The sequence below is a fragment of the Nonomuraea sp. B10E15 genome (assembly GCF_039871615.1).
Classification (GTDB): Bacteria; Actinomycetota; Actinomycetes; order Streptosporangiales; family Streptosporangiaceae; genus Nonomuraea.
This window is the reverse complement of record NZ_JBDPMB010000001.1, coordinates 681978-738448: the sequence shown is the minus strand read 5'-3', so window position 1 is coordinate 738448 and position 56471 is coordinate 681978. Positions and strand designations below refer to the sequence as shown.

Annotated in this window: 51 protein-coding genes (2 of these 51 cut by a window edge); 31 read left to right on the top strand and 20 right to left on the bottom strand. The window is 72.5% G+C overall.

Going from position 1 to position 56471, the window contains the following annotated elements; genetic code table 11:
• Together ABGB14_RS03440 and ABGB14_RS03435 are read left to right on the top strand one after the other, a co-directional pair.
• Window positions 1-424: the 3' portion of an NAD(P)H-dependent oxidoreductase gene (locus tag ABGB14_RS03440; protein WP_347642030.1), read on the top strand. 185 nt of this gene lie to the left of the window's left edge; 424 of the gene's 609 nt are visible here — the last part of the coding sequence; the start codon falls outside the window, past its left edge; it ends in the stop codon at window positions 422-424.
• A 196-nt stretch (window positions 425-620) separates the two neighbouring features.
• Window positions 621-758: a hypothetical protein gene (locus ABGB14_RS03435; protein WP_347642029.1), complete on the top strand. Its 138-nt coding sequence runs from the start codon at window positions 621-623 to the stop codon at window positions 756-758.
• A 29-nt stretch (window positions 759-787) separates the two neighbouring features.
• Here the strand turns inward: ABGB14_RS03435 and ABGB14_RS03430 are convergent, their stop codons facing one another.
• Both ABGB14_RS03430 and ABGB14_RS03425 read right to left on the bottom strand, forming a co-directional pair.
• The gene (locus ABGB14_RS03430) at window positions 788-2467 is read right to left on the bottom strand and encodes an acyltransferase (protein ID WP_347642028.1); all 1680 of its coding nucleotides are present in this window, start codon (window positions 2465-2467) and stop codon (window positions 788-790) included.
• Window positions 2464-5478, bottom strand: coding sequence for a glycoside hydrolase family 2 TIM barrel-domain containing protein (locus tag ABGB14_RS03425; protein ID WP_347642027.1), 3015 nt, complete (start codon window positions 5476-5478; stop codon window positions 2464-2466). The genes ABGB14_RS03430 and ABGB14_RS03425 overlap by 4 nt, the downstream gene beginning before the upstream one ends.
• A 222-nt stretch (window positions 5479-5700) precedes the next feature.
• Between ABGB14_RS03425 and ABGB14_RS03420 the strand changes: the two genes are divergently transcribed.
• The 5 genes from ABGB14_RS03420 to ABGB14_RS03400 all read left to right on the top strand — a co-directional run bounded on the left by ABGB14_RS03420 (window position 5701) and on the right by ABGB14_RS03400 (window position 14324).
• Window positions 5701-7776, top strand: a complete 2076-nt coding sequence (locus ABGB14_RS03420; RefSeq protein WP_347642026.1) for a beta-galactosidase — start codon at window positions 5701-5703, stop codon at window positions 7774-7776.
• The gene (locus tag ABGB14_RS03415) at window positions 7773-9284 is read left to right on the top strand and encodes an alpha-L-fucosidase (RefSeq protein ID WP_347642025.1); all 1512 of its coding nucleotides are present in this window, start codon (window positions 7773-7775) and stop codon (window positions 9282-9284) included. Before ABGB14_RS03420 ends, ABGB14_RS03415 begins: the two co-directional genes overlap by 4 nt.
• A gap of 15 nt (window positions 9285-9299) precedes the next feature.
• Window positions 9300-11852: a family 78 glycoside hydrolase catalytic domain gene (locus tag ABGB14_RS03410; RefSeq protein WP_347642024.1), complete on the top strand. Its 2553-nt coding sequence runs from the start codon at window positions 9300-9302 to the stop codon at window positions 11850-11852.
• Window positions 11853-11920: 68 nt separating this feature from the next.
• Window positions 11921-12889: a hypothetical protein gene (locus ABGB14_RS03405; protein ID WP_347642023.1), complete on the top strand. Its 969-nt coding sequence runs from the start codon at window positions 11921-11923 to the stop codon at window positions 12887-12889.
• A 34-nt stretch (window positions 12890-12923) separates the two neighbouring features.
• Window positions 12924-14324, top strand: a complete 1401-nt coding sequence (locus tag ABGB14_RS03400; RefSeq protein WP_347642022.1) for a glycoside hydrolase family 28 protein — start codon at window positions 12924-12926, stop codon at window positions 14322-14324.
• Window positions 14325-14358: 34 nt separating this feature from the next.
• Here ABGB14_RS03400 and ABGB14_RS03395 read toward each other — a convergent pair whose 3' ends face one another.
• From ABGB14_RS03395 to ABGB14_RS03385, 3 genes are all read right to left on the bottom strand, one after another.
• Complete coding sequence (locus tag ABGB14_RS03395; protein WP_347642021.1) at window positions 14359-15042, bottom strand: hypothetical protein; 684 nt, start codon at window positions 15040-15042, stop codon at window positions 14359-14361.
• A gap of 83 nt (window positions 15043-15125) precedes the next feature.
• The gene (locus ABGB14_RS03390) at window positions 15126-16412 is read right to left on the bottom strand and encodes an ArsB/NhaD family transporter (protein ID WP_347642020.1); all 1287 of its coding nucleotides are present in this window, start codon (window positions 16410-16412) and stop codon (window positions 15126-15128) included.
• 228 nt (window positions 16413-16640) lie between these two features.
• Window positions 16641-17099: a CBS domain-containing protein gene (locus tag ABGB14_RS03385; protein ID WP_347642019.1), complete on the bottom strand. Its 459-nt coding sequence runs from the start codon at window positions 17097-17099 to the stop codon at window positions 16641-16643.
• 290 nt (window positions 17100-17389) lie between these two features.
• Between ABGB14_RS03385 and ABGB14_RS03380 the strand changes: the two genes are divergently transcribed.
• On the top strand, window positions 17390-18403 hold the full coding sequence (locus ABGB14_RS03380) for a sensor histidine kinase (protein ID WP_347642018.1): 1014 nt from the start codon (window positions 17390-17392) through the stop codon (window positions 18401-18403).
• Window positions 18400-19050 carry a response regulator transcription factor gene (locus ABGB14_RS03375; RefSeq protein WP_347642017.1) on the top strand — a complete coding sequence of 217 codons (651 nt, stop codon included), beginning with the start codon at window positions 18400-18402 and terminating at the stop codon, window positions 19048-19050. Before ABGB14_RS03380 ends, ABGB14_RS03375 begins: the two co-directional genes overlap by 4 nt.
• A gap of 41 nt (window positions 19051-19091) precedes the next feature.
• Here ABGB14_RS03375 and ABGB14_RS03370 read toward each other — a convergent pair whose 3' ends face one another.
• Window positions 19092-20198, bottom strand: a complete 1107-nt coding sequence (locus tag ABGB14_RS03370; protein ID WP_347642016.1) for an FAD-dependent oxidoreductase — start codon at window positions 20196-20198, stop codon at window positions 19092-19094.
• Between the two features lie 101 nt (window positions 20199-20299).
• Between ABGB14_RS03370 and ABGB14_RS03365 the strand changes: the two genes are divergently transcribed.
• On the top strand, window positions 20300-20650 hold the full coding sequence (locus tag ABGB14_RS03365; protein WP_347642015.1) for a helix-turn-helix domain-containing protein: 351 nt from the start codon (window positions 20300-20302) through the stop codon (window positions 20648-20650).
• Window positions 20651-20703: 53 nt separating this feature from the next.
• Window positions 20704-21255 (top strand): hypothetical protein, encoded by a 552-nt coding sequence (locus ABGB14_RS03360; RefSeq protein WP_347643118.1) that lies wholly within the window; start codon window positions 20704-20706, stop codon window positions 21253-21255.
• Between the two features lie 19 nt (window positions 21256-21274).
• Here the strand turns inward: ABGB14_RS03360 and ABGB14_RS03355 are convergent, their stop codons facing one another.
• The gene (locus ABGB14_RS03355; protein WP_347642014.1) at window positions 21275-22159 is read right to left on the bottom strand and encodes a MurR/RpiR family transcriptional regulator; all 885 of its coding nucleotides are present in this window, start codon (window positions 22157-22159) and stop codon (window positions 21275-21277) included.
• A 181-nt stretch (window positions 22160-22340) separates the two neighbouring features.
• Between ABGB14_RS03355 and ABGB14_RS03350 the strand changes: the two genes are divergently transcribed.
• The 4 genes from ABGB14_RS03350 to ABGB14_RS03335 are packed head-to-tail and all read left to right on the top strand — an operon-like array spanning window position 22341 to window position 26183.
• On the top strand, window positions 22341-23714 hold the full coding sequence (locus ABGB14_RS03350) for an MFS transporter (protein ID WP_347642013.1): 1374 nt from the start codon (window positions 22341-22343) through the stop codon (window positions 23712-23714).
• Window positions 23711-24151: a GAF domain-containing protein gene (locus ABGB14_RS03345; protein ID WP_347642012.1), complete on the top strand. Its 441-nt coding sequence runs from the start codon at window positions 23711-23713 to the stop codon at window positions 24149-24151. The genes ABGB14_RS03350 and ABGB14_RS03345 overlap by 4 nt, the downstream gene beginning before the upstream one ends.
• Entirely contained in the window at window positions 24148-25353 is a 1206-nt protein-coding gene (locus ABGB14_RS03340; protein ID WP_347642011.1) for an amidohydrolase family protein, read from the top strand. The genes ABGB14_RS03345 and ABGB14_RS03340 overlap by 4 nt, the downstream gene beginning before the upstream one ends.
• A 38-nt stretch (window positions 25354-25391) precedes the next feature.
• The gene (locus ABGB14_RS03335; RefSeq protein ID WP_347643117.1) at window positions 25392-26183 is read left to right on the top strand and encodes an alpha/beta hydrolase; all 792 of its coding nucleotides are present in this window, start codon (window positions 25392-25394) and stop codon (window positions 26181-26183) included.
• Between the two features lie 27 nt (window positions 26184-26210).
• Here ABGB14_RS03335 and ABGB14_RS03330 read toward each other — a convergent pair whose 3' ends face one another.
• A complete protein-coding gene (locus ABGB14_RS03330) occupies window positions 26211-28226 on the bottom strand; it encodes an endo-1,3-alpha-glucanase family glycosylhydrolase (RefSeq protein ID WP_347642010.1) in 2016 nt (671 codons plus the stop codon).
• 245 nt (window positions 28227-28471) lie between these two features.
• Here ABGB14_RS03330 and ABGB14_RS03325 point away from each other — a divergent pair, with 245 nt between their 5' ends.
• From ABGB14_RS03325 to ABGB14_RS03310, 4 genes are all read left to right on the top strand, one after another.
• Entirely contained in the window at window positions 28472-30280 is a 1809-nt protein-coding gene (locus ABGB14_RS03325) for an ABC transporter ATP-binding protein (protein ID WP_347642009.1), read from the top strand.
• Window positions 30281-30345: 65 nt separating this feature from the next.
• Window positions 30346-31350 carry an ABC transporter transmembrane domain-containing protein gene (locus ABGB14_RS03320; protein WP_347642008.1) on the top strand — a complete coding sequence of 335 codons (1005 nt, stop codon included), beginning with the start codon at window positions 30346-30348 and terminating at the stop codon, window positions 31348-31350.
• Window positions 31340-32041 (top strand): ATP-binding cassette domain-containing protein, encoded by a 702-nt coding sequence (locus tag ABGB14_RS03315; protein WP_347643116.1) that lies wholly within the window; start codon window positions 31340-31342, stop codon window positions 32039-32041. Before ABGB14_RS03320 ends, ABGB14_RS03315 begins: the two co-directional genes overlap by 11 nt.
• Before the next feature lie 72 nt (window positions 32042-32113).
• Window positions 32114-32797, top strand: a complete 684-nt coding sequence (locus ABGB14_RS03310; RefSeq protein ID WP_347642007.1) for a TetR/AcrR family transcriptional regulator C-terminal domain-containing protein — start codon at window positions 32114-32116, stop codon at window positions 32795-32797.
• A 50-nt stretch (window positions 32798-32847) separates the two neighbouring features.
• Here the strand turns inward: ABGB14_RS03310 and ABGB14_RS03305 are convergent, their stop codons facing one another.
• A complete protein-coding gene (locus ABGB14_RS03305) occupies window positions 32848-33417 on the bottom strand; it encodes a TetR/AcrR family transcriptional regulator (RefSeq protein ID WP_347642006.1) in 570 nt (189 codons plus the stop codon).
• A gap of 69 nt (window positions 33418-33486) precedes the next feature.
• Here ABGB14_RS03305 and ABGB14_RS03300 point away from each other — a divergent pair, with 69 nt between their 5' ends.
• Both ABGB14_RS03300 and ABGB14_RS03295 read left to right on the top strand, forming a co-directional pair.
• Window positions 33487-33948 (top strand): DoxX family membrane protein, encoded by a 462-nt coding sequence (locus tag ABGB14_RS03300; protein WP_347642005.1) that lies wholly within the window; start codon window positions 33487-33489, stop codon window positions 33946-33948.
• A 61-nt stretch (window positions 33949-34009) separates the two neighbouring features.
• Window positions 34010-34897, top strand: a complete 888-nt coding sequence (locus tag ABGB14_RS03295) for a VOC family protein (RefSeq protein WP_347642004.1) — start codon at window positions 34010-34012, stop codon at window positions 34895-34897.
• Between the two features lie 168 nt (window positions 34898-35065).
• Here the strand turns inward: ABGB14_RS03295 and ABGB14_RS03290 are convergent, their stop codons facing one another.
• Both ABGB14_RS03290 and ABGB14_RS03285 read right to left on the bottom strand, forming a co-directional pair.
• Window positions 35066-35734: a GntR family transcriptional regulator gene (locus tag ABGB14_RS03290; protein ID WP_347642003.1), complete on the bottom strand. Its 669-nt coding sequence runs from the start codon at window positions 35732-35734 to the stop codon at window positions 35066-35068.
• Entirely contained in the window at window positions 35731-36978 is a 1248-nt protein-coding gene (locus ABGB14_RS03285; RefSeq protein ID WP_347642002.1) for a CoA transferase, read from the bottom strand. Before ABGB14_RS03285 ends, ABGB14_RS03290 begins: the two co-directional genes overlap by 4 nt.
• A gap of 143 nt (window positions 36979-37121) precedes the next feature.
• On the opposite strand from ABGB14_RS03285, the gene ABGB14_RS03280 reads away from it, so the two are divergent.
• Complete coding sequence (locus ABGB14_RS03280; RefSeq protein WP_347642001.1) at window positions 37122-38285, top strand: acyl-CoA dehydrogenase family protein; 1164 nt, start codon at window positions 37122-37124, stop codon at window positions 38283-38285.
• An 11-nt stretch (window positions 38286-38296) separates the two neighbouring features.
• Here the strand turns inward: ABGB14_RS03280 and ABGB14_RS03275 are convergent, their stop codons facing one another.
• From ABGB14_RS03275 to ABGB14_RS03255, 5 genes are all read right to left on the bottom strand, one after another.
• Window positions 38297-39364, bottom strand: a complete 1068-nt coding sequence (locus ABGB14_RS03275) for a C45 family peptidase (protein WP_347642000.1) — start codon at window positions 39362-39364, stop codon at window positions 38297-38299.
• A gap of 301 nt (window positions 39365-39665) precedes the next feature.
• On the bottom strand, window positions 39666-40343 hold the full coding sequence (locus ABGB14_RS03270; RefSeq protein ID WP_347641999.1) for a lytic polysaccharide monooxygenase: 678 nt from the start codon (window positions 40341-40343) through the stop codon (window positions 39666-39668).
• A 295-nt stretch (window positions 40344-40638) separates the two neighbouring features.
• Window positions 40639-41322 carry a response regulator gene (locus ABGB14_RS03265; RefSeq protein ID WP_347641998.1) on the bottom strand — a complete coding sequence of 228 codons (684 nt, stop codon included), beginning with the start codon at window positions 41320-41322 and terminating at the stop codon, window positions 40639-40641.
• Window positions 41319-42437, bottom strand: a complete 1119-nt coding sequence (locus tag ABGB14_RS03260; protein ID WP_347641997.1) for a hypothetical protein — start codon at window positions 42435-42437, stop codon at window positions 41319-41321. Before ABGB14_RS03260 ends, ABGB14_RS03265 begins: the two co-directional genes overlap by 4 nt.
• Window positions 42434-43588, bottom strand: a complete 1155-nt coding sequence (locus ABGB14_RS03255; protein ID WP_347641996.1) for an ATP-binding protein — start codon at window positions 43586-43588, stop codon at window positions 42434-42436. The genes ABGB14_RS03260 and ABGB14_RS03255 overlap by 4 nt, the downstream gene beginning before the upstream one ends.
• Window positions 43589-43894: 306 nt before the next feature.
• Between ABGB14_RS03255 and ABGB14_RS03250 the strand changes: the two genes are divergently transcribed.
• Window positions 43895-44707 carry a SpoIIE family protein phosphatase gene (locus ABGB14_RS03250; RefSeq protein WP_347641995.1) on the top strand — a complete coding sequence of 271 codons (813 nt, stop codon included), beginning with the start codon at window positions 43895-43897 and terminating at the stop codon, window positions 44705-44707.
• 10 nt (window positions 44708-44717) lie between these two features.
• Here ABGB14_RS03250 and ABGB14_RS03245 read toward each other — a convergent pair whose 3' ends face one another.
• A complete protein-coding gene (locus ABGB14_RS03245) occupies window positions 44718-44960 on the bottom strand; it encodes a hypothetical protein (RefSeq protein ID WP_347641994.1) in 243 nt (80 codons plus the stop codon).
• Between the two features lie 515 nt (window positions 44961-45475).
• On the opposite strand from ABGB14_RS03245, the gene ABGB14_RS03240 reads away from it, so the two are divergent.
• Window positions 45476-46468, top strand: a complete 993-nt coding sequence (locus ABGB14_RS03240; protein WP_347641993.1) for an endonuclease/exonuclease/phosphatase family protein — start codon at window positions 45476-45478, stop codon at window positions 46466-46468.
• A gap of 107 nt (window positions 46469-46575) precedes the next feature.
• Here the strand turns inward: ABGB14_RS03240 and ABGB14_RS03235 are convergent, their stop codons facing one another.
• The gene (locus ABGB14_RS03235) at window positions 46576-46764 is read right to left on the bottom strand and encodes a hypothetical protein (RefSeq protein ID WP_347641992.1); all 189 of its coding nucleotides are present in this window, start codon (window positions 46762-46764) and stop codon (window positions 46576-46578) included.
• 321 nt (window positions 46765-47085) lie between these two features.
• On the opposite strand from ABGB14_RS03235, the gene ABGB14_RS03230 reads away from it, so the two are divergent.
• From ABGB14_RS03230 to ABGB14_RS03215, 4 genes are all read left to right on the top strand, one after another.
• Window positions 47086-48018: a helix-turn-helix domain-containing protein gene (locus ABGB14_RS03230; RefSeq protein WP_347641991.1), complete on the top strand. Its 933-nt coding sequence runs from the start codon at window positions 47086-47088 to the stop codon at window positions 48016-48018.
• Window positions 48019-48319: 301 nt separating this feature from the next.
• Window positions 48320-49321 carry a winged helix-turn-helix domain-containing protein gene (locus ABGB14_RS03225; protein ID WP_347641990.1) on the top strand — a complete coding sequence of 334 codons (1002 nt, stop codon included), beginning with the start codon at window positions 48320-48322 and terminating at the stop codon, window positions 49319-49321.
• 20 nt (window positions 49322-49341) lie between these two features.
• The gene (locus ABGB14_RS03220) at window positions 49342-49620 is read left to right on the top strand and encodes a hypothetical protein (RefSeq protein ID WP_347641989.1); all 279 of its coding nucleotides are present in this window, start codon (window positions 49342-49344) and stop codon (window positions 49618-49620) included.
• Complete coding sequence (locus ABGB14_RS03215; protein ID WP_347641988.1) at window positions 49617-50711, top strand: transglycosylase SLT domain-containing protein; 1095 nt, start codon at window positions 49617-49619, stop codon at window positions 50709-50711. Before ABGB14_RS03220 ends, ABGB14_RS03215 begins: the two co-directional genes overlap by 4 nt.
• Here ABGB14_RS03215 and eccB read toward each other — a convergent pair.
• Complete coding sequence (gene eccB / locus ABGB14_RS03210) at window positions 50705-52105, bottom strand: type VII secretion protein EccB (protein ID WP_347641987.1); 1401 nt, start codon at window positions 52103-52105, stop codon at window positions 50705-50707. The genes ABGB14_RS03215 and eccB overlap by 7 nt on opposite strands.
• A gap of 149 nt (window positions 52106-52254) precedes the next feature.
• Between eccB and ABGB14_RS03205 the strand changes: the two genes are divergently transcribed.
• Together ABGB14_RS03205 and ABGB14_RS03200 are read left to right on the top strand one after the other, a co-directional pair.
• Window positions 52255-52572 carry a hypothetical protein gene (locus tag ABGB14_RS03205; protein ID WP_347641986.1) on the top strand — a complete coding sequence of 106 codons (318 nt, stop codon included), beginning with the start codon at window positions 52255-52257 and terminating at the stop codon, window positions 52570-52572.
• The gene (locus ABGB14_RS03200) at window positions 52569-53411 is read left to right on the top strand and encodes a hypothetical protein (RefSeq protein ID WP_347641985.1); all 843 of its coding nucleotides are present in this window, start codon (window positions 52569-52571) and stop codon (window positions 53409-53411) included. The genes ABGB14_RS03205 and ABGB14_RS03200 overlap by 4 nt, the downstream gene beginning before the upstream one ends.
• Here the strand turns inward: ABGB14_RS03200 and eccD are convergent.
• Window positions 53408-54793 (bottom strand): type VII secretion integral membrane protein EccD, encoded by a 1386-nt coding sequence (eccD, locus tag ABGB14_RS03195; RefSeq protein ID WP_347641984.1) that lies wholly within the window; start codon window positions 54791-54793, stop codon window positions 53408-53410. The two genes, ABGB14_RS03200 and eccD, sit on opposite strands and share 4 nt — an antisense overlap.
• Before the next feature lie 104 nt (window positions 54794-54897).
• Here eccD and eccCa point away from each other — a divergent pair, with 104 nt between their 5' ends.
• Window positions 54898-56471: the start of a type VII secretion protein EccCa gene (gene eccCa / locus ABGB14_RS03190; RefSeq protein WP_347641983.1), read on the top strand. Its footprint extends 2422 nt past the window's final position; 1574 of the gene's 3996 nt are visible here — the first part of the coding sequence; it begins with the start codon at window positions 54898-54900; its stop codon lies beyond the right edge, outside the window.

Below are 56471 nucleotides of genomic sequence, written 5' to 3'. Positions count from 1 at the left end.
CGCCCACGACCACACCAAGCGCTGGTCCGAGACTGTCGCCTCCTTCGACGGGTATCTGATCGTCACCCCTGAGTACAACCACGGGGTTCCCGGTCCGTTGAAGAACGCACTGGACTACCTGTACTACGAGTGGAACCACAAGGCGATCGGGTTCGTCAGCTACGGGACCGTCGGCGGCGTGCGCGCCGTGGAGCAGCTGCGCCAGATCGCCGCCGACTTCAAGCTCGCCGACGTCGCCGCCCAGGTCACGCTCAACACCTTCACCGACTTCGACTACACCGGCATCGACATCACCGAACCCACCGTCACCGGCGTCTTCGCCCCGGCAGAGCGCCACGCCGGTGACCTGGCGAAGCTGGTGGAGGAGGTCACCGTGTGGAGCCGGGCCCTGGCTCAGGTGCGCGACGCGACGACCGAGGCCTGACCACACGTCCCAGCGGCGCGGCCGACTCTCATGCACACCACACCCGAAGACGCCGGCGACGAGGAGGGTGGGCGGGAGGCCGACTCGTCGGTGTTCCCGCCGGCCACGCGCTACACGGGCACGTCGTACAGCTTCCAGTTCTCCGGCATCATCGGGCGGCATCGCCCTCTTCGTCACGACCGCGCTGCTCAACGGGATGGACTCGTGGCTGCCCGTCGCGTTGTACGGAGGGCTCGCGGCGGTCATCAGCATCGTGTGCGTGATCGCCGTCCGCACCCACGACCAGCTGACCTCCGATGCCAGGACGACCGCCACGCTGCCGGGCCGGCAGTGATGCGCGGGACGAGCCGCCGGAATGACGTGTCAGCGGTTCGGGAGGTGGATCGCCGGTTCGGGGCGGTGGATGCCCCGGGGGCGGTAGCCGAGGGCGCCGGAGAGGCCCAGGTGGTCGGCGAGGAGCCAGATGATGGCGAGCCACATCTCCGTGCCCTGCAGGCCGGGCACGCGGGCCGCGCCGGTGCCGCCGGTGAGGGCGAAGCTGAGGCCCGCGCCGTCCTGCCAGCCGCCCAGCGCGCGGCGCAGATGCCGCCGGGCCCACGCCTCGCCCTCCTCGCGGCGGTGCGCCGTCTGCCTGCCCGCCAGCCACAGCGGATGGATGACGTCGAGCACGTTGCAGGCGTTGCCGGTGTCCCCGTGGAAGTAGCGGGGGTCTCGGGCGTGGGCGAGCACGGTGTCGACGGCCCGCTCGGGGTACGGCAGCGGCATCCCGAACTGCGCGTACGTGCCCCTCGTGAGCCGGTAGAAGCCGTTGACCACCATCAGCCAGCCGGCGTCGGAGTCCGGTTCGCCCCACATGCCGTGGCTCTGCCGGCAGCGGGTGAGCAGCCAGCCGTACAGGGTCTCGAGGTCGCCGCGCAGGCCGAAACCGGCGAGGTTGCGGTAGAGGCCGGTGCCGACGGCGTCCACCACCGAGCCCGACGTCCAGGCCTCGCGGTCCCAGTCGAGGGCGTCGAGCGCGGCGGTCAGGTCCTTGCCGGCGAGGTCGTGGACGGCGTGCACGGGGTGCCGGAAGCCGGTGCCGAGCAGGTCGAGCGCGTAGCCGGCGCAGAGCACGTGGTAGGCCGTGACACCCTCCAGCTCCGGGCCGGCGCCTCCCGGGTCCGTCGAGCCGGGAGCGCCGGAGTCCTCCGCCCCCACCCGTTCCGGCGAGCCGGGCGCGCCGATCTCCGGGATCAGGCCGGTGGCGGGGTCCTGGCGGTCGCGCAGGAAGGCGACGATCTCCTCGCGCGCGGGCACCGGCGGCGGGCCGCCGAGGAGCAGGTCGGCGATCTCCACGGCGTCGCACCAGGCGCGTACGGTGGGCGGGGCGTCCGGGCGGTCGACGTACCGCTCGCCCGTCCAGCAGCGGGCCAGCACCGCCTCGGCCTGGTCCCTGGCGCGGTCGGCGAAGGCGGCGAGCAGCCCTTCCAGGTCGTCCCCCGGACGTGACCCCGTGCGGCGGTCGCGGATGGGGCGGGCCGGGTTGCCGGCGACCATGGCCCAGGCGGGCACGTCCTTGGTGACGACCGCGCCCGCGCCGACGACGGCGTGGTCGCCGATGGTGACCCCGTCGAGGACGACGACGTTGGAGCCGATCCACACGTCGTCGCCGATGGTGATGCCCTTCGAGCTGATCGGCTGGCGGAACACCGGCCGGTCGGGCTCGACGCCGTGGTTGAAGCCGAGCAGGGACGTGTGGGCGCCCACGCGTACGGCGTCGCCGAGCACGACGCGGCCCCGCGCCACGGCGTACGGGTTGAGCGTGCAGTCGTCGCCCATGACGAGGGTGTCGGTGACGTAGGCGTGGGCGGCGATGTAGCTGTGGTCGCCCATGCGCAGGCGGTCGGCGTGCACGGCCGCCAGCGGGGAGACGAAGACCTTCTCCGCGGCCTCGACGGTGATCCTGGCGCGCAGCCCGGCCAGGTGGTCCTCCTGGGCGCGGCGGTCCTCGTCGGTCGCGTGGTCCCAGTACAGCCACGGGCAGAAGTCGAACTTCGACGTCATCGGTAACTCCTTCGCGAGGGCTCTGGGGAGCTCAGCGTCATCGACCAGGTGAAGCGGCGGACCGGCAGCCGGTACCGCTCGGGCAGGGCGGGGCCGCAGGAGGCGCTGCCGAGGCCCTGCTGTCCGTGGTCCAGGTTCAGCCAGACCCGGCCGGAGTCGGCCAGGTCGTGCGGGTGGAGCGCGGCGGCCAGCGCCTCGCTGGTCCACCGGCGGGCGGTGAAGTCGAGGAGCGGCTCGCCGTCCACGCGCACCGCCGGCAGGCCGTCGCCCGACAGTTCCAGCCAGCGGGTCTCGACGTGGTTGCCGTTCTCCTGCGGGAAGACGTACGGGGTCTGCAGGTCGTCGATCGGCCGGGCGAAGCGGCCGACGCGGGCGGCGGCCAGGCTGTCGGCGTACGACTCGCCGGGGCCGCGGCCGAACCACGCGACGTCGGTGTAGCCGCCGGGGAGGGCGAACCTGGCGCCCATGCGCGGCGGGGTGACGGTGAGGTGGCCGTAGGCGGTGTCGTGCCAGTCGCCGACGGGTTCGGCCTCGATCGTCAGGTGGAGCGCGCCGTGGCCCCATCGCCAGGTGTACGTGGTGCGGAAGCCCAGGGTACGGGTGGCCGGGCCGCTGCGGCCGCGCACCACGAGCGTGCGGTCGTCCGGGCGTTCGACGCTCGCGGTGCGGTGCAGGAACCGGTCGAGGCCGACGGCCTCCCAGTCGGCGGCGAGCGCGTTCCTGGGGCCCTGGCCGCGGTCGTTCTCGGTGGGTGCCCGCCACACGTCCAGCACCGGCCCGTCGAGCTCGGCGTCGCCCAGCCCGATCAGCCGCCCGGTCCTCGCGTCGAACGCGGCCCCGCCCAGGGTCACCACCCCGGCCGCGGAGGGGGGAACGCTCGCGGACCGGGCGTGAGGGCGGCGGTGGGAGGCGTTGCCGAGCCGGGCCTGGGTCCAGGCGATGACGTGGCCGGCGGGCGCCCAGCGGGCCGGGGCGGCGAGCGACGCCTCGACGGTGAGCCAGGTCTCGCCCTCCGCGCCCGCCTCCGCGCCCGCCTCCGCGCCCATCTCCACGGCGGGAAGGGGAACGCGCACCGTCTCGCGGGCCGGGCAGTGCGGCACCGAGAGCGTCCCGCCGTCCCGGGGCTCGCCGTCCACCTCCGCGGACCAGCGGAACGACAGGTGGGCCAGGTCGATCAGGTCGTGCTTGTTGGTGACCGCCACCTCGCCCGCGACCGTGTCCACCGCGATCCCCACGGGCGCGATGGCCGCGCGCAGCTCGGCCAGGCCCGGCGAGGGCGTGCGGTCGGGGAACAGCAGCCCGTCCAGGCAGTAGCGGCCGCCGTTCGGCTGGTAGTCGATGTCGCCGCCGTGCCGGTGGCAGGGGCGGCCGTGCTCGTCGGTCCCGGCCAGCCCGTGGTCGATCCACTCCCACACGAACGCGCCGCAGAACCGCTCGTACGACTCCAGGATCGTCTGGTAGTCCGCCAGTGAGCCGGGCCCGTTGCCCATGGCGTGGGCGTACTCGCACAGCAGGAACGGCAGCCCGCGCCGCCGCACGTCGTCGGGCGACTCCGCGCTCACCCCGTCCGGCGTCTCCTCCTTGCGCTGCCCGATCCGCTCCAGGTCGTCGAGTGACGGGTACATCAGGCTGTAGAAGTCGGAGTGGCGGTAGCTCGGGTCGCGCTCGTAGTGCAACGGCCGGGTGGGGTCGCGCTCGCGGATCCAGCGTTCGATGTCGCCGAACGCCGCCCCGCTCCCGCTCTCGTTGCCGAGCGACCAGATGACCACGCTGGGATGGTTCTTGTCGCGCTCGACCATCCGCCGGGCGCGGTCGAGCAGGGCGTCGCGCCACATCGGCTCGGCGGGCGGGTTGCCCTCCCAGCCGGAGTAGATGAAGCCGTGCGTCTCGATGTCGCACTCGTCGACGACCCACAGGCCGTATTCGTCGCACAGCCGCAGGAACTCGGGGTGCGGCGGGTAGTGGGCGGTGCGGACGGCGTTGACGTTGTGCCGCTTCATCAGCTCGATGTCGCGGATCATGGTGGCGCGGTCGAGCGAGCGGCCGCGTACCGGGTCGTGCTCGTGCCGGTTGACGCCGCGGAAGAGCACCGGCCTGCCGTTGACGAGCAGCCGGCCGCCGGCGGTCTCGACGGTCCTGAAGCCGACGGGCAGGTCGATCGTCTCGCCGGCGGCGCGCAGGGTGCCGCGGTAGAGGCGGGGGTGTTCGGCGCTCCACGGCTCGACGTGCGCGACCGTGACCTCTTCGCCCGTGGGCACGGCGATGCCGAGCTCGGGGATCTCGACCAGGCCCGGGGCGTCGGCGGTGACCAGGAGCGCTCCGGAGCCGGTGGCGGCGTCGTAGGAGGCCCGGACGGTGAGGTCGTCGACGCCGCCCTCGGGTCTGGCCAGCAGCTCCACGTCGCGGAAGATGCCGGGCAGCCACCACATGTCCTGGTCTTCCAGGTAGCTGCCGGACGACCAGCGCTGCACGCGTACGGCGAGCAGGTTGCCGCCGGCCCGCACGAGCCCCGTGACGTCGAACTCGAACGGCAGCCTGCTGCCCTTGGAGTGCCCGAGCAGTTCGCCGTTGAGCCACACCGTGCCGCAGGAGTCGACGCCCTGGAACCGCAGCACGGTCCGGCCTGCGGGCCAATCCGGGGGCCAGTACGGGGGCCAGTACGGGGGCCAGTACGGGGGCCAGTACGGGGGCAGGTCGAAGCGGAGCCGGTAGTCGCCGGTCGGGTTGTCGTCGGGCAGGTGGGGCGGGTCGATGGGGAACGGGTAGGCGGTGTTGGTGTAGAGGGGCCGGTCGTGCCCTTCCAGCACCCAGTGCGACGGCACCCTGATCGTGTCCCAGCCGCTGTCGTCGAGCGCCGGGTCGGGCAGCGCGGGCCCCGTTCCGGCGGCGGTGCCCGAGAGGCGGAAGCGCCACAGGCCGTTGAGCGACAGGCGCGGCGCGTCGGAGACGAAGTCCGCGCGCGCCGCCCGCCGCCCGGAACCGGGCCCGGGGTCCTCGTGGAAGTCGACCATCCGAACGTCCCTCCGTGAGACAAAACGTTTTAAGCCTATATGCGGCGTTCCGCCGGCACCATCCCTCTCTTGCCTTCGATGATCTGCCGTCCGGACACGGGCCACAGGAAACGGGACAGCAACGAAGCACCCTCAGGGCATTGACATGAGGGCGTGAATAAATATATCATCTGGTAAATCGTTTTAAGATCGCCATTGGTCCGTCACGACCTCGGGGAGCTCATGACTCCACCGCCCCCCACCCGCAGCCCCGGCATCCGATTCGGCACGGCCTACTATCCCGAATACCTCCGCGCCCCCGATCCCGAGCGCGACCTCGACCTGATGGCCCAGGCGAAGATCGACACCATCCGCGTCGGCGAATCCGTCTGGTCCACCTGGGAGCCCCGCGACGGCGAGTTCGACCTCGACTGGCTGACGCCGGTCCTGGACGCGGCGCACGAGCGCGGCATCGGCGTGCTGCTGGGCACCCCCACGTACGCCATCCCGCCCTGGCTGCAGCGCAAGCACCCCGAGCTGGCCGTCGTGCGCGCCGGCGGGGCCCGCATCCCGTGGGGCGCGCGTCAGGAGGTCGACTTCACCTCGCCGGCCTTCCTGCGCCACGCCGAGCGCGTCATCCGCGCCGTCGTCGGCCGGCACGGCGGCCACCCCGCCGTGATCGGGATCCAGCTCGACAACGAGCCGGGACTGCACCTCATCCACAACGAGCCGGTGTTCGAGCGGTTCACGGCCTGGCTCGCCGAACGGTACGGCGACGCCGGACGGCTGAACGAGGAATGGGGGCTGGCGTACTGGTCGCACCGCCTGGGTGACTGGGCCGAGCTCTGGCGCCCCGACGGCAACACCACCCCTTCGTACGACCTCGCGTGGCGGCGCTTCCAGGCCGAGCTCACCACCCGGTTCATCGCCTGGCAGGCCGAGCTCGTGCGGGAGCTGGTGCCCGGCGACCGCGCGCTCACCACGTGCCTGGCCTACCAGCGGCCGGCCCTGGACGACGTACGGCTGTCCGAGCACCTGAGCGTCACCAGCGGGAACGCCTACTACCTGGCGCAGGACGCGCTGACGCGCGACGCCGAGGACCGGCCCGCCGAGATCGGCTGGTTCGCCGCCGGGCCCGACGCGCTGTTCCAGGCGGCCGACCGCATGTACGGCTCCAAGCAGCGCCGCTACTGGGTCACCGAGACGAACGCCTCGTCGATCGCCGGATCCCAGCTCAACGTCACGCCCTACGACGGCCAGCTCCGCCAGGCGGCCTGGGCGCTGGTCGCGCGCGGCGCGGAGATGATCTCGTACTGGCACTGGAACACGCTGCACGACGGCGCCGAGACGTACTGGGGCGGCATCCTCGGGCACGCCATGACGCCGGGCCGGATCTACGACGAGATCGCGGCGCTGGGCGCGGAGCTCGACCGGGCGGGCGACGACCTCGCCGGGCTCACCCCCGACGCCGACGCCGGGTTCCTCCACTCTCCCGACAGCAAGTGGGCGCTGGCGTTCCAGCCGCCGCTCACGCTCGACGGGCGCATCCCCGACCGCGACTCCTACGAGCGGATCGTCGCGGCGTTCTACCAGGGGGCGAGCGACGCGGGGCTGCAGGCGGGCTTCGTGACGCCCGAACAGTTCGGGGCCCGGCGCTTCCCCGTCGTGGTGGCGCCCGCCCTCTACTGCCTGTCCGACGCGACGGCGGAAGCGCTGGCCGCATACGTGCGCGACGGCGGGCACCTGGTGCTGACCTTCCGCACCGGGTACGCCGACGAGGAGGCGCGGGCGCGGGCCGAGGTGGCGCCGGGGCCGCTGCGCGAGCTGGCCGGGGTGCGCTACCTGGAGTACTCGACGCTGCTCGACCCCGTTCCCGTGCGCGGGCTCGGGGAGCAGGGGGTGGCCCGCCATTGGGCGGACGCGCTGGAGCTGGAGGGCGCCGAGGAGCTGGCCCGTTACGAGCACCACCACTTCGGCCGCTGGCCCGCCGTCACCGAGCACCGCGCCGGGCGCGGCACGGTGACCTATGTCGGCACCCTGCCCGGGAGGGAGCCGGCGGCGGCCCTGTTCCGGCGCATCGCCGCGCGGGTCACCGCCGGGGCGTCCCCCGCCCTCATCTCTGCCGGGGCGCAGCCGCAGGTCACCGTGCGCACCGCGGTCAACGCGCGCGGCCGGCGGCTGTGGTTCGCGCACAACTGGTCGGAGCGCGAGCGCGCGGTGACGGTGACCCGGCCGGCCGTCGAGGTCACCGGCCGGCGCCAACCGATAGAACCGGGCCCGCTCCGGCTGGCCCCCTTCGACGTACGGGTGATCACATGAACGGTTTCCTGCCGGACTGGCAGTCGTTGCGCGGCCACGGCGTGCCCGCGTGGTTCGGTGAGGCGAAGTTCGGCATCTGGTCGCACTGGGGCCCGCAGTCCGTGGCCCGCTCCGGCGACTGGTACGCCCGCCACCTCTACGGCATGCAACCCTGGTCGGAGCCGTGGGAACGCGGGCGCGCCGGGCGCCAGCACGCCCACCACCGCGCCCACTTCGGCCCCACCCGTCCCGGCAGGGGCGGCGCCAAGGATCTGTTCCACCGGTGGCGCGCCGAGCGCTTCGACCCGGACGAGCTGATCGACCTGTACGTCTCCAGCGGCGCCCGCTACTTCGTCGCCCTGGCCACCCACTGCGACAACTTCGACCTGTGGGACTCCCGGCAGCACGACTGGACCGCCGCCCGCGTCGGCCCCCGCCGTGACATCGTCGGCGCGTGGGAGCGCGCGGCCCGCGCCGCCGGGCTGCCCTTCGGCCTCAGCTTCCACCACAACTGGACGTGGCGCTGGCTCGACGTGGCGCACGGGAACGACCCCGAGACGGGCGAGCCGTACGACGGGGCGCTGACCAGGGCCGACGGCGCCGGCACCTGGTGGGACGGCCTCGATCCCGCGACCCTCTACCCGCAGCGGCACGACCCGGGAGCCCGGCCGCCCGCGCACGTCGCCGAGCGCTTCTACGCCCGGGTCGGCGAGGCGCTCGACCGCTACCGTCCTGACCTGGTCTATCTCGACGACGGCCGGCTGCCGTTCGACGCGGGCAGCGTGGTGGAGTCGGAGCCGGTCAGCACGGCCGGGCTGGAGCTGCTGGCCCGCTACTACAACACCTGCCCGACCGGCGGCATCGTGACGATCAAGGACGTGCCGGACGCCGACCGCACCGCGGTGGTCATGGACTGCGAGCGCCGCCAGCTCGACGAGGCCCAGCCCCACCCGTGGCAGTTCGACACCAGCGACGGCGAGTGGTTCGACTGCGCCGACGACGGCCCGCTGTTCCATCCGCGCAAGACCCCGCAGCAGATCATCCACACGCTGATCGACGTGGTCAGCAAGAACGGCTGCCTGCTGCTGAACATCCCCCAGCACGCCGACGGCACCGTCGACGCCCGCGCCCGCGCGCTCCTGGCCGAGGTGGGCGGCTGGCTGCGGGTCTGCGGCGAGGGCGTCTACGGCACCACGCCCTGGCTGCGCGCGAGCGAGGGCACGACGGGACTGGGCGAGGTCAAGGGCTACGAGGGCTACAACGAGGCCGAGCGCCCGTACCGGCCGGGCGACATCCGCTTCACCCGCAAGGGCGAGGCCGTGTACGCCACCCTGCTCGCCTGGCCGGACGACCGTACGGCGAGGATCGCCGGCCTGGGCACCGCGGCGGGGTTGCTGGAGCGCCGCCCCGCCGCCGTGGAGCTGCTCGGCCACGGCCCCGTCGGCTGGCGGCTGGCCCCCGACGCCCTCTACGCCGACCTGCCGCCGGAGCCGCCCACCACGGCCGCGTACATGATCAAAGTCACCTGAGGAGCCCCTGTCTTGGTGAGCAACCTGCGAACGTGCGACCTGACCGACCCTCTCGGCATCGAGATCACCCGGCCCCCGCTGAGCTGGCAGCTGACCGGCGCCCTCGCGCAGACCGGCTACCACGTGCAGGCGGGCACCGCGGAGGGAGCGGCCGACCTGTGGGACACCGGCGAGGTCGAGTCCGCCGGGCAGCGCGTGACGTACGGCGGCGCCGAACCGCCGAGCCGGGCCGTCGTGCACTGGCGGGTGCGGGTCCGCGACGCCGGCGGCGCGTGGTCCGCGTGGAGCCCCGGCGCGCGCTTCGAGACGGGGCTGCTCGACGCGGACGACTGGACGGCCTCCTGGATCACCCACCCCGGCTGGCACGACCCGGGCAACCCGCGCGCCGGCGAGGGGCTCCCGCTGCCGCTGCTGGCCGGGGAGTTCACCGTGGCGGGGCCGGTCGCGCGGGCCCGGCTGCACGTCGCGGGGCTCGGCGTCTACGTGGCGTCGGTGAACGGCCGGCCGGTGACGGACGCCGTGCTGGAGCCGGCGTACACCGACTTCACCCGGCGGGTGGCGTACGCGACGCACGACGTGACGGCGCTGCTGCGCGAAGGCGCGAACGCGGTCGGGATCGCGCTGGGCCCCGGCATCGCGCACGTGTACCCGCACCAGGACCGCTACATGAAGTTCTACGGCTCCAAGGGCGCGCCGAAGGCGATCGCGCAGCTGGAGGTGGACTACGCCGACGGGTCGTCGCGCACGTTCGGCACCGGGCCTGACTGGCTGGCCACCGAGGGCCCGACCACGCGCTCGCACTGGTTCGGCGGCGAGGACCACGACGCCCGCCTGGCCGTCGCCGGGTGGGACACGCCGGGCGCCGACCGCTCGCGCTGGCAGCCGGTGACCGTGCCGGGCGAGCCGGGCGTCTCGCTGCGCGCGCGGGCCTGCCCGCCCATCCGGGTCACGGAGACGCTGCCCGCCGTGGAGAAGCTGGTCGCCAAGGACGGCACGGCGGTGTTCGACGTCGGCACGGTCGTCGCCGGCTGGGCCGAGCTCCGGCTCGACCTCCCGGCCGGGCGCTACCTGCGGCTGCTGCCGGGCGACCAGCTCGACGGCTTCGGCCGCGTGGTCCAGTCGAAGCCCACGACGGGCGCGCCGATCTTCAACACGTACGTCACCACGGACGGCCCGCAGACCTGGCACCCGAGCTTCCGCTACGACGGTTTCCGCTACGTCGAGGTGCAGGGCCTGCCCGAGCACGTCGGACCCGAGGCGGTGGCGGCGCTGGTGCTGCGCGCGGACAACACGCCCACGGGGGTGTTCGAGACGTCCGACCCGCTGGTCAACGACATCCACCGGATCATCGACCGCGCGGTGCGGGGCAACATGTACAGCGTCCTGACCGACTGCCCGCACCGGGAGAAGCTGGGCTGGCTGGAGCAGACCCACCTGCTCTTCGACGTCGTGGCCTACAACTACGACGTGGCCGCCTACTATCGCGAGCTGCTGGTCACGATCGCCGAGGCGCAGACCGGCGACGGGCTGGTGCCGGACATCGCGCCCGAGTACGTCGTGTTCGACGGCCCCTTCAGGGACGACCCCAACTGGGGCGGCGCGATGGTGCGCGTGCCGTGGCAGCTCTACCGCTGGTACGGCGACACGTCGGCGATGGAGCGCCACTACGACGCGATGCGCCGCTACGTGGACTATCTCACCGGGCGGTCGGAGGACGGCATCCTCGGCCACGGGCTCGGCGACTGGCTCGCCCCCGACTCCGGCACGCCCGTGCCGCTGGTGTCGACGTGGGGCTACTGGCAGGCCGCCCGCACGATGGCGCGCGCCGCCGGCGCGCTCGGCCGCGACGACGACGCCGCGCGTTACGGCGCGCTGGCGGAGGGGATCGCGGCCGCGTTCACCCGTGCCTTCTCCGGCGGGTTCGGCAAGGCCACCCAGGCGTCGGAGGTCCTGGCGCTCGACATGGGCGTCGTGCCCGGCGACCTCGTCCCCCAGATGCTCGACCAGGTGAGCGAGGCCGTGCGCGCCGGCGGCATCACGGTCGGCGAGGTCGTGCTGCCCGCGCTGTTCCGGGTGCTGTCCCGGGCCGGACGGCACGACGCGCTGTGGGAGTTCGCCGTCTCCACGAGCAACCCGAGCTACGGCTACCAGGTCAGGCACGGCGCCACGGCGCTCACCGAGGCGTGGGACGGTCCGACGCGCGGGCTGTCGCAGAACCACTACATGCTCGGCGCGATCGACTCCTGGTTCTACCGGGGTCTCGGCGGCATCGGGCAGGCGCCCGGCTCGAACGGCTTCCGTCGGCTGCTGATCGAGCCGGCCACGCCCGGCGACCTGAAGGCGGTGCGGGCGGGCACCGCGACGCCCTACGGGAGGGTCGCGGTGTCGTGGGAGCGGCGCGACGGCGGGTTCGCGCTCGACGTGGAGGTCCCGCCCGGCTCGTCGGCCGAGGTGCGGCTGCCGGACCTCGGCCTGCCCCGGCACATCGCCCCCGACGGGGCCGTCGCGCTCGGCGGCCGCTCCTACGAGGTGCCCGCCGGACGCTGGACGTTCGGGGCGGGCCGATGAGCGGGCCGGGGAGCGGGCCGGGGAGCGGGCCGGGGAGCGGGACGGCGAACGCGTACGACCCGGCGCGCGTGAGGACCCCGTACAAGGCCGGCCGGCTGCTGGTCGAGCCGTCGCGCGAGCCAGGCCGCTTCGACAGCCTCTTCGTGGACTGCCCGTTCGTGTGCTCCGACGGCGGCGAGTACCTGATGACGTACGTCGGCTTCGACGGGACCGGCTACCAGACCGCGCTGAGCCGCTCGCCGGACCTGGAGTCGTGGAGCCCCGGCGAGGTGATCCTACCGCGCGACCCCGCGCACCCCCACCGGCGCCACAACGCGGCGCTCACGTCGATCGTGCGCGACAACCGGCTGGGCTCCGCCGGCCAGGTGACCTGGCTGGACGGCCGGGCGCTCGCCACCTACCACGCCTACCCGGAGGCCGGCATGGAGGTGGGAGCCGGCGTCATCGGCTTCCTGACCAGCGACGACCTGCGTACCTGGAAGGACACCGGCGCGGTGCTGCGCCCGCAGGACGGCGGCGCCTGGGAGCGCGGCGGCCTGTACAAGTCGTGGCTGCTGCGCCACGACGGCCTCTACTACTGCTTCTACAACGCCAAGAACCGCACCTACGGCGGCTGGCGCGAGCAGATCGGCTACGCCGTCTCCCCCGACCTCGAACGCTGGGAGCGGCCCAGCCCCGAGCCGGTCGTGCCGCACGGCGGCGAGGGAGCCTTCGACGAACGGTTCGCCTCCGACCCGTGCGTGCTGCGCGACGGCGACTGGTGGGTGATGTTCTACTTCGGGCTCTCCTTCGACGGGCACGCCCGCGAGAGCTACGCGGTCTCCCGCGACCTGCGCAGCTGGCACAAGAGCGGCGAGATCCTCGTCGACGTGGGCCCGGCCGGGTCGGTGGACGAGACGTACGCGCACAAACCCGCCGTCGTCTCGCGGGACGGCCGGCCGTACCACTTCTACACGGCGGCGCGGCGCTGCGAGCCGTACCAGGTCGGCGAGCACACGCAGGTGGAGAGGCGGGGCATCTCGATGGCCCGCGGCTAGTGGAAAGACGATGAGAAGCAGACGGAGGACTTCGATGGACCAGTTACGCAGAAGGTTGCTGGCCGGCGCCGTGGGCGGCGTGCTGGCCGCCGGGGTGGCCGGCCGTGCGGACGCCGCCCTGGCCACCGGCGCCGACCCGGCCGCCGCGGCGTGGAGCCGGGTGCCGCGGATCAGACGGCGCATCAAGCCGCCGCGCTTCCCCCGCCGCACCTTTCCGATCACCGACCACGGGGCCGCCGGCGACGGGGACACCACGTGCACCCAGGCCTTCCGTGACGCGATCGCGGCCTGCTCGGCGGCGGGCGGGGGGCGTGTGCTGGTGCCGGCGGGCACGTACCTGACGGGCGCGATCCACCTGGCCGACGACGTCGAGCTGCACCTGGAGGCGGGGGCGACGATCAAATTCAGCCGTGACCCCGCCGACTACCTGCCCGTCGTGCACACCCGGTACGAGGGCATCGAGCTGATGAACTACTCCCCGTTCATCTACGCCCACGGCAGGACCAACGTCGCGATCACCGGCGACGGCGTCATCGACGGCCAGGCAGACGCCGAGCACTGGTGGGACTGGTCGAGCGACCCGCCCCCCACGGAGGGCCCGGACAAGAAGCTGCTCGCGAGCATGGCCGAGGAGGGCGTGCCGGTCGCGGAGCGGGTGTTCGGCGAGGGCCACCACCTGCGGCCGAACCTGATCCAGCTCTACCAGTGCCGCAACGTGCTCATCGAGGGCGTCACCGTCAAGGACTCCCCGATGTGGAACATCCACCCGGTCCTGTGCACGAACGTGACCGTCCGCGACGTCACCGTGGACAGCCCGCACGGCCCGAACAACGACGGTTGCGACCCCGAGTCCTGCGTGGACGTGCTCATCGAGCGGTGCGAGTTCAACACGGGCGACGACTGCGTGGCGATCAAGGCGGGCAAGAACGCCGACGGCCGCCGGGTGGACGCGCCGTCCACGAACGTGCTCGTGGACTCGTGCGTGATGCGCGACGGCAACGGCGGGGTGACCATCGGCAGCGAGACCACCGGCGGGGTGAGCTGGGTGTTCGCGTGGAACTGCACGATGAGCAGCGCCCGCCTGGAGCGGGCGGTGCGCATCAAGACCAACCCCGAGCGCGGCGGGTACGTCAGGGACGTCTACGTCAAGGACATCACCGTGGGCCAGGCGGCCGACGCGGTCATCGAGGTGGCGCTCAACTACGAGAACAAGCACACCGGCCCCTACTTCCCCGACGTCGGCAGGATCGACATCCGGCGGCTGCGGGCCGGGCGGGCGCCCCGGGCGTTCTCCCTCATCGGCAACCCGGGCAACCCGATCAAGGGCTTGCGGGTGACGAACAGCGTGTTCGAGGAGATGGCGGAGGACGACGTGGTGACCGACGTGACGGGCCTGGTGCTGCGGAACGTGTGGGTCAACGGCAGGCGCGTCTAACGACGGGGGCCACACGAGCGGGGCACGCCCCTGCTCATGTGGCCCTCGGGCCGGTGATTCCCGTGGAGCCCGTCCCGAGGCCAGTGGACGGACCTGCGGACGGACCCGCGGTCAGGCCCGTGGAGGGGCCGCGGCCGAGGAGCAGCACGCCGAGCCAGATGAGCGCCATGCCCACCGCCACCAGCGCCGAGTCGCGGCCCGTCTGGAACGTCGCCACCGCCATCACGGCCACCCCGACGACGGTGACGCCGGCGCCCACGGGGGTGACCCGGCGCAGCGCGGCCAGGATGACGGCCAGCGCCACGAGGGCGGCGTAGAACAGCTGCGCGCCCGCCGAGTAGACCAGCGCCTCGACCCCTGGGTAGCCCTTCACCTGCTCGAGAAGCGCCCGCATGGCCGCTCCGTCCACGGCGGTGAAGCCCGCGAACAGGTCGATGGCCAGCTGGACGACGTTGGCGGCGACGCTGAGCAGGGCCGCCGCCACGGCGATGTCCACCGCCGCGCGCCGCCCGCCCGTCAGGGGCCCGGCCACGCCGCGCAGCGCCGGCGCCATGACGCCGAACATCGTGAAGCCGACCAGCCAGACCGCGTGAGCGGCCGTCCACCAGGGGCCTGGCACGAGGTCGCCGTCGATGGGGCGCATGAGGAGCCAGCCGCCGAGCAGGGCGGCCGGCCCGACGGTGAAGGACGCCTGGGCCAGGCGGTTCGCAGGGTTCATGGGGATCACGATGCCCCTTCGCGCCTGGCCGGCCCATCAGTGATCGTCCCTGATTTCACCCTGGCCCGTCCTCGGGGACGGGCTCAGGTGAAGTAGCGCAGCCAGACGTACAGCCAGGCCATCGCCGTGCTGAGGACGGTGACGACGATCCCGTACCGGGTGAACTGCCAGAAGCTGATCTTGTGTCCGGTGCGGGCGGCGATGCCGATGGCGACCACGTTGGCGCTGGCGGCGACCGCGGTGCCGTTGCCGCCGAAGTCGGCGCCCAGGGCGAACGCCCACCACAGGGCCTGGCCGGTCTGCGGGTCGGGGACCTGCGCGACGACGCCCTCCACGATGGGGGCCATCGTGGCGACGTACGGGATGTTGTCGAAGAACGCGCCCAGCGCGCTGGAGCCGAACAGCAGGGACGTGGCGGCGAGGAAGTAGTTGTCGCCCAGCACGTCCACGGCCCAGGTGCCGATCGCCTCGATCACCCCGGTGTGGCCGAGGCCCGCGACCATGACGAACAGGCCCATGAAGAACACCAGCGTGGGCCACTCGACCTCGCTCAGCGTGTCGTGCACGTTCGAGCGGGACACCAGCAGCATCACTCCGGCTCCCACCAGGGCGACGATCGACGGCTCGATGTGCACCACGGCGTGCAGCCCGAACGCGACGACGACGCCGGCGAGCACGACCAGGCACCGGACGAGCAGCCGCGGGTCGGTGATGGCCCGCCGCTCCTGCAGCGCCATGACCGCGGCGACGTGCTCCTCGTGGTACTGGAACGAGTTGCGGAACAGCACCCGGGTGAACAGCACGAACACCACGAAGATGATCACCACGATGGGCGCCATGTGCATGAGGAAGTCGTTGAAGGTCAGGCCGGCGCGGCTGCCGATGATGATGTTGGGCGGGTCGCCGATGAGCGTCGCCGCGCCGCCGATGTTGGAGGCGAGGACCTCGGCGATGAGGTACGGCTGCGCGGGAATGTTCAGCCGGTTGCACACCACCACGGTGACCGGCGCGACCAGCATGATGGTGGTGACGTTGTCCAGGAAGGGCGAGGCCACCGCGGTGATGATCATCAGCATGACCATCAGCCGGTAGGGCCGGCCGCGCGATCGTTTGGCGGCCCAGATCGCGAGATAGTCGAAGAGCCCTGTCTGCTTGATGATCCCGACGATGACCATCATGCCGAAGAGCAGGAAGATGACGTTCCAGTCGATGCCCTCGTGTTCGGAGAAGAACACCTCGGCGCCGGGGATGAGGCCGGTCACGGCCATCAGCCCGGCGGCGATGAGCACCACCTTGACCTTGTCGACCTTCTCGGTGGCGATGAAGAAGAACGCCACCGTGAAGATCCCGAGCGCGAAGAAGGCGCTCATCCGTCATGCCCTGGCGGCACGGCCTGGTCGCAGGCGAAGGGTGCGGGCGCGGAACATGACGGCGTCAAGGGTTGCCGGCAGAACATGGTGATGGCCTCCGAAGGGAGCGCGGAAAACGAGGCGGAAAAAGCGGGCACGAGAAGGGGCAACGGAAAGGTGAACACGCGGCAGCGGGACGTGGCCGGTGGCACACGCCCGAGGGGGGAGCGGTTCGGTCGGTTCGGGCGGTCAGTCGTCCGGGTCGGAGAGCGCGAGGCTGGTGAGCAGCCGTTCCAGGGTGATGGCCCCGCTGAGCGTGCCGTCGGCGGCGACGACCGCGATGATCGGGCTGCGCAGCCTGGCCATGAGGGCGGCCATCTCGAGCAGCGTCGCGTCCTGTGGCACGGTCGCGGGGACGGCTGGTCGCACCGGCAGGCAGTCACCCACCGTCATATCTCCCAGCTCGCCCCAGAACAGGTCGGCGTGGGCCTCGTCCACCGTCCGGCAGAGCGCGGGATCCTCCTGGTACGCGCCGGGTACCGCGAGCCGCAGAACCTGCGTGCCGGGAAGCACGCTCCAGGGTCGGCCGGCGTCGTCGACGACGATCAGGCCGGGCATCCGCCCCAACGCCATGAGCCGCACGGCTTTCGTCACCGGGTCGCGGACCGTGACGGTCGGCAGGTTCACGGCGATGGTACTGGCTCGCATGGCATCTTCCGGTTCGGGGGCGTGACCGGGCGTTCCCGGTGGGGTCACGGCGTCAATGCCGGGCGTGGTGTGGTGCATGTCGCTGACTCCAATCCGGCTCCACCTCAGTCTTGTGGCCGGGCGCCTCCCGCCACCATCGGGTCTGGCACCCATATGAGCCGGGGTAGAACGTGTAGCAGCGGCCCTGACAATTGGGAGGCGGGCCGGATGGACATTGGCACCCGGGGCAAGCAACCTGACGGGATGGACCACCATGCCGAGCCGAGCCTCGTCAGTGCGAGGCTGGGAAGATGACCGAGCGTACCGACCGGCAGGCGGCCATGGCCGCGCCACGTCCGCCTGCGCAGGCGCTGTTCCGGCGGCTGTTCGTGATCAACGGGCTGGTCTACGCGGTGGGGACACTGGTGCTGGCGGTCTCGCCGGCCACGGTGTCGTCGCCTGTCGTGCTGGCCGAGGTGCCGGTGCTGCTGGTGGGGCTGGCCCTGATGCTGGCCGCCAACGGGCTGCTGCTGCGCCGCAGCCTGGAGCCGCTCGACGCGCTGACGACGCTCATGAAGCGGGTCGACCTGCTGCGCACCGGCGACCGGCTGGCCGGCAGCGGCAACAGCGACCTGGCTCACCTGATCGACACGTTCAACGCGATGCTCGACCGGCTGGAGGCGGAGCGCAGCGCGAGCAGCGCGCACGCGCTGGCCGCCCAGGAGGGCGAGCGCCAGCGCATCGCCCGCGAGTTGCACGACGAGATCGGCCAGAGCCTGACCGTGGTGCTGCTGGGCCTCAAGCGGGTGGTCGACCGCGCCCCCGCCGGGCTCAAGGACGAGCTGCGCGACGTCCAGGAGAGCGTGCGCGCCAGCCTCGACGAAGTGCGCCAGGTCGCCCGCAGGCTGCGCCCCGGCGTGCTGGAGGACCTCGGCCTGCACGCCGCGCTGAGCGCGTTGAGCAGCGACCTCTCGCAGAGGAGCGGCATCAGGGTGATCCGCACGATCGATCCGGATCTGCCCGATCTGGGGGCTGACGTGGAGCTCGTGCTCTACCGGATCGCCCAGGAGAGCCTCACGAACATCGCCAGGCACGCCGGTGCCACCCGCGCCGAGCTCTCCCTGACCACGGACGGTCGCAGGCTGGCCCTGCGCATCACCGACAATGGCCGGGGAGGCGTGTCCCGGGAGGGTGCCGGGATCCGGGGCATGCGCGAGCGTGCCCTGCTCATAGGCGCCCGTCTCGTCATCGACTCCCCGCCAGGCGATGGCACGTGCGTGCGCCTGGTCGTCCCGGACATCGTGAATCGGAGCCTCCACCCGTGAACAAGACCCGGATCCTGCTGGCCGATGACCACTCCCTGGTCCGTCAGGGACTGCGGCTGATCCTCAACGCCGAGCCCGACCTGGAGGTGGTCGCCGAGGCCGCCGACGGCGCCGAAGCGGTCGCCGCGGCCTCGGACGACGCGGTCGACCTGGCCATTCTCGACATCGCGATGCCGCGCATGACGGGCCTGCAGGCGGCCCGCGAGATCTCCAGGCGCGCACCCGGCATCCGCATCCTCATCCTGTCGATGTACGACAACGAGCAGTACTTCTTCGAGGCGCTCAAGGTCGGCGCCTCGGGCTACGTGCTCAAGTCGGCCGCCGACCAGGACCTCCTGGAGGCCTGCCGGGCCACGATGCGCGGCGAGCCGTTCCTCTACCCCGGTGCGGTCACCGCGCTCATCCGCGACTACCTGCAGCGTGACCGCGAGGGCGAGCGCATGCCCGAGAGCATCCTGACGCCCAGGGAGGAGGAGATCGTCAAGCTGATCGCCGAGGGCAATTCGGCGAAGGACATCGCCGAGACGCTGGTCATCAGCGTGAAGACCGTCGACCGGCACCGCGCGAACATCCTGCAGAAGCTCGGCATGCGCGACCGGCTCGACCTGACCCGCTACGCCATCAGGGCCGGCCTCGTCGAGCCGTGAGGCCGGCCGCGCGCGGGGCGGGCGCCGGCGATCGGCGCGTGTCAGGCGGGGCGGGCGTCGAACAGCGCGGCGGCCCGCTCGACCAGCATGCTGCGCCCCTTGATCTCGGAGGCCGTCGCGGGGCCGACGATGCCGTCCTGCCCGGGCAGCTGCCCGGCGCCGCCCTCGGGCCCGAGCGGGACGAGGATCACCGTCGGCTGCTTCTCGTAGGCGGCCGGCTCGCCCTCACCGGTGATCAGCGTACGGAGGTTCGCCGCGAGGAGCTCGCCCTGGGCTCCGGCGAACGCGGCCATGTCGCGGTCGGCGTCGGAGATGTCGCCGATCGCGAAGACCCGGTCGTGGCCCTGGACGCGCAGGTGCTCGTCCACCCGCACCTGTCCCCGCCCGTCAAGGGCGAGCGCGAGTGAGCCGCGCAGGTAGTCCGTGCGCGGCGTCGCGCCGAAGCAGCGGAACCAGATGTCGGCGGTCATCTTGTCCCCCGCCTCCGTGGCGATCGCGACGGGCGCGGCGGTGGCGGGGGCCACGTCCGGGAGCTCGCGCAGCCTGCTTCCGAGCCTGAGCTCGATGCCGAGGGCGTCCAGCTGCCTGCGCAGCTCGTCGCGGAGCTCCTGGCCGAACGGGCCCGGCAGGATGTCGGGTGCCGCGTCGGCGAGGGTCACGTGCTTGCCGGGGAAGAACGCCTTGATCTCCCCGGCGAGTTCGAGACCGGCCGGTCCCGCGCCGATCAGCAGCACCCGCTCCGCGCCGCGCAGGGCCTCGTGCGCGTCACGCACCCGGGTCTTGGCCGCCTCCGTGTCGGGTTCCTCCATCTTGGCGGGGAACGGGTACGACGAGCCCGTCGCGAGGACCAGGTAGTCGGGCTCAAGGGTGCGGCCCGAGGCGAGCGTCACCCGGCGGCCGTCCGCCGCCACGGCGCGATCACGCAGGTGTCGCCCGTGCGCCAGCAGGCGGCTGTAGGGCATGAAGATCTCGTCCAGCCACTGCGGCTCGACCAGCGCCCGCCATGACGCGACGTTGTGCACGAACGACTCCGACGGGTCGACCAGGGTCACGTCGGCCACGTCGTCGAGCAGCTTGGCCACCTTGTGGCCGCCGTAACCACCGCCGAGGATCACGACGCTCGGGCGCGTGACGGCACTCTCCACCATGACATCTCCTTGCTTGAGAGTTACTATGAATCGAGCTGTCGCTACAGTAAACATACTCGCTAGGAAAATCAAAGCAGCATTGCGTGCGCTAGTTTGGAGGTATGGGGACGGCATCTACGCATGACACGCAGGCGTGCGTCCGCAGCGACGCCGCGCTGACCCGCGCGTTCACGATCCTCGGCAAACGATGGAGCGCCGTCGTGCTCGGCAGCCTGCGCAGCGGCCCCGCCGGGTTCCGCGAGCTCTCACGGGCGATCGACGGCCTCAGCGACTCGGTGCTGTCCGACCGGCTGTCCGAGCTGACCAAGGAGGGCCTGATCGCGCGCAAGGTCGACGAGGGCCCGCCCGTCTCGGTCTCCTACGAGCTGACCGAGTGCGGCAAGGCGCTCATGCCCGCGCTGCACCTGATCTCCGAATGGGCCGAGAAGCACCTGAGCTTCCACGACGGCTAGCCTCCACCTCCGGCGGGTACGGTGACCGGAGAGCCCTCAGAACACGTGTGAGGATGTGGTTCCCCGTGCTCTACCTCTTCGGCTTCGATCGGATCGGCGTGGCCGTGAGCGACATCTACTTCGTCGACCCCAACCCCATGAAAGGCCAGGAGGGAGCCGAGCGCGGCGTGCGCCTGGAGCTGCGCAGGCTCGAATCAGGCGAGCTGCAGGGGTCGATCTACTCCGCCAGGCCCATCACCATCGACCGGCCGATCTGGCGGGTCGACCTGCTGGAGTCGGTCGACGGCACGCCCGGCAGCTTCGACCGCACCCACCACCACCCCGGCACCAGCGGGTGGGAGCCCGGGGAGCGGGTGTTCGACCGGCAACTGTCCGCCGAGCCGCTGAAGTGGCTGGCCGAGCGCCTCGCCGACCTCGGAGACGTCCTCGACCAGGCCGGCGCCGACCGGGACGAGGCGAGCCCCGCGGACGCGGCCGGGTTGCGCGAGCGGGCGCCGGAGATCGTGGAGACGGTCGGCCGGATGCTCGACGGCGTGCGTGCCGGCCGGCTCGGCACCCCGCCCGGCACGGAACCGGCGACCAGCGTCCGCGCCAGCTGGCTGTAGGACGTCACCGCGCGGGCGGTCAGGGATGATCGCCCGCGATGGGGCGGCGGTGCAGGAGGCCGAACCTGCCCCACATGGCCTCCGCCGCCTCGATGGAGGCCCCCGTACGCGCCGGGTCGACGGCGGCGAGCTGGGTCACCAGCGCCTGCGCCACCGCCATCCCGGCCGTCAGCGAGGGGAAGAACGCCTCCCCCTCCGCGGGCACCATCACCACCTCCTCGGCCGCCTCGGCCAGGGCGGGGCTGGCCGCGTCCGTCACCGCGAACACCCGCACGCCGCGCGAGCGCGCCAGGTTCGCCGCCAGGACCGTGCTCTCGTACAGCCGCCAGAAACTGATCGCCACCAGCACGTCCCCGTGCCCGAGAGCGGCGACGGTGTTGGCCAGCTCCGCGTCGCCCAGCGTCACGGCCGTGACGGGATAGCCCGCCAGCCGGGCGTTGTGCGCGAGCGCCAGCCCGACGGCGGCGTAGCTGCCGTCGGCGACGATCGCCGTACGGCGGGCGGCGGCGACGGCCTCGGCGATCGTGAGCAGCACGCCCTCGTCCATGCGCCGGTTGAGCAGCGCGAGGCTGTCGAGGTCGCGGCGGAGCGACCGGGCGCTGGGCGAGCCGTTGCCGCTGTGCTCGGCGGCGACCTGGCCGGCGCTGAGCGAGGACAGGTAGCGGGCGCGCAGCTCCTGCTGGAGCGCGGGCCAGCCGGTGAAGCCGAGCGCCTGCGCCGTGCGCGTCACGGTCGCCACGTTGACCCCGGCCAGCTGGGCCAGCTCGCTGGCCGACCCGAACGACGCCCGGCGTGGTTGCGAGAGCAGCACCTCGAGCACTGCGGCCGCCTTGCCCCGCAGCCCGCGCTCGGACAGGCGCGAGCGCAGCCAGTCCTCGAAGCTGTCCGTAGCGCGCTCTTCCACGTGATCCTCACTTAGCCGGAATCATGCTACGTGCTCACGACGGACGGGAGCGAGAAGACCAGCTCGGCCAGATTCCGGGCGCCCGGGTCGCTATGCAAAGACTATTGCAATTTTGGCATTTCGCACTATATGTTGCTTCGCGTTCGACCTACTCGGCCACGACCTGGGAGAGGCGTGCCCCATGACCTTGCTGGCCCGGCTGGACCGGCTCCCGCTGAGCCGCCCGCACTACCTGCTCCTCCTGATCGGCGGGCTCGGCTACACCTTCGACGGCATGGACAGCGCCGTGGTCGCGTTCCTGCTGCCGAGCGCTCAGGAGGCCTGGGGACTGTCCAACGGACAGCTCGGCATCATCGGGTCCGCGACGCCATTCGGGTTCCTCTTCGGCGCGACGGTCGCGGGCCTGCTCGGCGACCGGATCGGCCGCAAGAAGGTGATGATGTATGCCCTTGCCTTCTACGCCGTCTTCTCGGTGATCGCCGCGTTCGCCCCCAACTATGAGGTGTTCCTCGGCGCTCGGGTGCTGGCCGGAGCGGGCGCCGGGGCGGAGAGCGCGATCATCGCGCCGTTCCTGTCCGAGTTCGTGCCCGCCAAGCGGCGCGGGTGGTTCATCGGCGCGCTGGCCGGGTTCTTCTCGTTCGGGTTCGTGATGGCAGCCCTGATCGGGCGGTTCGTCGTGCCGACCGTCGACGAGGGCTGGCGGGTCGCGCAGGTGATCACGGCGGTGCCCATCGTGATGTTGCTGTGGTGGCGGCGCTCGTTGCCCGAGTCACCGCGCTTCCTGCTCCAGCAGGGCCGAGCCGACGAGGCCGAAGCCGTGGTCGCCGACCTGGAGCGCCGCGTCGAGCACGCCACCGGCCACCCGCTCCCGCCGGTGCCCGAGGCCGTCACGGCGCCCGCCGCGGAGACGCCCAAGGTCAACCTGTGGAGCGCGCTCGCGTTCCTGTGGAGCCCGGCCATGGCCAGGCGCACCGGGATCATCTGGCTGGTCTGGTTCGTGATCACGTTCTCGTACTACGGGTTCTTCTCGTGGATCCCCACGCTGCTCGTGCAGCGCGGCATCACGGTGACCAAGAGCTTCGAATTCTCGATCATCATCTACCTGGCGCAGATCCCCGGCTACTTCTCCGCGGCCTGGCTGTCGGAGCGGCTCGACCGCAAGAACACCATCGCGCTCTACCTCTCCGGCTCGGCGGTCAGCGCGTTCTGGTTGTCGCAGATGGACAGCCCCGTCACCATCACGCTCGCCGGCGCGGTGTTGTCGTTCTTCCTCAACGGCACGTACGCGGGCGTCTACTCCTACACTCCCGAAGTGTTCCCCACCTGGATCAGGGCCACGGGCACGGGCCTGTCGAGCGCGTTCGGGCGGGTCGGCAGCATCCTCGCCCCGACGATCATCGGTCTGTCGGCCGCGACCCTGGGCTTCGGCGGCGTGTTCGGCCTGACCACGGCGGTGCTGGCGGCCGGGGTGATCTGCGTGGTCGTGTTCGGACTGGCCACAGCCGGCCGGTCACTGGAAGAACTGACGGAACCTGCCAAGGAGGCGACCCGATGACCGGACTTCCCGAGGTGGAGGAGCGCGTGCGGCGAGAGGTGGGCGTGCGGCTCTTCACGGTGCTCGCCTGGATCCCCGGACGGCGCACGCTGCGCCGCGTCCACAGCAGCCACCCCGAGCAGTACCCGGTGGGAGGCGAGAAGAGCGTGGAGGTCGCCCAGGGCTGGCTGGCCCGGTGCGTCGAGGGCGGGCAGCCGTACCTCGGCGCGGACCGGGCCGCCGTGCGGGAGATCTTCGCCGACCACGAGCTGATCGAGAGCCTGGGGTGCGGGGCGGTCATCAACGTGCCCGTGACCGACGACGGCCGGGTGCTCGGCGTGCTCAACCTGCTCGACGCGGAAGGCCGGTACGACGAGGCGTCGGTGGCCGCCGCCCGGTCGCTCGCGCCCGCGGCCGTGCCCGCCCTGCGCGCGGCCGTCCAGGGAGGCGGCGCATGAGCCTGCTGCTCCGCGACGGCCTGCTGCTCGACGTGACGACCGGCGCGTACACCGAGGCCGACCTGCGCTGCGCCGGCGGCCGCATCGTCGAGACCGGCCGCAGGCTGAGCGCGCCCGACGGCACCCGCGTGCTCGATCTCGCGGGCGCGCACGTCGTGCCCGGCCTCATCGACGCGCACGTGCACGTCACCGCCCTGACCGCCGACCTCGGCGCCATCGGCTCCATGGCGCCGTCGTACGTGGCCGCGCACAGCGCCCGCATCATGAGCGGCATGCTGGACCGCGGCTTCACCACGGTCCGCGACGCGTCCGGCGCGGACTTCGGGCTGGCCGCCGCCCAGGCGGAAGGGCTGATCCGCGGCCCCAGGCTGCTGTTCGGCGGCAAAGGGCTGAGCCAGACCGGAGGCCACGCCGACTTCCGCGGCCCAGGCGAGCACCTGCACGACGACCATCCGTGCTGCGCCGGCCTCGGCCGGGTCGCCGACGGCGTCGACGCGGTGCGCACGGCCGCCCGCGACGAGCTGCGCAAGGGCGCGCACCACATCAAGGTCATGGCCTCCGGCGGCGTGGCCTCCCCCACCGACAGGATCGACTCGACCCAGTACTCGATGGACGAGCTGCGCGCGGCCGTCGAGGAGGCCGAGGCCGCCAACCGGTACGTCGCCGCCCACGCCTACACGGCGCGGGCCGTCAACCGGGCGCTGGAGGCGGGCATCCGCTCCGTCGAGCACGGCAACCTGATCGACGACGGCAGTGTCGAGCTGTTCCTGCGGCACGACGCGTTCCTCGTGCCGACGCTGGTGACGTACTGGGCGCTCAAGGAGGAGGGCCGCGCGTTCGGGCTGCCAGAAGCGAGCGTGCGCAAGGTGGACGAGGTGCTCGGCGCGGGGCTGGCCGCGCTGGAGCGCGCCGCCCGCGGCGGCGTGCGCCTGGTCTACGGCACCGATCTGCTGGGCGGCATGCACCGGCACCAGAACCACGAGTTCCGGCTGCGCTGCGAGGTGCAGCAGCCGATCGACGTGCTGCGCTCGGCCACGACGGTCGCAGCCGAGCTGGCCGGCATGGCGGGCGAGATCGGCACGCTGGACGTGGGGGCGCACGCCGACCTGCTGGTGCTCGACGGCGACCCGCTCGGCGACGCCGGCGTGCTGGCCGGCCCGGAGCACATCCGCCACGTCGTGCAGGCGGGCGCGATCGCCTGACCCGGCGCCGGGTGCGTACCGTGGGCAGGGTGACGACGATGGCGCGCACCGCTCTGGTGACCGTCGCGGTGCTGGTCCTGCTCCTCGGGCTGCTCTGGATCTTCCAGCGGCGGCTGATCTACCTGCCGGACGGCACGCGGGTGCCGCCCGCGGGCCAGGTCATCCCCGGGGCGCACGACGTCTCGTTCACGACGGGCGACGGGCTCACGCTCAGAGCCTGGTACGTGCCCGGCGACCACGACGTGACCGTGCTGGTCGCCGGCGGCAACGCGGGCAACCGGCTGCACCGGGCGCCGCTGGCCAGGGCGCTGGCGGCGCGGGGCCTGCCGGTGCTGCTGATGGACTACCGCGGCTACGGCGGCAACCCGGGCACGCCCACGGAGGAGGGCCTGCGCCTCGACGCGCTCGCCGCGCGGGCCTTCCTGGGCGACGCGCGGGTGGTCTACTTCGGTGAGAGCCTGGGCGCGGGGGTGGTGACCCGGCTGGCGCGCGAGCGCCGGCCCGCGGGGCTGGTGCTGCGCTCGCCGTTCACCGACCTGGCCGCGGCCGGCCAGGAGGCCTATCCGTTCCTGCCGGTCAGGGCGCTGCTGCGGGACCGTTTCCCGGTCGCGGAGCACATCGCGGGCGTGCGGGCGCCCGTCGTGGTCGTGTACGGCACGGCCGACACGATCGTGCCACCCCGCCTGAGCAGGGCCGTCGCCGATGCGGCGGCAGGGGACGTCAGGACCGTCGAGGTGCCCGGAGCCGGCCACAACGACCTGGCCCTGCTGTCCGGCCAGGAGCTGATCGGCGCCGTGGTGGACCTGGCCGGACAGGTCCGGCGGCGGTAGTCCTGGCGCGGCAGGACCACCGCGCGCCTAACCGGAGCAGGCGGTGCCGCCACCCGCGTGATAGATCATGTCCTGGTACGTGACGCTCGCCTTGATCGGCGTCCTGCTCGTCAGGGTCTGGACGGTCCCGCCGTCACGCCGGAGCTCGAAGACCGGCGTCGTGCCCGGCACCATCGGCGCCTTGAACGACACCACGCCCGCGCTGGTGACCTCCTTGGTCTTCACGTCGGAGCCCTGCTTGATGACCAGCGTGCCCGGCTCCTTGACGAAGGCCAGCAGTTCCACGTCGTCGACCGGCCCGGGACCCGCCGGGATGGTGAACTTGCCGGCCGTCTGCTTGCTCGTGTCGTAGGGGGCGCTCGCCTTGTGGCTGCGGTGGAAGTAGTAGAGACCGTCGCGGACGATCTCAGGAGCCTTGCCCGTCTTGAACCACGTCGTGTAGTACGTGTTCACGTCGGCGAGCACCTTGCCGCGCACCTTGGACGGCGCCTGCTGCGTCTCGCCGTAGTCGTTCCAGGTGACGAGCTGCACCCAGTCGGCCTTGCCGTCGATCGCGGCCTTCCACGAGCCGCGCAGGGTGCTGCTGTTCTGCGCCTCCCAGTAGTGCAGCTCCTTGGACCTGGTGTCCTCGAACCCGATCGGGGCCATGTATTCCAGGCCGCGCGCGTGGGTGGCCTCGGAGGCGCGACGGAACGCGTCCGTCACCTCGGGCCGGTTCGCCCCCCAGGAGGAGTAGCCGTGGACGTGGTCGTCCCACTCGGTCTTGCCGCTGCCGCTCCAGTAGTTGAACATCATCAGCAGCGACGTCTTCATGCCCTCGGCGGACAGCTCGTCCCGCACCTTCTGCCACCAGGCGGGCGGCTGGCGGTCGCCGTGGTACGGCGCGAGCAGCACGCTGCCGTCGGGCAGCGTGTACAGCGACGGATGCCCCTTGACCAGCAGGACGTCGGAGACCACCTTCGCGACGGAGGCGCCCGACTCGGTCGGGAAGTCCGGGCTCAGCACGATCTTGAAGCCGGGGTCCACGTTCCTGGCCGCGTCCAGCAGCTCCGGCAGGTGGTTCCAGCGCTGGTCGCTGGAGGTGTGGTGCTCGTAGACGAACCCGTCCAGCCCTTGTGCGATCGCCTGGCGTACCTCCATCTCGAAGTCGAGCCGGCGCCAGTGGGACTCCGGCCGCACGGAGCGGGTCACCGGGCGGTCCCTGAGGTAGCCGCCCCTGTCCTTGTAGGCGCCGCCGGAGCCGTCGGGGTCGAGCCAGGAGGCGTACTGGTCCTTCGCGGGGTCCTTGTTGTCGATCGACAGGGGGAAGGGCGGGAAGTAGAACGCGAACGCCTTCTTGGCGGAGGAGCGCAGCGCGGCGACCGAGGGCTTGTCGAAGGGCAGCGCGGCGCAGGGCGCGGACGTGCCGGTGGTGTAGGTGACAGTCAGCTTGGGGCCGCGGTCGCCCGTCTCGCGCGAGGAGAACAGGACCGTCGTCGTCTCGTCGGTCCCGGTGAGCGCGAAGGAGTAGACGCCGTTGCCGGTGACGGCGGACGAGACGTCCAGCTCGGCCTTCCGGCCCTCGGTGAAGCCGCTGTGCGAGGCGGTCACGCCGCCGGTCTCCGGACGGTCCTTCCAGACGGTCGCGCTCTCCGTCCAGTCGCCGGTCACCGTGCGGGCGGACACCTTCGTGCCCGTCGTCCTGGCGGAGGTGACCTCAAGGGTGGCCTTGACGTTCGTGGCGTTGCCGGGGATGCCGGAGACCTGGAAACGGGTGAGCGCGAGCCGCTGCGCGGAGGTCTTGCCACCGCAGGTGGCGCCGCACACGGACATCCACGTCGCGGTGCCGAAGCTCTTGGACGGCTCGGCCTGGCTGACGAACATGTCGTCCGTGGCGCGGATGGTGACGGTCTCCGCGGACAACGCGGTCGACGACGTATGCGCGGGTAAGGGACGCGCGGGTAAGGGGCGCGCGGACGCGGGCGCCGCCGCGACCGTCGCGCCGAGCGAAAGGGCGACGGCGATCACCGCGGTGAATCCCACCCGTCGATGCTGGGTGAACATGACCCTCCTCTGGGGTTCGTGTCACAAGGCGATCGACAAGGTAGGGCGAGAAGTGAACGCCTCGCGGCGAATCCGCGAAATGGAACGCGGCAACCGACCGCAGATCACGCCTGGTCAGCGCATGATCACTAGGCGCTGGACGCCCCACCCCTGACCACCCCGACCATGGTTAGGCGACCCTTGCCTATTCAAGACAGCTTGTAACAAAATAGAGGGCACCCCGCGAACCGCTGGAGGCCCATCCCATGACCATCACCGCCGAGGCGGCCGTCCCCGTGGCGCCCGCGCCGGACGGCGACGACACGCCCGCCCCCGGCCGCGCCGCGCTCATCGCGCTGCTCGCCCCCATCAGGCCACGGCTCATCGCCGCCGCCGCGTTCCAGGTCGTGTACGCGATCGCGGCGCTCGTGCCCTTCGTGTGCGTGGCGGAGCTGGCCCGCGTGCTGCTCAGCCCCGGAGCCGGTGGCCCCGGCCGGGTCTGGCCGATCGCCGCACTCGCCGTCGCGGGCCTGCTGGTCAGATTCGTCTCCTTCGGGGTGGCTGGCGCGATCACCCACTTCGCGGACGCCGACCTGCAGCTCCACCTGCGTCGCCGGATGGCCGCGCACCTGTCGCGGGTGCCGCTGGGCTGGTTCGGCGAGCGCAACTCCGGCCACGTCAAGAAGGTGCTCCAGGACGACGTCAGGGAGATGCACCACCTGGTCGCGCACGCGGCGCTCGACCTGCTCGCGGCCGTGGTGACCCCGCTGGCCGCGCTGGCCTACCTGCTGTACGTCGACTGGCGGCTCACGCTCGTCGTGCTCATCCCGGTGCCGCTGTTCGCCGCCGCGTTCGCGATCATGATGCGCGGCTACGACGAGCAGATGCGGCGCTGGAGCGAGGCGAACAGCCGGATCAGCTCGGCCGTGGTCGAGTTCGTGCAGGGCATCGCCGTGATCAAGACGTTCGGCCAGACCCGGCGTTCCTACCGGCGCTTCGCCGAGGCGGCCGACGACTTCGCCGGCTTCTTCGGCGCCTGGGTGCGCCCCATGCTCCGGCTCAGCGGCCTGTCCATGGCGTTCATCTCGCCGCCCGCCATGCTGCTGGTGTCCGCGGCCGGGGGCGCGCTGTTCGCCGCGAACGGCTGGATCGAGCCGGTCGACGTGCTGCCGTTCGTGCTGGTAGGCGTGGCGCTGACGGCGCCCTTCCTGGCCCTCGACATGGGCTCGATGCGGCTGAGGAGCGCGGCCGAGTCCGCCGGGCGGGTGGCCGCGCTGCTCGACACGCCGCCGCTGCCCGAGCCCGAGACCCCTGTGCGCCCGGTCGGCCACGCGGTCGACTTCCGCGACGTGTCGTTCTCCTACGACGGCACGACGCCTGTGCTGCGCGGGGTGAGCCTCTCGCTGGAGCCCGGCACCGTCACCGCGCTCGTCGGGCCGTCGGGCTCCGGCAAGTCCACGCTGGCCAAGCTGCTGCCCCGCTTCTACGACCCCGACGCGGGGGAGATCACGGTCGGCGGGGCCGGCGTGCGCGCCATCGGCTCCGCCGAGCTGTACCACCATGTCGGCTTCGTCCTGCAGGACGTGCAGCTGCTGCGCACGTCCGTGGCGGACAACATCGCGCTCGGCCGCCCCGACGCGGGCCGCGAGGAGATCGAGCGCATGGCGCGCGCCGCGCAGATCCACGACCGGATCGCGGAGTTGCCGCGCGGCTACGACTCGGTGGTCGGCGAGGACGCCCACCTGTCCGGCGGCGAGGCGCAGCGCGTCGCGATCGCCCGCGCCCTGCTGGCCGACACGCCGATCCTGGTGCTGGACGAGGCCACGGCCTTCGCCGACCCCGAGTCGGAGTCGGCCATCCAGGACGCGCTGTCCACGCTGGTGGCCGGGCGCACGCTGCTGGTCATCGCGCACCGGCTGAGCACGATCACCGGCGCCGACCAGATCGCCGTTCTCGACGGCGGCCGGATCACCGAACGCGGCACCCACGACGAGCTGCTCGCGGCGGGCGGGCTCTACGCCCGGATGTGGGCGGCGCACGTACGCGACGACGAGCGGGATTGGACGGGAAGATGATCGGAGAGCTGGGGGCCGTGCTCGGTCCCGAACACGGCGCGCGCCTGCGCCGCAGCCTGCTCGCGATGGCCGTGTACGGCGTGCTGCAGGGCCTGTCGTTCGCCCTGCTGGTGCCGGTGCTGCGGGCGCTGCTGTCGGGCGAGGCGGTCGGTCCGTGGCTGGCCGCGTTCGCCGCCGTGGTCGCGGCCACCACCGTCGCCTCCTACGTGCAGGCCCAGTACGGCTACGCGGTCGGCCTGGCCGCCCTGCGCACCCTCTACCACCGGCTCGGCGACCACGTGGCCGGGCTGCCGGTCGGCTGGTTCAGCGCCGACCGCGTGGGGCGGCTCGGGCAGCTCGTCGGCAAGGGCGTCATGGACGTGATGAGCGTGCCCGCCCACCTGCTGCAGGTGGTGGTGAGCGCGGTGGCGGCGCCGGCGACCGTGCTGGTGTGCATGTTCGTCTTCGACTGGCGGCTCGGGCTGGCTGCCCTGCTCACGGCGCCGTTCCTGTGGCTGGCGTTCCGGTGGACGCAGAGCCTGGTGCAGCGGAGCGACACCGCGATGGACGACGCCGGCGCCGAGGGGGCCGACCGGGTGGTGGAGTTCGCCAGGCAGCAGCCCTCGCTGCGGGCGTTCGGGCGCACCGCCGACGGCTACGACCTGCTCGACGACGCGCTGGTGCGGCAGCGCAGCACGCTACGACGGCTGCTGCGCACCACGCTGCCGGGGCTTGCACACCAGCACGGTCGCGCTGACCGTACAGCTCGCCTTCACCGCGATCCTGATCGCCGGCTGCGCGCTGGCGCTCGGCGGCGCGGTGGACGTACCGGAGCTGGTCGGGGTGCTGGTGCTGGCCGTGCGGTTCACCGAGCCGCTGCTCGCCGCCGCCGACGTCGGCGGCGAGCTGCGCATGGCGCGCGGCAGCCTGCGCCGCATCAAGGCGGTGCTCGACACCCCGCCGCTGCCGGTCACCGGCCCGGCGACCGGCCCGGCGACCGGCCCGGCGACCGACTGGGCGCGGGCGGGCGAGCCGTCGATCGAGCTGGACGGCGTCGGCTTCGCCTACGCCGAGCGGCCGGTGCTGCGTGACGTGAGCTTCACCGTCGCCCCCCGCACCGTGACCGCCCTGGTCGGGCCGTCGGGCTCCGGCAAGACCACGCTCACCCGGCTCATCGCCCGCTTCTGGGACGCGGACTCGGGTGTGGTGCGGGTGTCGGGGAACGACGTGCGCGACTACGCGCCGGAGGACCTGATGGCGCAGCTGTCGATCGTGTTCCAGGACGTCTACCTGTTCGAGGGCACCCTGGAGGACAACATCAGGATCGGCCGTCCCGAGGCCACCGGCGAGGAGGTGCGCGAGGCGGGCCGGCTGGCCCGGGTCGACGAGATCGCCGAGCGCCTGCCCGGCGGCTGGCAGGCGAGGATCGGCGAGGCCGGCGCCACGCTGTCGGGCGGCGAGCGGCAGCGGGTGTCCATCGCCCGAGCGATGCTCAAGGACGCCCCGATCGTGCTGCTCGACGAGGCCACCGCCGCGCTCGACCCGGAGAACGAGTCCGCCCTGATCGACGCGCTCGCCACGCTCGCACGCGACCGCACCCTGCTCGTCATCGCGCACCGGCTGACCACGATCGCCGCCGCCGACCAGATCGTCATGCTGGAGGACGGCGCCGTCGTGGAGCGCGGCACCCACCGGGAGCTGCTCGACCTCGACGGCCGGTACGCTGCGTTCTGGACGGAACGAACGCGAGCCCGCGGCTGGCGATTGACCCAGCCGGCATGAGCCCGGCGAGCCGCCCCCGCCGCGACGTGCTCGGGCGAGAGGCGGGCGCGTGAGCGGGGATCGGGGAGCGTGATGGGCGGCGAGCAGGCGGTCCCCGGAGGTCCCGGGCGCGAGTGGCGGGTGCGCGGCCGCCCGCGCGGCCGTCCCCCGCGCATCACCCGGCCCGCCATCGCCGACGCCGCCCTCGCGGTCGGCTTCGACAACCTCACCCTGGCCACCGTCGCCGACCGGCTCCAGGTCGCCCACTCGGCGCTCTACCGCCACGTCGCCGACCGCGAGGAGCTGGTCATGGTGGCGATCGACCGGGCCGTCGCCGCCGCCCCGTGGCCGGAGCCGGCCGGCGAGTGGCGCTCCGACCTGGAGGCGCAGGCCGCCGCGGTCTGGCACGTGCTGGAACGGCATCCGGGGCTGGTCAAGGAGTTCCTCAGGCTCACCCGCTTCCCGGAGGAGGTGATGCGCCGCTTCGGCGCGTCGGTGCGCAGCCTGATCGGCTACGGCTTCACGGCCGAGAACGCCTTCCTCGCCGTCGACACCGTCTTCGACCTGACGATCGACGTGTTCAGCAGGGGCAAGCAGCTCGACGCGCCGGCCGGCGAGAGCGTCGTCCGCGACAGCACGGCCGACGCCTGGGCCGAGGCGGTGGGCGCGGAGCTCGCTCCGCTCATGCGGCAGGCGCTCACGGACCCGGCCGCGACGTGGTTCGACCGCAAGCTGCAACTGGTTCTCGACGGCGTCGCCGCGGGCCTCTCACCCTGAGCCGGGCGAAGAGACCCGGCCCTCTGCTCGCCGGTCCGCAGGCCTGACCGTCATCGCAGGGCGCCGAGGACGAGGCGGATCATTGAACGGGCCAGGGCCTCCGGGTCTCCGTCGGTGCTTTCCGGCAGGGCTCCGCTGAGCCACAGGCTGGTGAAGCCGTGGGCGAGCGACCAAGCGGCGATCGTGGTCATCCGGTCCTGTTCAGGGCCTGGCGACAGTGCGTGGGCGCTGGTGATGAGCACGCCGGCGGCGCGCTCGTGCGCGGACTGGACGCTGGGATCGTCGGCGCGGTAGAGCTCGGGCCGGAACATCACCTCGAAGTAGGGCCGATGGTCGATGGCGAAGCGGACGTAGGCGACGCCGACCTCCCACACGTCGGCGGCGGCGCGTTCAAGAGCGTCGGCGAACAGGGCGAAGCCCTCGGCGGCCACGGCTGTCAGCAGACCTTGCTTGTCGCCGAAGTGGTGGGCGGGGGCGGCGTGTGAGACGCCGGCGCGGCGGGCCAGCTCGCGCAGGCTCCATCCTGCCGGGCCGGATTCGCCGATGGCTTGAAGGGCGGCGTCGATGATGACGCGTTTCAGATTGCCGTGGTGGTAGGCCGGCTGATCGATCTCTCTCACCTCCGCGTTCGGTATGACGCAACTTTATCTTGACATTGACAAGATAGGGAATCCCCTCCAATCTTTCCGATGACAAGATTGGAGGACGGGATGGTTCCGTTCATCGCCCTCACAGGGGGCTTCGTCGTCCTGCGTCTCATCGGTCTGGCCGGCATCGACACACTCGATGCCTGGCAGCCGGCCCTGCGAGGCGCACTCAGCCTGATGTTCGTCTTCACCGGCGTGCCGCACTTCCTGCCCTCATGGCGCCGCGACTTCGTCGCGATGATCCCGGCGGCGATCCCGCGCCCGGCGCTGCTGGTCACCCTCACCGGCGTCCTGGAACTGGCCGGCGCCGCCGGGCTGCTGTTCGCGCCGAGCGCTCCATACGCGGCGATCGGGCTGGCCCTGCTCATGCTCGCCATGTTCCCGGCCAACGTCTCAGCCGCCCGCCGTGGCCTCACCCTGGCCGGAAAGCCGGTGACCCCCCTACCCGCACGTACGGCCCTGCAAGTGCTGTTCGTCGCCGCCGCCGTCGCGGCGGCCGCATGAGGCCACGCGCCCAGCACCGCCGACCTCGCATACCACCACGAATCCATCGAGGACATCGCACATGACCGCCGAACACGCCGCCGACATCGACTACATCGACCACACCGTGCTCATCACCACCGACCTCGCCGCGGCCTCCGCCCGCTATGAGGCGCTCGGCTTCACCCTCAGCCCCGTCTCGCCCCACCACCTGGCCGAACGACCCGGCGGCCCGCTCCTGCCCACCTGCACCGCCAACCGGTGCGCCTACTTCGGGCGATCATTCATCGAACTGCTCGGCATCGTCGACCCGTCCGCCCCCGACCCCTGGGGCGTTCACCAGCTTCGCCAGACCTGCCCCGGCCTTCTCATGACCCTCGGCTCGCGCGACATTCAGGCCACCGCCGAACGGCTACGCGCCACCGGCCTGGTTTCCACCGGGATCCGTGCGCTGGAACGAGAGGTCTCCACCCCCGACGGCCCGCGGACGGTACGCGCCGACAGCGTCCGCATCGATGCCGCCTACACCCCCGAAGGGGCGCTCCAGGCAACACTGCACCGCACCCCTCAGTACGTTCACCAGTCTCACTATCTCGATCATCCCAACGGCGCCGTCGGCCTGCACAGCGTGCTGCTGGTCGTGCCCGACGACGAGGTCGACGACCACGAAGAGCGCTACGCCCGCATCCTGGACGCTGACGTGTGGATCGACGGCCCCAAACACGTGCTCCCGCTACGGCACGGCCGGGTGGAGATCATTCCGCAGTCCTCGCTCGGCGACCATCTCCCCGGCCACGCGGTGCCCGGCCTGCCCCTGCTCGCCGCCCACACTGTGGCCGTCCGCGACCTGACCGCCGCGCGCGAACTCATCGAGCACAACATGATCGCCACCCACACCACCTCCGACGGCTTCCACGTCACCGCCGAAGACGCCTGCGGTGTGCCACTCGCCTTCACTCAGAACCGATAGCCGGGGTGGTCCGGCAATCTGGCCGGCGCGCGACCGCCGCCGGCCGTCACGACCGCCGCGAACCGGGCGTCGGACGACCTGACGGTCGGCGTCCGGAAGCGCCGGCAGGCCGCGGGGAAGCCAAGCGGGCCGCAGGACGCGCCGCCCGCGCGGACGAGGCTCGTGCCGTCAAGGCGCGGCGGGGAGCAGGGACCGCAGCTCGGTGACCGCGTGGTCGCGGTGCACGTCGAGGATGGCGACGGCCTCGTCGGCGGCGCGGCGGTGGAGCGCGTCGAGGGCGGCCCGGTGCTCCTTGACGACCCGCTCGCGGTTGCCCCCGTCGCCGTAGTACATCGACCGGTAGGCGTCCGTCGTGTCCCACAAGGTCCTGATCAGCCGGGCCAGCCGGGGCATGCCCGCGCAGTCGAACAGCGTCATGTGGAACGTCCGGTTGGCCATGGCCATGGCGAGCACGTCGCCCGCCGCGGCGGCCCGCTCGACGTCGCGCTGCGCGGCCTCCAGCCGGTCGAGGTCGGAGTCGGTGAGGAGGGGCACGGCCCGGCGCACGGCCTCCTCCTCCAGCAACTCGCGGATGCGGTAGACCTCGCGCAGGTCGTCGAGCGAGAGCGTCACGACGCAGTAGCCCTTGTGCGCCTGGTGCGTGACCAGCCCCTCGCCTTCGAGCGTCTTGAGCGCCTCGCGCAGCGGCACCCGGCTGACCTGGAGCTCCTCCGCCAACGCGTCCTGCCGGATGGGGGCGCCGGGGCGCAGGCGGCCGGTCGTGATGGCGCGGCGCAGCTCGGCCAGCACGAACTGCTGGGCCGTCGGCGGCCTGCGCCCTGCCCCGTCCGGATTCACGGCCCCAATATCTCACGAACCCAGGCGTCGTCCTGCCCGAGCTCGGGCGGCGGACGGCGGTAGGAGGGCGGGGTGGCGCTGAGGCGTACGGGGGCGGTGACCTGCCCGACCCCGTCGAGCCGTACGGACGGCTCCAGGCCGAGCTCCTCGGCGAGCGCGAACGCGGCGGCCAGGTCGTTGATCGGGCCGCAGGGCACCCCGGCGGCGGTGAGCCGTCCGAACCACTCGTCCGCCGGGCGTTCCCGCAGGGCGTCGTCGAGCGCGGCGACGAGCACGTCGCGGGCGGCGACCCTGCCCGCGTTGGTGGCGTACCGGGCGTCCGTGGCGAGATCCGGCCGGTCGAGCACCGCGCAGAGGGCCTGGAACTGGCGGTCGTTCCCGGCCGCGATCACCAGCGGGCGGTCGGCCGCTTGGAACACCTCGTACGGGACGATGCTGGGATGCCGGTTGCCCATGGCCCTCGGCACCACGCCGGCGGCGGCGTAGGCGGAGGAGTGGTTGGTCAGCGCCGACAGGAGGGAGGAGAGCAACGACACCTCGACCCGCTGCCCCGCCCCTGGTTCCCGCGCGCCGCCCTCGTGCTCGCGGACGTCCGTCTTCGACGTGGCGTCCTCGGGTCGCGTCCCGCCCGCACCCGGCCGGCCGGTTCCGGTGAGGTGGCCGCCTTCGCCGGTGTGGTCGCGGTGGCGGAGCGCGGCGAGGATGCCGAGGGCGGCGTGCAGGCCGGTGATGACGTCCACGAGAGCCACGCCCGCCTTGGTGCCGGGACCGTCCGGCTCTCCCGTGACGCTCATCAAGCCGCCCACGGCCTGCACGATCAGGTCGTACCCGGGCAGCCCCGCCCCGGCGCCGGACCCGAACCCGGTGATCGAGCAGTACACCAGCCCCGGATTGAGCACGCGCAGCGCGTCGTGGCCGAGCCCGAGCCGGTCCATCGTGCCCGGCCTGAAGTTCTCCACCAGTACGTCGGCCCGCGTGGCCAGCGCCCGCGCGACCTCCAGGTCCGCCTCGTCGCCGAGGTCGAGGGCGATCGAGCGCTTGTTGCGGTTGACGCCGAGAAAGTAGGTGGCCTGCCCGCCGGGCGCGTACGGCGGCCCCCAGGCGCGGGTGTCGTCCCCCGTGCCCGGCCGCTCCACCTTGACGACCTCCGCGCCAAGGTCTGCCAGCAGCATCGTGGCGTAGGGCCCGGCCAGCACCCGGCTGAAGTCGGCCACCAGCAGCCCGGACAGCGCCCCGCCGCTCACGCCGGCGCCCCGATGCAGGCGGTCTCGGGGGCCGGCTCGGCGTCCACGAGGCCGGCGGCGGTGAGCGTGAGAACGTCCATGGTCACCGCACCCTAGCCGTGGCATATTGGATTTTCAATATTGGATCCAATATATGGAGAGTCATGATCGCACCCACCGCGCTGTTCGCCCTCGACACGCTGCTGACCGAGGAGGAGCGCGAGATCAGGACCACGGTCAGGCGCGTCTGCGACCGGGAGATCCGGCCGCACGTCGCCCGCTGGTTCGAGGACGGCGAGCTGCCCGCGCGCGAGCTGGCCCGCACGCTCGGCTCGGTCGGCGTGCTCGGCATGCACCTCGACGGCTACGGCTGCGCGGGCATGGGCGCGGTCTCGTACGGGCTGGCCTGCCTGGAACTGGAGGCGGCCGACTCCGGGCTGCGCAGCCTGGTGTCGGTGCAGGGGTCGCTGGCCATGTACGCCATCTGGAAGTACGGCAGCGAGGAGCAGAAGCAGGAGTGGCTGCCCCCGATGGCGGCCGGCGAGCGCATCGGCTGCTTCGGCCTGACCGAGCCCGACTTCGGCTCCGATCCCGGGGGCATGCGCACCACGGCCAAGCGCGAGGGCGGCGACTGGGTGCTGAACGGCACCAAGATGTGGATCACCAACGGCTCGGTGTCGGACGTCGCGGTGGTCTGGGCCCGCACGGACGAGGGCGTCAGGGGTTTCCTGGTCCCCGCGGGCACGCCCGGCTTCACCGTGAACGACGTCAAGCACAAGATCTCGCTGCGCGCCAGCGTGACCAGCGAGCTGGTGCTCGACGGGGTGCGGCTGCCCGGCGCGGCGATGTTGCCGGGCGCCAGGGGCCTGTCCGGGCCGCTGGGCTGCCTCGACGAGGCGCGGTTCGGGATCGTGTTCGGGTCGATGGGGGCGGCGCTCGACTGCCTGGAGACCGCGATCGCGTACGCGGGCGACCGCCAGGTGTTCGCCAGGCCGCTCGCCTCCTACCAGCTCACCCAGGAGAAGCTCGCCGACATGGCGCTGGAGCTGGGCAAGGGCCTGCTGCTCGCGGTGCACCTCGGGCGGCTGAAGGAGGCCGGCACGATCACCCCCGAGCAGGTGAGCGCCGGCAAGCTGAACAACGTGCGCGAGGCCCTGGAGATCGCCAGGAAGTGCCGCACGCTGCTCGGCGCGAGCGGCGTCACCCTGGAATACCCGGTGATCAGGCACTCCGTGAACCTGGAGTCCGTGCTGACCTACGAGGGGACGTCGGAGATCCACACGCTGGTGCTGGGCAAGGCGCTCACGGGGATCGGCGCGTTCAGCTGACGGGCCGCCGATCAGAACGTCTGCCAGGTCGCCTCAGTGACCCGGCAGGGCCCGCCCTGGTGCACTCGAAGGCGCCCGGCCCGCACGTCGAGCCCGACCGTGGCCAGCGTCTCCCACCTCTGGTGGATCGGCTGCGACAGGTCGGGGTGGGCGCACACGGGCGCCTCGTCGGGGCCGTGGCTGAGCAGGGCGAGCGCGCGTTTCGTCAGGTCGTCGCCGCCGAGCTCGCCGGCGTGGTCGCGCAGGTGCCGCAGGCGGGCGTACGTGCCGGGCCGCTCGGTGGCGTGCCGCTCCCCCGCGGCCAGCGCGGGGTCGAGGAAGTGGTTGCAGTGCATCAGGACGCCGCCTGGATCGGGCGGGATGACGGCCACGCCGGCCGGGGAGATCTCGATCGAGCCCGCGCCGCCCGCGGTCACGGCGGTGATGACGGTGGAGGCCGAGACCGTGGCCGAGCGGGCGATGCCGGCGGCCTCCTCGACGGTGGCCGCCTCGTCCAGGATGCGGCGGGCGATCAGGTGCACGGGCACGCCGACCTCGGCGGTGTCGGCGTCGTGGCGCAGGATGTTGAAGTGCACGCCCAGGCCCGCCGTGTTCACCCCGATCTTGGCCAGCGCCCCCGACTCGGTGAACGTGCGCACGACGTGCCCGGGGCGGGGCGCCAGCTCCCACAACATGGGGGCGTCGCGCAGGTGGTCGTGCCAGTCCCAGGTCTGCACCGTACGCGGCGGGAGGCCGGGGCCCGGCAGCACGACGGACGTCGAGCACTCCCCCTCGCCGCTCGCGTGGAGGGCGGCCAGGATCTCGGTCCTGGCGTTGACCACGGCGACCTGCCACGGCTCCAGCCCGGCCCCGGACGCGATCCCGGCGATCTCGTCGGCCAGCCGGGGAGCCCAGGCGGCGCTGCGGTCGAGCGCCTGCTCGCCCCACGCGCGGACCTGCGCGGGGGTGGCGCCGGCGACCCTGAACAGGTCGGTGTAGCCGGCGAGGTTGGCGGCGATGGCCGCGCGGCGGTGGGAGCCGAGTTCCTCGCCCCGGGCTCGGGGTTCACTCTGGCTGGACGTGAAAGTCGGAAATGTCATGACTCGACCCTCAGCCCTGTCCGTCCGTCCTGTCCACCAGCGCCGTCTCGCAGGGCCATCTCCCAGGGCGCGTCTCCCGGCGCTGTCCCTCAGGGCCGTCCCTCAGGGCCGTCCCTCAGGGCTGTCTCTCAGGGCTGTCTCTCAGGGCCGTCCCTCTTGAACACGCTCTGTTCCGTACGCACGCGCGCCCGGAGCGCCACCACCCTGGGCAGCAGCGCGCGGAACCGGTCAGGGCCGGCCGTACGCATCTCGACCAGCCGGTGACGCGCCGGGCGCGGGCTCCCCGGCGCGTGTGCCCGGCTCAGCTGAAGTTGACGTCGCTGCAGATGTAGTACGTCTGGTCCATGTGCGAGGCCTTCCAGATCGTGTAGACCACGTGACGGCCGGTGCGCGAACCCTTGCCGACGCCGTTGATCATGTACGTCTCGGCGGGCGCGTAACGAGAGGTCTCCCGGACGAGCTCCAGGTGGTTCCAGCCCAGCGGCGTGGTGGTGGCGTTGTAGCCCTGACGGGTGATGTAGACCCTGATGTAGTCGGCGCCGTGGCGGGCCTGGTCGTGCAGCCTGATGTCGAAGGTACCGCCCAGGTTGGCCATGGTCCACGCTCCAGGGGTGTCCATGGAGCGGTAGCGGCCGTCCTGCGTCCGGCCGGCGCTGCAGAGCTGGCCGTCAGGGATCGCGGCCTGGTGGTTGCCGCCGACGTTGTCGCGGTACAGCCCGTTCCAGTTCCACATGGCGTTCGTGTTGTCCTGCCAGGCCTGCCAGCACATCGGGTCCTGCTGCTGCATGGCGGGGTTCTGGAAGTCGCTGCCCCAGCGCAGCCAGCAACCGTAGTTGCGGGACGCCGGGTCGATGACCGAGCCGTGCGCGGAGGCCGTACCGGTCATGGGGCCGTACAGGGCGATGGCGCAGATCGTCACCACGGACAGCAGCAGCGCGAGGGCGCGGCGCGCCGAGGGGTGAGGTCGGACTCGGGGCATGGCGGTCTCCGTGTTCCGGTCGGGGGTCCGATGGTTTGGGAGCGCTCCCGCCGGGACGGTATCTGACCGGGGAAGGTCATACAAATAATGGGACATGTCAAGATCTCTCCAGCCTTCACCGCCTTGTCGCGGCGGGCGCGGTGAGCAGCGGAAAGGGCTTTCCCGTCGCAGTGGCGCGGGGTGAAAGTTTCACCTCCCGCCGAGCTCGTTCGCGGGCGGCGCTGGGCGCTCGCCCGCCTTGACCTGGTCCTCGGCCCTGCCGGCCCCCTCCTGCCAGGAGGACCGAGGCCAGGCGTCATCCCCGATCGGGTGGTGTGCGAGCCGCCAGCGACGTGTAGACGGTCACCTCGTCGGGCTGCAGCAGACCGTCCTGGATGGCGCAGATGAGCAGCTTCTCCTTGGTGGGCGCGGGCCGCCCGGCCGCCGCGTACTTGACCCTGGCCCGGTCGATGTACTGCCGCACGGTCCGTTCCTTGATCCCCATCCGTGCCGCCACCGAGGCCTTCGACATCGACTGGAACCAGAACAGCAGCGCCGCCCGCTCCTTGTCGGACAGCTGCGGCCGGTGCGGCCCCTCATCCGTGGCGATGGCCTGGGCCATCGGCGGTGTCATGCTCGGCCGGTCGGCGGCCACCTCCAGGATCGTCTCCAGACACGAGTCACGGGTCGCCCGTCCCTTGCCGATGAAGGCCGAGGCGCCCGCGTCCAGCACCGCGCGCACCGTCTCGGGCTCCTCGTGCTCGGAGAAGACGATGACCCGCTGCCCGCCCGCGCACAACTCCGCGACCCGGTCGATGACCATGGTGCCGTTGAGGTTGAGGTCGAGCAGCAGCACGTCGGCGGGCGTGCCCCGGACCGACTCGATGGTGGGCCCCTGAGCGACCAGCTCCACCTGGCTGTGCGGCCCGAACCACGAGCGCACGCCGTCCACCACGACCTGATGGTCCTCCACCAGCGCGACCGTCACGCGTCCTGTCACGGGGCCTGCCAGATGCTGTTGACCCATACCTCGCCTCCCTGCCGCTGATAGGTGACGACGACCCCGCTGGGCTCTCGCACCGGAGCGGGGTTGACCGGCAGGTCGTCGTTGTCGGCGACGACCGCCACGCTCACCATGGCCGACATCGCGGACACGGTCACCCTGGCCCTCGTCCTGGCCCCGTCCAGGGCCGCGACGGGTGCCCTGAGGAGGTCCTCGCGCACGCCGTCGGGCAGAGCGGGCAGGCGCTCGCCGAACGGCGGCGCCGTCACCAGGACCTGCCGCCGCTCGGCCGCGTCGATGTGCTCGCGCAGCGCCGACACCAGTTCGTCCGGCACCTCCTCGCGCTCCGTGATGAGCCGCCGCAGCCGCATGGCGCCCGCCGTGCAGTCGTCGCGCACCCGTGAATCGCCGGGGTCAGCGCCGTCGGCGAGCTGCTTGAGCATCGACTCCGCCACCTCGCGAATGGCTTCGTAGCGGCGGAGCCGGTCGGCGTGGATGCGCTGCGCGGACTCGCGCCACGCGTCGTCGGCGGCCAGCCGGCGGGCCAGCAGCGCCGCGTCCTCGGCGCGTACGCGCAGGGTGTGGCAGCCCGCCATGTAGCCGAGCTGGAGCGTGACGCTGCCGACGATGACCATCAGGTATTTGGCGAGGGAGACGCGGTCGACCGTGCCCGTGGCGATCATCGCCACCAGCATGATGCCGGCGTTCGCCGACAGGAACGCGATGGCCTCGGCCCGCCAGCGCGGCCGGTTCCACAACAGCATGACGCCGAGCCAGCCCACCGACCCCCATCCCCAGTCGATGGGGCCGATCAGGTCCTGCGGCCGGCAGGCCACGATCACCGCGACGTCCAGGACGAGCACGGCGACGGCCAGCTCGCGGGCCCTGGCCGGGCCGGTGAACGTGCGTAACAGCGACAGGGCGGCGACGACGCCGATCGCGGTGTAGGCGATCCAGGCGGCGGCCGCGAGCAGGGGCCGGCGGAAGGACTCCCAGCCGGTGATGGTGACGGTGAGGTCGTAGCCCGTGTGCCAGACCGCGGCGATCACGATGGCGCCGATCGCGGTGTAGAGCGTGTAGCGGTGCGCCACCTCCTCGATGTCGCCGGTCATGGCCGCCACCACAGGCTCACCCGGGTGCCGCCGGTCCCCGAGCTGATGTCGGCGCCGGCGTTCGGCAGGGAGCGCATCGTGCCGAGGATCGAGCCGCGCACGCCGAACCGGTCGGGCGGCACCCGTTCGACGTCGAAGCCGGCGCCCGTGTCGGCGACCTCCACCCTGATCTCACCGTCGCGGGTGCTGGAGACCAGCTCGGCCTGGCGCACGCCGGCGTGCCGGGCGACGTTCGCCAGCGCCTCGTTGACGGCTCGGGCGAACCGCTCGGCCACCTCTCCCGGCACCGTCTCCGGCGTCAGGCTCCTGCGTACCTCCAGGCTCGTGGCCCGGCCGGCCACCTCGTCGAGCAGGGCGTCGAGAGCGATGGCCGCGGTGCCCGCGTGCGGCCTGTCGCGCAGCCGTTCCAGCGCCGCCAGGTCGGTCTCGGCCTGGCGGCGCAGCGTGTCCGACGGCCGGTCGTAGGTGCCCAGTCCGACCATGGTCAGCGTGTGCAGCGACGTCTCGTGGACGCTGCCGACCTGGCGCAGCTCGTCCTCGCGGCGCAGCCGCTCGACCATGAGCGTGACCTCGGCGCGCGCGCTGCGGCGCAGGAAGGCGTCGGCCGAGGCGGCGGAGCGGCGCAGCAGCGTCATCAGCAGCGCGATGGCCAGGATCTGCATGAGGTGGATCGCCAGGGTGCTCACGACGTTCTGATGCGGCACCGCGAACCGGGCCCCCACCAGGTACGACGCCGCCACGGCCAGCCCGGCCGGCACGGCGATCGCAGGCCGCCAGGCGACGCCGGCGACGACCACGCTCATGGTGACCAGCCCGGAGATCCAGCTCGCGTTCGCGGCGAGCGCGTCCACCGCCACGAGGTGGCGCTGCGCGAGGCAGAGCATGACGGTGACGGCGACATCACCGGCCGCCAGCCAGGGCGGCAGCGGCTTCCTGCGCCAGGCCACCCGCAGGAAGAGAACGGTCCAGAGCAGGTGGACCGCCAGGGCGGGCGCCAGCCACCACACCGAGACGGGCGGCACGGCGCCGAGGACCGCCGCGACGACCGCCACCAGGCCGATCACGGCCCGGGAACCGGCCCCGATGCGCGCGGCGGCCTGCTCCAGTTGCCTGGCCGCCGAGTCGTACCTCGTGGAACCGCGGTGAGACATGCGCCGCCCGCTCGCAGTGAGAGCACAAGACGGATCTCAGATTAACGCACGCCGCAGGGGTGGGCGGGAAGATCGCGCCAGCCGTGGCGGCGGATGGGGAGATGGGTCGCATGGTCGTTTCCTCGGGCCGGCACTGCTGCGGTCGATCACCGTCCTCCCCCGACCCTGATCCGCGGCTCCCCCTGCGGCATGACGGCTGATCGGCCGTCATCCCCACGACGGCCGAACAGCCGTCAGTCGTGTCTCCTTGTACACGCGTGTACTGATGCGCGGGCCGCTGGGAACGCGACAGAGAGAGGGAACCTGATGTTCTTCGTGGTGATCCCCATCCTGGTGGGCTGCGTGTCCGTCATGACGGTGCGCGGCCGCAGGGAAAGCTGGCCGGCCGGCCGGCCGGTGGCGCGGCCGAGGCTGGTGGCGGCGGGCGGCACGTACGACGGCTCGCGCGGCCGGCCGTCGGACGCGTACGTCATCCAGGAACGGCTCATCGCGGCGGCACACGGCACGGGCGACGCGGGCGGCACGGGCGACGCCCACACCGCCGCGGCCCTCGCCCTGGCATCGGTGGTGGCCGCCCGGCCGCAGCGCGCGGGGACTCGGGAGAAGGACCTCGGCGAGTGCGCCCGGGCGGCCCACCGAGCAGCACGCGCCACTGGCCTGCCCCACGCCACCGGCCCCACCGCATCGGGGTCCACCCCGGCCGGCTCCGGCGGACCGGGTCCGGTCAGCTCGCTGGATCTGGTCGTCCTCGACCAGGATCAGCAACCGCGCCTGCGCTACGCCCACGTCGGCGACGGCGCCATCTGGCACTGTGCGAAGGGTGCGGAGCCGCGGCCGCTCACGACGGCCCACGGTTCCGACGGAGGCCTGACGACGCGCGGGTCCGGCCTGCCGCCGGCGCCCACCCCGGAGACCGGGACGCTGCCCCTGCGCTCAGGCGACCGCGTGGCCATCGTCACGGACGGCGTGACCCGCGCCCTCGGCGCCGCCCGGCTGAAGGCGCTGCTCGCGAGCGGCTCGTCACCTGCCGCCTGCCTGGACCGCCTGTACGACGAGATGTCCGCCCTGGAGCCGGAGGGCGACGCCACGGTGATCATCGCCGACGTGGTCACCGCGTGAGCCCGACGGATCAGTCGCAGTGCCACCGCGAGGGAGGGGAGAACCAGGAGGTTTCGACCCCGTTGATCGGTACGCCGCCTCCCCAGTCGACGCACGTATGGGGCGCCTTCACCTTCCGCGGGCCGGCGTAGTACGCATAGTTTCCGCTGTCGGTCTTGTAGTCGGAGAAGCCGCCGTCGCTGTTCTGCTTCGCGATGGAGGCCATCATCCACGTCCTGGTTCCCGCGTGCGCGTCCTTCTTCCACGTGATCACGCAATTGGATGTGCCGTTGTACAGCAGATAGACGGTGGCTACCGCTCCTAGGTCCTCCTTGTCTATGACGTGGTAACTACCACCACCGCATGCCTCGATCGGGGACGACGCCGCATGCGCCGGGCCGCTGACCGCCACGGACCCGGCAAGCAGCGCCGCGGTGGCGAGCGAGAGCGTTGCTCTCCGTCTGCACGTACCCACTGAACTACACCATCCCTTCAGCACATGACCTCATGACGGTCGCCACCGGCACGGAGCGTGATGGGGAAGCGCCGGTGGAGGCGGGCGGGCTGCCGGGATCCGGCATCGCTCGCGCGACTCTCCGGAGCCCGATCGTCCTGCCTCGCCTGCGATCACCCAACACGCGGTCACGTTTCCCCGGTGTTAGCAAAGGCGCCCGCCCGCGGCGCCGGGATGCGGCGGCACGCCGATCGTCGGAACCGTCCGCGTCGCGGCGTGCCGTTCCAGCCGTTTAAGGTGCAACCTGTGAAGCGTGTCGGGGACAGGATGGCGAAGTGAGCGCGGCAGTCGGCGTCGACCGGGCCACGACGGATGATCCGCCGCCTTCCCGGAAGAGACGTCGCAGGCGCTGGCTGTCCTGGACGGTCGTCACGCTGCTGGCCGTCTGGGCCGTCATCCGCGCCGGCGGCCTGGAGCAGGGCTCCTTCCTCACCCAGCTCATGACGGTGACGCCCATCGGGGCGGGGCTCGCGGCGCTGACCGCGCTGCTGTCGCTGCTGCGGCGCAACCGCCCTGCCGCGCTCGCCGCCGCCGTGGTGTGCGTGGTGATGGCCTCCATCGTGGCGCCGCGCGCGTTCGCCGCCGAGCAGCCTCCGGCGCAGGGCGCGCCGCTGCGGGTGCTGGCGATCAACCTGTTCACCCGGGCCGACGCCGAGACCGTGGTCGATCTGGTGCGCGAGCACGACGTCGACGTGTTCAGCGCCCTGGAGCTCAGCTACGCCGAGGTGGAGCGGCTGGACGCGGCCGGGCTCGCGCGGCTCCTGCCGCACCGCGTGCTGCAGCCCTCCTTCGGCGCCACCGGCAGCGGCATCTTCTCCAAACATCCGGCGAAGGAGCTGACGGGCCTGTTCACCCCGGTCGGGCACAACATGCCGGCCGCGACCGTGACGCTGCCGGGCGGGGGCACGGTCGAGTTCGTGGCGGTGCATCCCAACCCGCCGCTCGGCCGCAAGACGGAGGAGTGGAACGCCGCCCTGAGCGCCTTTCCCCCGGCCACCTCCTCGACGATCCGGGTGCTGGCCGGCGACTTCAACGCCAGCCTCGACCACCGGGCCATGCGCGACCTGCTCGACCGCGGCTACGTGGACGCCGCCGACCAGGTGGGCAAGGGCCTGGTGCCGACCTGGCCGAGCTTCAGGAAGTTCCCGCCCATCATCTCCATCGACCACATCCTGGCCGACCGGAGGGTGAGCGTGCGCCGGGTGGAGGTCTTCGACGTGCCGGGCACCGACCACCGCGGCGTCTTCGCCGAGTTGCGCCTCCCCTGAACGTCTGCGGGGACGCGGGCAGTCGCCGGGGGACAGGGAGGCAGAGCTCCGGGGACGCGTGGAGGCGCCCGCTCGCCGGCGGGCGGGCGGGCGCCGTCGTGCTGCGGTCAGGCCACGTTCTCTTCCCGCGCCCGCTCGAGGGCTTCGAGGTCGAACGCACCCGCCTTGACGGCCGCGGTGAAGGATTCCCAGTCGCGGCGGGGCACCTCCAGCACCGTGCCCGGGTGGTCGACGTGGATGACCTCCACGTGATCATTGATCCGCTTCGCCGCGACGCGGCCGGCGTCGTACGTCATCTGCAGCACTCCTTTCACTCGTCTGCGGAGATTCCGCCCCGGCCATCCGTTCGCAGGAGGACCGGGGCGGCTGCGGGGAAGCCTTCCATCCGAGTGGTCGCACCGGCCACCGGCGCCGGGTCGAGCGTGGATGGGAAATCCCACTCGCGGGCTTCGATCTTTGGGTCCCGGTGCAAAGATGTCCTCCCCGCCCGGGCCATCGCTCGTGTGCGCGCCCCTGCGCGGGCACGTTGAGCCGAGCAAACCAGGCGTGCGCCGAGCTCACCCCGGCCGGCCCCGGGGGCCACTCGCGCCGCGCCCGATCGGCATAGGCTTGCCGGTATGCCGTTGGCCGAGCCGTGGGACGAAGACCGCGTCAGGGACGGCGAGCCCTTGTGCGAGCCGGCGGTCGAGGCGCGCGACACCAGCGCGCAGTTCGGGGCCGTGACCGTGGCGAGGCGGAGCTTCGAGCCGCAGCGCCTGTGGCGGGCGGAGGAGCACCCCGAGGAGCCCGAACTGGAGGAGACCTGCCAGCTGCTGGTGCCCCTGGCCGGGTCGCTGCAGGTCATCTGGGCCGACGGCCACGCGACGTCGGGGGTCGGCGACCTGCTGGTGCACGACATGACGCGGGTCCTGGCCGCGCGTTTCCGGGCACCGCGGCAGGGCCCGCGGTTCGAGGCCGCCATGGTGACCGTGCCCCGGTCGCTGGTCTCCCTGCCCACGCACCAGGTGGACGCGATGCTGGGCAGCAGGATGTCGGCCACCGACGGCATCGGCGCCCTGCTGGCGAGCTTCATCACCGGCCTGGCGGAGGACCAAGGCGCCTACCGGCCCGCCGACGGCGCGCGGCTCGGCATGGTGGTGCTCGACCTGGTCTCCGCGCTCCTCGCGCACGCCATCGAGACCAGCCCCGTCGTCCCGCCCTCCAACCGTGAGGCGCTCATCCTGCGTGTCCAGGCGTTCGTCCATGATCACCTGCGCGACCCCGACCTGGGCCCGCGCGCGCTGGCCGCCGAGCACCACATCTCCACCAGCTACCTGCACCGGCTCTTCCAGAAGGAGGGCAGCACGGTCGGCGGCTACATCAGGGCGCAGCGGCTCGACCGCGCCCGGCGCGATCTGGCCGATCCCGCGCTGCGAGAGGTGCCGATCCACAGCATCGCGGCCAGGTGGGGTTTCTCGCACGCCGCCGACTTCAGCCGGGCCTTCCGCCGGGCCTACGGAGTGTCGCCTCGCGACTTCCGGCGCGAGGCGGTCCACACCGCACCGCGCTGACGGGACTCCCGCCTGGAGTCACGTCGGTGCAGGGCTGCGCGCCAGCATGTTTTCGCTGGTCAGGCGGCCATGGGGACTTTTTTAAGTGAGAAGTTAGCGGAGGAGCATACGTTAACCAACCCAATCACGACACGACCCGACACAGAGGACATGTCATGCAGGTGACCCCGAAGCAGACGGACAACCACGCGCCCGTCCGGAGTGTTCGCATCACGTAGGGCTGGATCGCTCGACCTATGGATGTTTCCAGCTTCCTTGAAGCATTGCTCCAGCGATGACTGCGCTGCCTACAGTCCAACCCGTGGGGGCTCACGTAATCAGCACCGAGGCGTGGAGCGAGCTGCGTTTCAGCTCCACGCCACAGATCTCGATCTCCATCGCGCCGAACCTGACCGTACTCGCCATGATCGCCGACGCGCTCGCGGGGCGCCGTCGCGGCCTGCCCGAGCTCTGGCGGAGGGCGATCAGCGCGCGTGTCCGCCCGTACGGGCACGAGGCCGTACGCCCGCTGGCCGCGCCCGGCCGCACGGTCGCGCCCGACAGTCTCGTGGCCAGATCCCCCGTCGACGGGGACGTCACCATGCAGAGCCAGATCAGCGCGCTCCAGGACATCGCGCCGGACGCCCTGCTCAAGGACATGGAGCAGGCGTTCGGGCCGGGGACGCCGCCCGCGCACTGGCGTGCGGCCGCCGAGCAGCCGCGCCGCTGGCTGCGCGGCTACGCCGGCGCCGTGACCGACGTCTGGAACACCACGGAACCCCTGTGGAAGCGGGCCCGCCCGCTGCTGGACAGGGAGATCGAGCGGGTGGGGGTGGCGGCCGTGCGTGGCCGCCCCGAGCTGCTGTTCGGCTCGCTCAGCGACCGCATCGTCTGCACCGAGCGCGGCCTGCTCATCTCCGACCCGGAACCCATCGGGCACGACCTGGGCGACCGCAGGATCGTCCTGGTGCCGACGCTGGCCGGCAAGGACTCCGTGATCGTCAGCCTGGACGACCCCGAGGCGGTGTGGATCGCCTATCCGGTCCGCGGCGCCGACTCGCTGTGGCGCAAGCCGGTCAGGCCGGCGGTGGACGAGCTGTCCGCGCTCGTCGGTCCGATCCGGGCCGACCTGCTCTGCGCGCTCGACCAGCCCATGACCATGTCCATGCTGGCGACGGACATGAAGATCGCCCCCAGCGGCCTCACGTACCACTGCGACCGGCTGCGTGCCGGGCGGTTGATCACGCGGGAACGTCGCGGGCGCGAGATGTGGATCGCCCGCACCCGTCGGGCGGAGGAGCTGCTGGAGCTCTTCCGGCGCTGAGGAGGGGAAGGAGGGCGAGCGTGGTGCTCACGTTCCACCGCGGCGCGCTGGAGGCGTGCGCGGCCGCGGCCAGGTCGGCGTCGGGAGCCTTCGCGGGCATGACGGGCCAGGCGCCGGACGCGGCGGCCTTCGGGAACGTGTCCGGGTCGGCGGCCATGGCGACGGCGGCGGGCGACCTGCTGCGGGTCGCCGAGCAGGCGGCCAGGACCCTGGGCGGCCGCCTGGAGGCGGTCGAGCGCACCCTCGACGGCGTCGAGCGCACGGTGGTCGCCGCCGACGGCGCCGCGGTCCGGCGGTGAGCGCGCTCGACGACGTCAGGGCCGCGCCTGGCGGCGGCGAGCTGGCCGACCTGGCGGCCCGGGTGGCCGGCGCGCCCGAGGCGATCACCGCGGCGGCGCAGGCCTGGCGCGCCGCCGCGGGAACCGGCGGGCGGCACACCGGCGCGCTGCGCACCGCGGTGTCCGACGTGGACCAGGCCTGGCAGGGGTCGGGCGCGGACGCGTTCGCCGGTTACATGGGCAGGCTCGCGGGCTGCGGTGACCGGTTCCGGCAGGCGCTGCAGGACTGCGCGGGCCACCTCGACGCGGCCGCGAGCACGCTGAGCTCCGCCGAGACGCAGGCGCTGGAGATCTGCCAGGGGTACGCCTCCGCCGCCCAGGAGTTGCGCGGCCGTACGCCCAGGCCCGCCGAGGAGCAGGTGGCGCAGAGCATGCGGCCCGCGCTCGGCGAGGCCCGCTCGGCGCTGCAGAAGCTGGTCGCCGACACCGGCAAGGCGCTCGCCGACACCGCCGGGAGGCTCCAGAGCGCGCTCGGCACGATCCCGGACATCGCCAAGGAGCTCCCGGAGCCGGACGCCCAGCCCTTCGCACCCGCGCCGGGCAGAAGGCTCGACTGGTCGCCGGCGGAGGCGGAGTCACGCACGACCGCGCTGGCCGCGTCGACGCCGTCAGGCTCCTCGGGCGGCGCTTCGGGAGGCTTCGGCGGGTACGGCTCCAGCGGACCGCCGCCGGCCGGAGGCGGCCCGGCCCCACAGGGCCAGGTCGCCGGCTGGATCAACCAGGCGATCGCCATTCTCAGGAGGCACGGCTACACCCCGGGGCAGATGAACGCGAACGACATCTGGATGATCATCAAGCATGAGTCGGGCGGGAACCCGCACGCCATCAACAACTGGGACTCCAACGCGGCGAAGGGCACGCCCTCCAAAGGGCTGATGCAGACCATCGACCCGACGTTCGACGCCCACAAGCTGCCGGGACACGGCAACATCTACGACCCGGTCGACAACATCATCGCGGGCGTGCGCTACGCCGTCGACCGCTACGGCTCGGTCTCGAACGTGCCCGGCGTGGTCGGCATGAAGACCGGCAGCGGCTACCGCGGTTACTGATCCTGCTCGATCGCGGGCCTGGCCGCCCGCGCGGGGTCGAGCACGGGGCCCTCGGGGATGAGCTGGAGCACGTTCGCCGGCACGGGGGCGGCCTGGCTCGCGTCGTATCCGAGCTTGCCCAGCACGTCGGCGCCCGGCACGGCGTAGCGGCGGCCGTCGGCGGTGACCAGGTAGTAGGCCTGGACCGCCTTGAGCTGGCCGTCGCCGGGCAGGACGCCGGCCAGCACGGCCTTGCCGGGCGGCAGGCGTACGAGGTCGGTGGCGTCACCGTGCGGCTCGGGCAGCGTGGCGCCGGTGGTGAGGCGGGCGCGGGTGGATCCGGTTCCCGTGTCGGCGTAGACGGCGCAGAGCGGGCTGGCCGGGTCGTAGGCGGTCATGCGCGGCATGACGGGAGGCAGGCCGTCGGCGGGGATCGCGGTCCGCGAGCGGCGCGCGGCGTTGGCGGTGGCCGCGTCGACGGCGATCTCCTTCACCGCGCCGCCGCCGTAGGCCTGCCTGCTGTCGGGGTCGCTGAGCAGGAGCGTGGCCTGGCCCTGGGTGACGGGGGCGAGGCCGTCGGACAGCATGACGTACCAGCGGGCCTCGCCGCCGGCCACGCCGTCCGCGCGGAACACCTGGCCCACGGCGGCGGCCTTGCCCCCGGGGCCGGTGACCGGCCTGCCGCGGCCGCTGATGGCCGGCGCGGCCAGGTCAGGCCCCTCCGGCAGGGCGTTGAGCCAGGCGACCGGCACCGGGGCCGGCGTGGTGGAGGTGAGCCCGCGGGCGATGCCGCCCGCCACGCGCATGCGGGTGCCGCGCCAGACGGCCCACTGCCGGCCGCCCACGTCGACGAGGAGCGCGTCACCCTCCGCGACCGGCGTGCCGCCGACCTTACGGCCGGCGACCAGCGTCACGTACGGTTTGCGCCCGGTCGGCTCGGCGCGCTCCTGCACGCAGACCGCCCAGGGGCCCTTGGCCAGGTTGGCGGGGCCGGGCAGGGAGTCGGGGGCGCCGGGAATGCCGATGGGCGCGCCGCGCTCGTACCCGGCCAGGGCCTCGCGTGCCACGACCCGCTCCTTGATCTGCGCCGAGGCGAGCACGAGGCGGGCTGAGGCGTAGTTGGCGACGGGGATGAGCCTGCGCTGGTCGTGGCTGTAGACGTATCGGGCGCCCGTCTCGCGCTCGATGACGAGGGTCCCCGGCTCCTCGATCGACTTCGTGCCGCCGGGGCGCAGCAGGCCGAAGACGGCGAAGCCGACGCACAGCAGGACCGCCACCATGATCCCGGCCAGGAACCCGATGTTCTGCCGGCGCAGCGGCCACTCGGGCTGGTTGGGCTGGGCGCGCAGCAGGGCGAGGCCGATGCGCTGGATGGTGAGGCGGTACGCCTGGTAAAGGTCGCGCTGGTTGTGCACTAACGCCCCTTACTTCCCACTAGTCCTCACCAAACCCAATTTATAGGGATAAAAGATGCGAAGCCGCACGGTATCGCAGAAGCGAACAATGCCGGACCATTTCGTGACGTCCCCGCCACATCCGCCGACGGCGGCACAGGATAATGATCGTGAATCAGCACACCGTCTTCATCACTCCCGACGCGATCGGCGAAGTCCGGCGCGACCTCAGGGAGGACCTGCTGCCGCTCTTCGCGGAGATCCGCCAGATCCTCGAGGAGAACAGGGCGCTGGACCTCCCCGGCTGGGGGGCGCTGGGCGAGTGGACGGCCGGCGCCCTCTACCGCTCGCTCATCGACGCGTTCGTCCGTGACACGGAAGCGGCGCTCGGCGTGCTGAGGACGTGGGAGGGCGAGCACCTGCGCTTCGCCGAGGACAACTGGCGGGCCGCCGAGGAACTCGCCGTCCGGCGGGCGAGCCGGCCGTGACCCGCAGGGTCGCCGGCCTGGCCAGGGACGGCTCCCCGCTGCGCCCCTCGCGCAAGGAGCCGCCCGACCCCGAGACCGTGCGGGCCGTCCTGCGCAGGTCCGCCCGGCTGGAGCCGTCCGTCCTCATCGGCCTGCTGGCCACCGCCCCGGCCGTGGCGAACGTGCCGGCCATCTGGACGGCCGCCGCCAACCTCCAGACGGGCGTGGGCGGCCGGCTCGACAAGGGCGCCAACAACGCGCTCACCGGCGTGATCAACGCCTCGGGGCGGAAGTGGATCGCCGAGGACCAGAAGGCGTTCGCCGACGCGGCCGCCGTGCTGCGGACGCACCTCGACGCCTTCCGCACCAACGTGCAGTGGGTGGCCGGGCACGTCGACGACATCGGCGACGGTTTCCTCGTCTACTGGGGAGCGGCGCTCAAGATCGCGCAGGAGACGTACCTGCGGCTGGCCGCGCTGCAGGTGCTCGCCCTGGCCCCGCAGACCCGGGTGGCGGCCAGGATCGCGACGCGCAGGACGGGCGCCCAGGCGAGCGCCGCGCTGGCCGCGTCGACCGGGCAGCTCCAGCGTTTCCTCGGCTCGCTCGGGCTCAAGGACGTGCTGAGCGGTGTCGCGGCGGGGATCGGCGGCTCGGCCGCCGTGCAGCTCGCGTTCATGCGGCCGGACGGCGGCGCGGCGATCGACTTCACCGAGGCGGCGATCGACACGGCGAAGGCGGGCACGTTCACCCGGCCCGAGCAGGGCGAGCCGCTGCCGGAGGCCACGCGGTCCTTCGACTGGCGGGTCAGGACGCCCGGCGGCGACATGAGCCTGGACGACGTGGTCGGCGACAGGAACTAGCCGACCAGGCCGCGGATGCTCTCGTACAGGTCGAGCACGGCCAGCGCCAGCGGGATCAGCGCGATCATCAGCAGGATGTCGGCGATGTCGCCCACCCGGCCCCAGAACGGGGACGGCTTCCCGGACGTGAGCCACAGCGCCGTGCCCGCCACGCCCAGGGCGAGCACCACCAGCCCGGGGACGATCCCGTAGCGCACCACCTCGTCCGCCGCCCCGAGCACGGCTCCCGAGGCGGCCAGCGCCACGCCGAGCACGGCCGTGGTCAGCAGCCGGCTCCGCTGGCCGCGGCTCTCGAAGACGCGGGCCCGCATGACCATCGACGTCGGCAACACCACGCTCAGCGCGATCGCGGCCCAGGAGCCGTCAAGGACCAGCAGCACCTGGGCGCCGAGCACGACGAGCGCCACTCCGCCGAGCAGCCCGCCGCAGAACCGGTCGGCGGCCACCGTCTTGTCGATCACCAGCTCGCCGTCCAGGTCACCGCCCTCGCGCCGCAGCTCCTCCGCCGTCGTCGGCAGGGCGGGCAGCGGCATGCCCGCCAGCCGGAACGACAGGGACGGGATCGCCGTCGTCAGCCCCACCACGAGGGCGGCCAGCACCGCAGCCACCCCGGCCGCGGCCAGGTCGAAGCCCATGACCAGCCCCGAGGCGAGCAGCCCGCAGAGCGCGGCGGCGGCCACGCCCAGGAACGCCGGCAGACCGTCGGCGACGGCGAACCCGGTCGCCGTGGCCAGCATCAGCACCACGCCGGAGGCGGACAGCAGGTTGGCGGGCTGGAGGATGGCGCCGTCCGTGGCCGGTCCGAGCAGCCCGGCGACGAACCCGTACGGGAGGGCCGCGTAGCCGATGACCGCGCCCGACCGCGCGTCGCCGAGTGCCCGCGACAGCGCCGCCGCGACCATCAGCAGGACCAGCGCGACCACCCCCGCCACCAGGGCCGCGGGCGCCCAGGGCGGTCCGGTCGCGAGCAGCGCGGCGGCGCCCGTGCCGAGCAGGGCGGCGGCGGCGCGCAGCCCGTAGGACCTGGTGGTGGCCGGCTGCCAACGGCCGGTGCGCTCCAGCACGCCCGTCGCCACGGCGTCGGCCACGTCGTCGAAGACGATCTCCGGCAGCTCGTGCCCGCGCGGGCGCAGGTGCAGCAGCTCGCCGTCGCGTACGACCAGCTCGGACAGCGTGGCGTTCAGGTCGAACGGCGGGCCGCCGAGCCGCTGGAGCACCCAGCCGCCATGGGCCAGGCCCGCCTCGGCGAGCCCCTCCCCCGCGATGCGCAGGAGGGTGGGCAGCAGGTTGCCGAGCGGCATGTCAGGCGGCAGGCCCAGGTCCAGGAATCCGCGCGGGGTCACGACGGTGACCCGGCACAGGTCGGTTCCGGTGGCACTCACCCGGACGAGTTTATGGATCGGACATCGCACGCGGCGCGCTAAAAACATCGAGGAATTTTGAAATATCGCATATAACGCTTTGTCGGCGGCTTTTATGGGCTCTGATGAGTGGCAGCCTGATCGTGGTTCGCAGACCCGAGCGGCGCACGCCGCCCGAGCCTCCTGGCGGCGAGGTGCTGCTTGAATCGCCCCCCGAAATCCCGGAAACCATCACCGGCGGCGGGCTGACGCAACTGCTGACGTACCTGCCCATGATCGCGGGGGCCGGGGCGATGGCGCTGATGGTCACCGGCGGCGGCACCGGAAACCCGATCATGATGGTGTCCAGCGGCCTGTTCGCGGTCTCCATGATCGGCATGACCGTGGGCCAGATGATGCGCAACGCCGGTGAGCGCAAGAACCAGCTCAACGGCCAGCGCCGCGACTACTACCGCTACCTGGAGCAGGTCAGGAAACGGGTCCGCGGCGCCGCCGCGCAGCAGCACCGGGCCATGACCTGGAACCACCCCGACCCCGCGGCGCTCTGGTCTCTGGTGATGACCAGCCGGTTGTGGGAGCGGCGGCCCCGCGACGACGACTTCGCCCAGATCAGGATCGCCACCTCGGCGCAGCGGCTGACGCTGCCGATGATCCCGCCCGAGACCAAGCCGATCGAGGACCTCGACCCGATGACGGCGGGAGCGCTGCGCCGCTTCGTGCGCACGCACGCCACCGTGCCGGGGCTGCCCGTCGCGCTGGCGCTGCACTCGTTCGCCAGGATCACGATCAGCGGGGATCCGGATGCCGGGCGCGACCTCGTCCGCGCCGCGCTGGCGCAGGCCGCCGCCCTGCACTCGCCAGAAGAGCTGCGGATCTCGGTGTGCGCCGGAGGGGAACGGGCCACCGAATGGGAGCCGGTCAAGTGGCTGCCGCACGCCCTGCACCCGACCGAGGAGGACGGCGCCGGCCCGGTACGGCTGGTCGTGCGCGACCTCGGCGAGCTGGACGCCCTGCTGGGGTTCGAGCTGAAGGACCGGCCCCGGTTCAGCAAGGGGCTCGCGCCGGACGCGCTGCCCTACCACGTCGTGGTGGTGGACGGCGGCACGGTGCCCGCGGGCAGCCAGCTCGCCCTGGACGTCATCGAGGGCGTCACCGTCATCGACCTCGGCGGGGCGGCCCCGCAAGCGCCCGCGCAGCTCACCCTGCACCTCGAGGTCGGCCCCGACGAGGTGGTCAGGGTCGTCGAGGACCAGCTCGGCAAGGAGCTCCGGTCGGGGCTCGGCCGGCCCGACCGGATGGCGCGGCCCGCGTTCGCCGCCCTGGTCAGGCAGCTCGCGCCGATGCGCGCGGGCTCCGCCGGCAAGGAGGAGCAGCAGGACGTGTTCGCCACGAACACGACCCTCACCGACCTGCTCAGGATCGGCGACGCGCGGCGGTTGTCGCCCGCGTCCACCTGGCAGCCCCGGCCGGTCAGGAACAGGCTGCGGGTCCCGATCGGGCTCGGCGCCGACGGGCGGCCGGTCGAGCTCGACATCAAGGAGGCCGCCCAGGGCGGCATGGGACCGCACGGGCTGGTGGTCGGCGCGACCGGCTCGGGCAAGTCGGAGCTGCTGCGCACGCTGGTGCTGGCGCTGGCGATCACGCACTCGTCCGAGACGCTGAACTTCGTGCTCGTCGACTTCAAGGGCGGCGCCACCTT

What these genes read in the sequence shown, in the direction of transcription:
- ABGB14_RS03325 (WP_347642009.1), top strand. Translation starts at nt 28,472, where the DNA reads ATGACCATCACCGCCGAGGCGGCCGTCCCCGTGGCGCCCGCGCCGGAC.
- ABGB14_RS03420 (WP_347642026.1), top strand. Translation starts at nt 5,701, where the DNA reads ATGACTCCACCGCCCCCCACCCGCAGCCCCGGCATCCGATTCGGCACG.
- ABGB14_RS03390 (WP_347642020.1), bottom strand. Translation starts at nt 16,412, where the DNA reads ATGAGCGCCTTCTTCGCGCTCGGGATCTTCACGGTGGCGTTCTTCTTC.
- ABGB14_RS03320 (WP_347642008.1), top strand. Translation starts at nt 30,346, where the DNA reads ATGGCCGTGTACGGCGTGCTGCAGGGCCTGTCGTTCGCCCTGCTGGTG.
- ABGB14_RS03365 (WP_347642015.1), top strand. Translation starts at nt 20,300, where the DNA reads ATGGGGACGGCATCTACGCATGACACGCAGGCGTGCGTCCGCAGCGAC.
- ABGB14_RS03385 (WP_347642019.1), bottom strand. Translation starts at nt 17,099, where the DNA reads ATGCGAGCCAGTACCATCGCCGTGAACCTGCCGACCGTCACGGTCCGC.
- ABGB14_RS03425 (WP_347642027.1), bottom strand. Translation starts at nt 5,478, where the DNA reads ATGGTCGACTTCCACGAGGACCCCGGGCCCGGTTCCGGGCGGCGGGCG.
- ABGB14_RS03360 (WP_347643118.1), top strand. Translation starts at nt 20,704, where the DNA reads ATGTGGTTCCCCGTGCTCTACCTCTTCGGCTTCGATCGGATCGGCGTG.
- ABGB14_RS03235 (WP_347641992.1), bottom strand. Translation starts at nt 46,764, where the DNA reads ATGACGTACGACGCCGGCCGCGTCGCGGCGAAGCGGATCAATGATCAC.
- ABGB14_RS03370 (WP_347642016.1), bottom strand. Translation starts at nt 20,198, where the DNA reads ATGGTGGAGAGTGCCGTCACGCGCCCGAGCGTCGTGATCCTCGGCGGT.
- ABGB14_RS03280 (WP_347642001.1), top strand. Translation starts at nt 37,122, where the DNA reads ATGATCGCACCCACCGCGCTGTTCGCCCTCGACACGCTGCTGACCGAG.
- ABGB14_RS03270 (WP_347641999.1), bottom strand. Translation starts at nt 40,343, where the DNA reads ATGCCCCGAGTCCGACCTCACCCCTCGGCGCGCCGCGCCCTCGCGCTG.
- ABGB14_RS03330 (WP_347642010.1), bottom strand. Translation starts at nt 28,226, where the DNA reads ATGTTCACCCAGCATCGACGGGTGGGATTCACCGCGGTGATCGCCGTC.
- ABGB14_RS03295 (WP_347642004.1), top strand. Translation starts at nt 34,010, where the DNA reads ATGACCGCCGAACACGCCGCCGACATCGACTACATCGACCACACCGTG.
- ABGB14_RS03310 (WP_347642007.1), top strand. Translation starts at nt 32,114, where the DNA reads ATGGGCGGCGAGCAGGCGGTCCCCGGAGGTCCCGGGCGCGAGTGGCGG.
- ABGB14_RS03415 (WP_347642025.1), top strand. Translation starts at nt 7,773, where the DNA reads ATGAACGGTTTCCTGCCGGACTGGCAGTCGTTGCGCGGCCACGGCGTG.
- ABGB14_RS03395 (WP_347642021.1), bottom strand. Translation starts at nt 15,042, where the DNA reads ATGAACCCTGCGAACCGCCTGGCCCAGGCGTCCTTCACCGTCGGGCCG.
- ABGB14_RS03400 (WP_347642022.1), top strand. Translation starts at nt 12,924, where the DNA reads ATGGACCAGTTACGCAGAAGGTTGCTGGCCGGCGCCGTGGGCGGCGTG.
- ABGB14_RS03275 (WP_347642000.1), bottom strand. Translation starts at nt 39,364, where the DNA reads ATGACATTTCCGACTTTCACGTCCAGCCAGAGTGAACCCCGAGCCCGG.
- ABGB14_RS03380 (WP_347642018.1), top strand. Translation starts at nt 17,390, where the DNA reads ATGACCGAGCGTACCGACCGGCAGGCGGCCATGGCCGCGCCACGTCCG.
- ABGB14_RS03300 (WP_347642005.1), top strand. Translation starts at nt 33,487, where the DNA reads ATGACAAGATTGGAGGACGGGATGGTTCCGTTCATCGCCCTCACAGGG.
- ABGB14_RS03230 (WP_347641991.1), top strand. Translation starts at nt 47,086, where the DNA reads ATGCCGTTGGCCGAGCCGTGGGACGAAGACCGCGTCAGGGACGGCGAG.
- ABGB14_RS03340 (WP_347642011.1), top strand. Translation starts at nt 24,148, where the DNA reads ATGAGCCTGCTGCTCCGCGACGGCCTGCTGCTCGACGTGACGACCGGC.
- ABGB14_RS03430 (WP_347642028.1), bottom strand. Translation starts at nt 2,467, where the DNA reads ATGACGTCGAAGTTCGACTTCTGCCCGTGGCTGTACTGGGACCACGCG.
- ABGB14_RS03345 (WP_347642012.1), top strand. Translation starts at nt 23,711, where the DNA reads ATGACCGGACTTCCCGAGGTGGAGGAGCGCGTGCGGCGAGAGGTGGGC.
- ABGB14_RS03350 (WP_347642013.1), top strand. Translation starts at nt 22,341, where the DNA reads ATGACCTTGCTGGCCCGGCTGGACCGGCTCCCGCTGAGCCGCCCGCAC.
- ABGB14_RS03435 (WP_347642029.1), top strand. Translation starts at nt 621, where the DNA reads ATGGACTCGTGGCTGCCCGTCGCGTTGTACGGAGGGCTCGCGGCGGTC.
- ABGB14_RS03250 (WP_347641995.1), top strand. Translation starts at nt 43,895, where the DNA reads ATGTTCTTCGTGGTGATCCCCATCCTGGTGGGCTGCGTGTCCGTCATG.
- ABGB14_RS03255 (WP_347641996.1), bottom strand. Translation starts at nt 43,588, where the DNA reads ATGTCTCACCGCGGTTCCACGAGGTACGACTCGGCGGCCAGGCAACTG.
- ABGB14_RS03260 (WP_347641997.1), bottom strand. Translation starts at nt 42,437, where the DNA reads ATGACCGGCGACATCGAGGAGGTGGCGCACCGCTACACGCTCTACACC.
- ABGB14_RS03335 (WP_347643117.1), top strand. Translation starts at nt 25,392, where the DNA reads ATGGCGCGCACCGCTCTGGTGACCGTCGCGGTGCTGGTCCTGCTCCTC.